This window comes from Pectobacterium atrosepticum, from assembly GCF_000740965.1.
Taxonomy (GTDB): domain Bacteria; phylum Pseudomonadota; class Gammaproteobacteria; order Enterobacterales; family Enterobacteriaceae; genus Pectobacterium; species Pectobacterium atrosepticum.
Window position 1 is genome coordinate 4,207,864 of sequence record NZ_CP009125.1, and the last position, 57,671, is coordinate 4,265,534.

Here is a 57,671-nt window from a genome sequence, read left to right on the forward strand (position 1 = left end):
AGTCTTATAGTCACTCATTAGATTCTCGATTTCGTTTCGGCTAGAAAAATTAAACCGGTGTCTTTAACCCGAAGAACGTCCGGGCTGTCACCACATCATCGGCGATTTGCTGTTTTAACGCATCGAGCGAAGCAAAACGCTGTTCATTACGGATTTTTTTACGCAGTACGACTTCAATATGACGACCATAGAGATCTATCGTCACGTCCAGCAAATGCACTTCAAGCTGCTGGCGTTTGTCACCGTTTACGGTTGGGCGCGTACCAATATTGGCGACACCCGGCAGCGGTTCTTGCCCCAGCCCATAAACGCTGACGGCATACACGCCGCTGACAGGGGAAACCTGACGTTTCAGCGGTAAATTGGCGGTAGGGAACCCAATGGTTCGCCCCAATTCTTTGCCATGTTCCACGCGTCCGGAAATGCAGTAAGGATGGCCCAGCAGGCTTTCTGCCAGTTCAAGCTCATCACGACTGAGCGCTTCACGTACCGCAGTGCTGCTGACCCGCTTACCGCCATTACAGAACGAATCGGTACTAATGACATCAAACCCCGACTCACGCCCAGCCTTCTGTAATAACAGGAAATCTCCCTGACGACCAGCGCCGAAGCGGAAGTCATCTCCGACAACCAAAAACTTCACGCCCAATTTCTTCGCCAGCAGAGAAGAAACGAACGTCTCTGCATCATTGGCGGCAAAACGCGCGTCGAATCTGACGCACAGTAGATAGTCCACACCAGCCTGCGCCAGGTATTTCACCTTGTCACGCAAACGCGTCAAACGTGCGGGCGCTTTTTCCGCAGCAAAGAGTTCCAGCGGCTGTGGTTCAAAAATCATGACCATCACCGGCAACCCACGAGCACGACCTTCCTGCTTCAGTCGTTCAAGCAGCATTTGGTGTCCAAGGTGCACGCCGTCAAAATTACCAATAGTGAGCACACAGCCATAATGGTGTGCTCGAAGATTGTGTATACCGCGAATTAGCTGCATGGCTGGCCCAGAACAAAGGGTTAATATTATGGAAACCGGCGGATTATACCTTGTACAGCGAGTAAGGTTAACCCGCGATTCGCGCCTTTTGCAGCCACCCTGTAAATCGTGCCAATATTTGCATGTTTTTTAGCTGAATCATCGATAGATGACGCCCACAAGCAGAATATCCAGGTAGCGGATGCCCTATACAATCCGACTTTACCGATGCCAGACAGGGCTTTATCAAATTCAGGATGAATTTATGATGTGAAACGCTGTATTCCACCGCGTGAAGCTGCTAAAATCCTGCGCCATCACAACGTAACAAGTGTCGACGTACAAACGACGCTTATTTGCACAAATCCATTGACAAACGAAGGCTAAACGAGCATATTCCACGGCCTTTGAATTGTCCTCGATTGAATATATTTGGGAGTTGGACCTTGGCTAATATCAAATCAGCTAAGAAACGCGCCGTACAATCTGAGAAGCGCCGTAAGCATAATGCAAGCAGTCGCTCGATGATGCGTACTTTCATCAAGAAAGTATACGCGGCGATCGCTACTGGCGATAAAGAAGTGGCACAGAAAGCATTTAATGACATGCAACCGATCGTGGATCGCCAGGCTAGTAAAGGTCTGATTCACAAGAACAAAGCTGCACGTCATAAATCCAATCTGGTTGCGCGCATCAACGCCATGCAATAATCACGCATCTGCGTGTAGTTGCTAAAAAAAACCGGCTTAGGCCGGTTTTTTTGCGTCTGTTATTTCACGACAAGTACTTATCCATCACCCCGCGACAGACCTTCTGCTCTATCACAGAAGAGCGCGGAGAAATCCGCGTTACAGACACGCTGCACCGCAGGGTGCTGGATCATTCTGGCCGCAAAAATCGCATAATACTCGTCCTGAATGTTCTCGATCCTGCCGATCTCGACGATATCACCCTGCTGATAAATTTCATTGGCATACAGCGACGGCGCAACGAAAATCGCATCGTTATTAATGCCAAATGCCGTCATCAGCGCCGCATCATCAAATTCACCCAAAATGTTCGTCTGAATATTCTGCGCCGTAAACCAATTCAATAGCTTTCGTCCCAGCATGGTTCGCCGCCCGGGAATCAGTAGCTTACGTTGTTCAAGGCAGGCTGGAAAAGGCAGCTCAGGCTGCGGACGCTTACAGTAAAAGCTCACAGCACACTCGCCCAACTTGAGTGAAAACAACCCTTCCTGCTGAGTTGAATCAACTGGGCAATCTGATAGGATCATATCCAGCTTATGCTGGCTCAACTGCTCCAGCAGCATTTCGTGCGTCGACTCAAAACAGCGCAAATGGATATGTTCCTGTTCCGTCACAACCGTTTCTAGCACTCGGCTCACCAACCGTTTGGACAACGCATCTGCCACGCCAACATCGAATAACAGGTTCGATTCTTTGCGGTAGTTCACAATATCTAACATTTCCTGGCTGAGCTGGAACATGCTATCCGCATAGCGAAAAACAAGTTGCCCCAGTTCCGTCGGCTCCAACCCTCGCCCTTTGCGCTTGAAAAGTTTGCCCTGTAAACGCTCTTCCAGACATTTGATTTGCCCAGTAATGGTCTGCGGCGTTAAAAACAGCATTTCTGCCGCACCGGCAACGGAGCCCGACTTATAAACCTGCCAGAAATAATAGAGATGATTAAAATTCAAATGAGACACACCCGCCCCCTCTTCGCGCCTCTGGCATAGTTCAACCCTTACACGGCTGAACCGCCTTGTCCAGCGCTGGCAATACTCCGCGCAATGCCAGATAGCCAAGTAATGCTGCCAGCCCTGACGCCAGCAAGATTCCCAGCTTGGCATAGGTAATCAACTCCGCATCACCACCAGAGAATGCCAGCAGCGTAATGAATATCGACATGGTAAAACCGATACCACACAGCACGGAGACTGCCACGATCTGGTTAAAGTGCACACCAACCGGCAGGCGCGCATAGCCCAATCGTATAGTTAGCCAACTGAACAAGGTAATGCCCAGTGGTTTACCAAGCAACAACCCAGCGGCGATACCAAGGCTCAAAGGGGAAAACAGTTTTTCCAGCACAATTCCCTGCAATACAATGCCTGCGTTGGCGAAGGCAAACAGCGGAACAATAAGAAACGCGACCCACGTTTGTAAGCCATGTTCCAGCGAGGTTGCCGGAGAAGGTTCCCCGTCGGACGTACGCAGGGGAATAAAAAATCCGACAATGACCCCGGCCAACGTTGCATGAACGCCACATTTCAGAATGCAGACCCACAAGACGCCCCCCACTAATAAATAGGCGGACGTTTTGCCAACCTGCAGCTTGTTCATATAGGCCAGGACAGCAATAGCCAGCACCGCACCGGCCAGCGCAAGCCAGAAGACCTGCTGTGTATAAAACAGGGCGATAATCAGGATCGCGCCCAGATCGTCAATGATCGCCAACGCTAACAGGAAGACTTTTAACCCTGCGGGAACACGCTTGCCTAATAACGTCAACACACCAATGGCGAACGCGATATCTGTCGCGGCGGGAATAGCCCACCCTGCACGTGTCACGTCATCATTCACGTTAAAAAGCAGAAAGAGCAAGGCGGGAAAAATCATTCCGCCTACTGCGGCTGCCAGTGGCAACATCGCCTGCTGGCGGCTGGCTAACGTGCCTTCGACTAGCTCACGCTTCACTTCCAGACCAATCAGCAGGAAGAAAATCGCCATCAGGCCATCATTAATCCACAGCAGTAGGTTCTTATTGATCTCCAGTGCGCCAAACCGCATTTCCACTGGAATCATCAGAAATTGTTGATAGCCCGCAGCAGTAACAGACCAATTGGCAAGTGCGATCGCCAAAACCGTTGCCATCATTAGCATCATGCCCGCTGCCGCATCTAATCGAATAAAGCGACGAATCATTGTTATCATTGACTTAATCTCCCCATCAGCACGAACGTTAATACCAAACGTCCGCTTTCTTGCTAGCAAGATTACGCAATCCAATCACTCGTTAAAAGCAGATTAAAACTGACTTAATATTCGGAAAAACCGATTTATTGAATTGAAGCTGCTTAGAGGGAAGCATAAAAAAACGTCGGGAGCGTTTTTCAACGTTGCGCAGCAACGCCCGCAGGATGACGAACAAGGATGTCCGTCATAAAAAAAACCGGCGGGTTTACCCACCGGTCTTTCTATCACGCGTTAACGATAAGCGATTAACGGGTCAAGTCGTCGAAAAACTTCTTCACGCCATCAAAAAAGTTTTTCGAGCGCGGGCTGTTTCTTTCGCCAGACGGGCCACCGAAGCTCTCGTCGAGTTCTTGCAGCAGTTGTCTCTGGCGCTCGTTCAGATTAACTGGGGTTTCCACAACCACACGGCACAGCAGATCGCCCTGCGCACCGCCGCGAACTGATTTCACACCTTTTCCACGCATACGGAACAATTTCCCGGTTTGCGTTTCTGCAGGCACTTTCAGCTTCACGCGACCATCCAGCGTCGGGACTTCAATCTCGCCGCCTAATGCTGCCATCGCAAAGTTGATCGGCACTTCGCAGTACAGATTGTTTTCTTCACGCTGGAAGATCGGGTGCGCTTTAACCTGCACCTGAACGTATAAATCACCTGACGGTGCACCGTGATCGCCTGCTTCGCCCTCGCCAGACAAGCGGATACGGTCGCCCGTGTCCACACCCGCCGGAATTTTCACCGACAGCGTTTTGCTTTTCTCTACGCGACCATGACCGTGGCATTTGATGCACGGATCTTTAATGATCTTACCGCGCCCATGACAGTGCGGACACGCCTGCTGCACGGTAAAGAAGCCCTGACGCATCTGCACCTGGCCGTTGCCATGACAGGTTGGACAGGTGATCGGCGAGCTACCCGGCTTCGCACCGTTGCCGTGGCACACATCACACTCTTCCAGTGCGGGAATACGGATCTCTTTGGTGACGCCACGTACCGCTTCTTCCAGCGACAACTCCATGTTGTAGCGTAAATCGGATCCACGGCTCGCACGCTGACGGCGACCACCGCCAAAAATATCCCCGAATACGTCGCCAAAAATATCACCAAAATCGGCACCGCCGCCGCCAAAGCCACCACCGCCGCCTCCACCCATACCACCTTGCTCAAACGCCGCGTGACCGTACTGATCGTAGGCTGCGCGTTTTTGCGAGTCGATAAGGATTTCGTAAGCTTCTTTGATCTCTTTGAACTTGGCTTCTGCTTCGCTATCACCAGGATTACGATCCGGGTGGTACTTCATCGCCAGACGCTTGTACGCTTTCTTTATTTCGCGATCGTCCGCGCTTTTAGCAACGCCCAGGCTTTCGTAATAATCTTGCTTCGCCATTTCTTTTCCTGCCCCTCAACATGCGTGCACGGGCGCAGAGTTTCCTCGACGCCCGTGCTGATTGCCAGCAATAGCCCTGTAGCTGCTATTGCGCCCGCTTAAGGGCGATTACTTTTTATCTTTTACTTCTTCAAACTCAGCATCAACGACATCGTCGTCGCGACGAGCAGAGGCATCATCAGCGGCACCTTCAGCACCAGGCTGTGGCTGAGACGCTTCCAGCAGCTTGCCGGAAACCTGAACCAGTGCCTGAATTTTCGCTTCGATTTCTGCTTTATCTTCGCCTTTCAGCGCGCTTTCCAGCGCTTTCAGTGCGTCGTCAATGGCAGTTTTGTCATCAGCAGCCAGTTTATCGCCCACTTCTTCCAGTTGCTTACGCGTGCTGTGCAGCAGGTGATCGCCCTGGTTACGTGCCTGAACCAGCTCTTCAAACTTACGGTCAGCTTCAGCATTCGCTTCTGCATCGCGTACCATTTTCTGAATTTCTTCTTCGTTCAGACCAGAAGATGCCTTGATGGTGATTTTTTGCTCGCGGCCGCTGTTTTTGTCTTTCGCGGAAACGTGCAGGATACCATCCGCATCGATGTCAAAAGTGACTTCGATCTGCGGCATACCGCGCGGTGCAGCCTGAATACCATCCAGGTTAAACTGACCCAAAGATTTGTTGTCATGCGCGCGCTTACGCTCACCCTGCAGAACATGAATCGTTACCGCAGACTGATTGTCTTCCGCCGTTGAGAACACCTGACTGTGTTTCGTCGGGATCGTGGTGTTCTTGGCGATCAGCGCGGTCATCACGCCGCCCATGGTTTCGATACCCAGAGACAGCGGACTCACATCCAGCAGCAGAACGTCTTTCACGTCACCAGACAAGACACCGCCCTGAACCGCAGCACCAATGGCAACGGCTTCGTCCGGGTTCACGTCTTTACGTGGCTCTTTACCGAAGAAGTCAGCGACTTTCTTCTGCACCAGAGGCATACGCGTCTGACCACCAACCAGAATCACGTCCTGAATCTCAGAAACGGACAGGCCAGCATCCTGCAACGCCACTTTTAACGGCTCAAGAGAACGGTTCACCAGCTCTTCTACCAGTGATTCCAGTTTCGCACGCGTCACTTTGATGTTCAGGTGCTTAGGACCGGTAGCATCCGCCGTGATGTACGGCAGGTTAACGTCGGTCTGCTGCGCAGAAGACAGCTCGATCTTGGCTTTTTCTGCGGCTTCTTTCAGACGCTGCATTGCCAGCGGATCGTTGCGCAGGTCGAAACCTTGCTCTTTCTTAAATTCGTCAACCAGATAGTTGATCATGCGGCTATCGAAGTCTTCACCACCCAGGTGCGTGTCACCGTTGGTTGCCAGAACTTCGAAAGTTTTTTCGCCATCAACTTCATCGATTTCGATGATGGAGATATCGAACGTACCGCCGCCCAGATCGTAAACCGCGATAGTACGGTTGCCGACTTCTTTATCCAGACCGTAGGCCAGTGCTGCCGCTGTCGGTTCGTTGATAATACGTTTGACTTCCAGACCAGCAATACGACCAGCATCTTTGGTTGCTTGGCGCTGTGCATCATTGAAGTAAGCCGGTACGGTAATAACCGCTTCGGTGATTGTCTCACCCAGATAGTCTTCCGCCGTTTTCTTCATTTTTTTCAGCACTTCAGCTGAAATCTGTGGCGGAGCCATTTTCTGATCTTTCACTTCCAGCCATGCATCGCCATTATCAGCTGCGACGATTTTGTACGGCATGATGTTGGAATCACGCTGAACTTCCTCATCCTTGAAACGACGGCCAATCAAACGCTTGATAGCAAACAGTGTATTTTGAGGGTTAGTCACTGCCTGACGTTTAGCCGGTTGGCCAACCAGAATTTCACCATCTTGCGTATAAGCAATGATTGAAGGCGTGGTGCGATCGCCTTCGCTATTTTCCAGTACTTTTACTTTAGTACCGTCAATAATCGCGACACAAGAGTTGGTTGTACCCAAGTCGATACCAATAATCTTACCCATCTAAACATCTCCACTAAAAAGTCATATTCGGTATGGTGGTTAAACCTACTGTGCGGGCGAAATGTCGTTTTTCAACAAGATTTCTCGTTTTTCATCAGCAGCACACGTTTCATTTTCATGCTAACCACCGATGTAACGGCCCAACACTTGCCTTTGCGGCAGGTCAAACTGTTTCGGTTGGAAATAAGATGGGGCCAACATTTCTATCATCAAGGGGGAAGATGAAAAAAAATGACCTTTATCCCTCGTACGATCAAACTATTCTGCCTTCCCCATGTTGTGTCCACTCCAAACGCCCGATATGATGCCGCGCTCGCCGCAGAAATGGGAACATTTTCCTACACAATGGCGGGCAATAACACCTAAACGACACCTATCCCAACGTGATTGGCGCATCCGCTAACCTTAATGCCGCGCCCGACGCGAAGGGACTATTAATAATCTGTTATTGCAGAGGATTTATGAGCACGAACACGTTGGCAAATCCTGGTCCATTAGGACTGATGGGCTTCGGGATGACCACTATTCTGTTGAACCTGCACAACGCAGGCTTTTTCCCACTTTCTTCCATCATTCTCAGCATGGGTATCTTCTACGGCGGTATTGCCCAGATCCTGGCTGGCCTGCTGGAATATAAAAAAGGGAATACGTTTGGCGTGACCGCGTTTACGTCTTATGGCGCATTCTGGCTGACGCTGGTTGCCATTCTCGTACTGCCAAAAATGGGTCTGGCGGAAGCCAGCGACGCTCAGTTCCTCGGCGTATTCCTTGGCCTGTGGGGCATATTCACGCTGTTTATGTTCTTCGGTACATTCGGAACCAACCGCGCACTGCAGTTTGTCTTCGGCAGCCTGACTGTGCTGTTTGCTCTGCTGGCCGTGGGTAACTTTACTGGCAACCACGCAATGCTGACCTTCGCGGGTTACGAAGGCATCATCTGTGGTGCTAGCGCCATTTATCTGGCAATGGCTGAAGTGCTGAACGAGAAGTTTGGCCGCACCGTACTGCCAATTGGTGCACGTGGCGCGTCCCACTGAGTTTTGATGCAATATAAGTTCTGACGCGTCTGTAAGCACTCATTCGCGCTAAATGCTAACGAGCCCTGTCAACCTGACAGGGCTCGTTTGTTTTCGATGACGATAAAGTACGATTAAACTTCGACGGGTGAACGATCGTGCGCGTTGCTATCGGCAGAAGTACGCGAATCAGCATCCAGATCGCGTTGCAAATAAACACCCAACAGTAATCCCACAGCGGCCAGTGTCAAAACATAGAATGCCGGTGCCATCGGCGTCACCTTCATAATCAGCGTGACGAAGACGGGCGTCAGGCCACCGAAAATGGCATAGGAAACGTTGTAGGAAAAAGAAATCCCCGAGAACCGCACGGCAGCCGGAAACGCCCGCACCATGACATAAGGCACGCCGCCAACCACGCCAACGCTGAGCCCTACAATCGCATAGCTGACAAAGAGCAACGTCGTACTGCTTGCCGCCGAGCTGTAAAAAAACCAGCTACATGCAGCCAGCAACAGGCTACCTACAATAAACAGTTTACTGGCACCAAAACGATCAACCAACAGCCCAGAACCGACGCAGCCCACCATCAGCGCAATTGTTGCCAGACAGTTTGCCTGCAATGCCAGCGCAGCAGGAATACCGTGAACTTTTTGCAAGTAGGTCGGGGCCATCAGAATAACGACGACGATGCACGCAGACAGCAGCCAGGTCAGCAGCATTGAAACCACAACCGCACGTTTATGATTTAAGACGACCGATTTCAACGGCAACTCTTCTGCCAGTTTTTTCTGCGTCTGCATTTCCATAAAAATGGGCGTTTCCTGTAACCAGCGGCGCAGATACATCGCCACAAGGCCAAATACCCCGCCAATGAAGAACGGCAGACGCCAACCGCCGCCCAACATCTGCTCTGGTGTGAGCGCCGTATTCAGCAGCGTCGCAATTAGCGAACCCAGCAGGATCCCCATGGTCAAACCGGCAGTCAGCGTACCGCAGGCAAATCCAATACGGGCGCGAGGCACATGCTCCGCAACGAAGACCCACGCACCGGGGACTTCCCCGCCGATTGCTGCCCCTTGCAAAACACGCATTAACAGCAGCAAAAGCGGGGCCGCAATACCTATGGCTTCATAGGTCGGCAACAGGCCCATTGCCAGCGTCGGTAACGCCATCAGCAATATGCTCAGGCTGAACATTTTCTTACGTCCGCTCTTATCGCCAAAGTGGGCCATGATGATGCCCCCAAGCGGGCGAGCCAGATAGCCTGCGGCAAAAATACCGAACGTCTGTACCTGCCGCAGCCATTCAGGAATGTCCGGCGGGAAGAAGAGATCGCCAATCACAGCAGCAAAGAAGACGAAAATAATAAAATCGTAAAACTCTAACGCGCCACCCAGCGCAGCCAGAGACAGCGTTTTATAGTCCTGCCGATTCAACCGGCGAGGATGGGCGTGTTGATCCTGAGTCATAAGTTACCGTGCATTGCCAGAGTGAGAAAAGAGGAACGTCACCGCAGTATGTAAAGTATAAATTACTATATCGGCAAAATTTTTATACACCAGCAAAGCTGAATCTTATGTTTCAAATCGCCTAACTTCAGTCTTTTATTTCGCGCACGGCATTTTTAGGGCGAAAAGCTGCTACCACATCCACATTGGTTTCAATGTAAGGCCCCTCCAGCAGTTGGATGCAATACGGTACGCTGGCAAAAATACCGGCCACAATCACCTTGCCATCAGCATCTTTTAAACCTTCCAGCGTTTCCTTAATCGACTTGGGCTGCCCCGGCAAATTGATAATCAGCGCCTGCTTGCGCAGCACGCCAACCTGACGGGAGAGGATTGCGGTAGGAACAAAACGCAGGCTAATTTGCCGCATTTGCTCACCAAACCCCGGCATTTCACGATCGGCAACGGCCAGTGTGGCATCCGGCGTCACATCACGACGCGCAGGCCCTGTGCCTCCGGTCGTCAACACCAAGTGACAGCCGCGTTCATCCACCAGCTCACACAGCGTTTGTTCAATCATCGGCTGTTCATCCGGCACCAGTCGAGTTTCCACTTCAAAAGGCGTGGTCAGGGCGCTACTGAGCCAGGATTCCAGTTCTGGGATGCCTTTGTCCTGATAAACCCCGCTGGAAGCGCGATCGGATACGGAGACCAAACCAATACGCAATACGTTCATAAGCACCTCAGTTTAAACAAAAAACCAATTTTATCAGGATATTGAAGGCTTTTAACAAACAATTATCTCTCATGAGGAAATTCACACAACATCCGTGATTTCACGCCATGTGTGATACGAAACTTGATAATAGTTATTAATTGTCGTCTCAAAAAAAAGCAATAAAATTACTTAAATTAATAATACCGCGACGCAATTAAAATTTAAAAATAGCAGGCAAATAAAAAAGATCGCTTACCCATTAAGAGCGGATGAAATAAGCCGATATATTAAAGAGAAAAAGGATGAGATCCGCCACGACAGAACATCACGTAAAATCAAATAATATGATAAAATTAAAGCACTTCTTTAGTATCACAATAAGTAAAAAAGCCTTATCAAGGAAGTCGCCATGAATGATCTTAAATATAAGATATTAAAGCTATTTTCACACCCTACCTCAGCTTTCTTCCTGTTTGGATTTATTTCCTTTTTTATCGCTATCTTTCTTACTCATGAAGCAAGCAGAAACGCATGGAAAGTAGAACGGCAAAATCTGGACATCACCATCAAGACTTATGAATCCTATAATGCAGGCGGGGAGGTAACGGAGAGCGATATCACGCGAAAAACAGGCTCCTATGTCTCTGCACGGATGAGGGCATGGGTATTTAATACGCGTGATGTTCGTAGCGAATGTATTAATCGACTATCATCATCCGATCTCACATTTAATGATATGGCAATTATTCGCATCTGCCAGAATAAACTGCCATCAATTGGTGAATATGCAGGGAAAGGCACCCTTACTATCATATTTCCAGTGCTATCGCCCACGGACGAACTATTGGGTATTCGGATTAGAACTACGTCAGAGACACCGTCCCCTTCATTTTTTTATACGCTCACATCCCCTGGTTCCGCGATAATCATTCTGAGCATCGTCTTACTTTCCGCTATCTTGGGCAGTTTACTGTCGCTGCTGGCGAAAAAATACCTGATAGAATTACCCATCATTGCCAGATATGACGATCTCACTGGCTATTTACGGCGAGACGCATTCTTTCTGGCAGCCAATAAGGCGTTTAGTATCGCTAATCTGACCAAGCGTCCCGTTTGCGTTATTCTTATCGACATCGACTATTTTAAGCAAGTGGACGACAGCTTCGGCCATAGCGTCGGTGATGATGCCCTGAAGTTTGTTGCTGACACCTTCAAAAAATCCTTTCGCCGCGAAGATATTTTTGGTCGTATTGGCGGTGATGAATTCGCAATCGTATTACCGAATACCGGATTAGACGATGCATATACCATCGTTGATAAAGCAAGAGAACGCGTTAGCGAGACACCTTGTGAAACAACCACAGGGAAAATCAGGCTAACAGTCAGTATCGGGCTGGTTGAATACCATGCCACTGGAGAAGATTTAATCGAAGTGATGAAACGTGCCGATGATAATCTTTATGTCGCGAAGAAAACCCGTAACGCGACGGCAAAATAGGTTTCCCCCCTCAGCGACACTAAATCGCAGACAAAAAAATAGCCGGAATCCCGGCTATTTTTATCAGCAGAATGCTTACAGTAAATCTGCAATCATCTTTTCCAGTTTTTCCTGGTCGATAGCAAATTTACGGATCCCGTCAGCCAGTTTATCAATCGCCATTGGATCCTGGTTGTGCTGCCAGTAGAACTCAGCTTCCGTCATTCTCGCTGGGCGAACTTTCACGTCACCAACATAAGACAGTTTACGCACCACTTCGCCTTCGCTTTCTGACAGTTCTTTCAGCAGGGCTGGAGCGATAGTCAGGCGGTCACACCCTGCCAGTTCCAGAATCTCGCCAACGTTACGGAAGCTCGCGCCCATCACGACAGTTTCATAGCCGTGCTCTTTGTAGTAGTCATAGATTTCGCTGACGGAAACCACGCCTGGATCTTCATGCGGCGCGAATTCTTTCTTATCGCCATTGGCTTTGTACCAGTCAAGAATACGACCAACAAACGGTGAAATCAGGAACACCCCAGCTTCAGCACAGGCACGCGCTTGAGCAAAGGAGAACAGCAGCGTCAGGTTACAATTGATGCCTTCTTTTTCCAGTTGCTCTGCCGCGCAGATGCCCTGCCAGGTTGAGGCCAGTTTAATCAGGATACGCTCGTTGCTGATACCCGCATCGTTGTACAGTTTGATCAGGTGCTTCGCCTTCGCCACACTGGCTTCGGTGTCATAAGACAAACGCGCATCCACTTCTGTAGAGATACGGCCGGGGATCAATTTTAAAATTTCGAGACCAATATTGACCGCCAGTTTATCCGTGGCATCCACCACCTGCTGTTTACGATCGCTGCTCTGCTCACGCGCCCAGGCAATAGCCTCGTCGATCAGCTTGCGGTATTCAGGAATTTGCGCAGCGTTCAGAATCAGTGAAGGGTTGGTGGTCGCATCTTGCGGTTGGTACAGTTTCATTGCCGCAATATCGCCGGTATCAGCTACAACCGTGGTCACTTGGCGTAGGGAAGTCAGTTTATCCGTCATGTTGGCATGTCTCGTTGTTTATACGTGGTGCTCGTGAATGAAAATAGCTCGTATATGAATCCACTTGTTATCTAATCTGGTGGCCGTCTATTTCGCGCCGAAATCTGATAATAACACGCGCACTTTCCCGTGCAAGCCAGCTGTTAACCCTGTCCGCACAGCCCTATCTATTACCCAGTTGAAATCATAGCGTCTGAAAAACGAAGCGTCTTGGAAGATGAGGCTATTGTAGCCATCGCCACTTTCTTATCGGGTTCTTGCTATAGTGGGCACATCAAAAATCAGACCGACAGGACATGGCGCATGCTTATTACTATTTCACCCGCAAAAACGCTCGACTACACCAGTCCTTTGGCAACGACGCGCTATACCCAGCCAGAGCTCTTGGACTATTCCAGCCAGCTCATTAGCGTGTGTAAAAAACTGACGCCAGCACACATCGCCTCTCTGATGAGCATCAGCGATAAGTTGGCTGACCTGAACGCAGGCCGCTTTAGCGAGTGGCACCCCGATTTCACGCCAGAGAATGCGCGTCAGGCGCTGCTGGCATTTAAGGGCGATGTTTATACCGGATTAGCCGCAGAAAGTTTCAGCGAGGATGACTTCGATTTCGCCCAGCAGCATCTGCGTATGCTGTCAGGTCTGTATGGCGTGTTGCGGCCGCTGGATTTGATGCAGCCGTATCGGCTGGAAATGGGCACCAAACTGGAAAATAAAGCCGGTAAAGATCTCTACAGTTTCTGGGGCGACACCATCACCGAAAAACTGAATCAAGCGTTACATGCTCAAGGCGACGACGTGCTGATTAATCTGGCATCGGATGAATATTTCAAAGCCGTCAAACCGAAAAATCTTAATGCCCGGCTGATCAAACCCGTCTTTTTGGATGAGAAAAACGGTAAATTTAAGGTCATCAGTTTCTACGCGAAGAAAGCGCGCGGCCTGATGAGCCGTTTCATTATTCAAAACCGCCTGACCCAACCAGAGCAGCTGAAAGCGTTTAATCTGGAAGGTTACGCTTTTGAAGCAGCAGATTCTTCGGCTGATGAGCTGGTGTTTAAGCGCCACGAGCAGTAAGTCGGAAACGTAAAAAGGGCGGAATTCTCCGCCCTTCTCATTCGCTCTTTATCGCTACAATCTTATTCTGGCAGGGACATCAGGAACTCACGCAACGGTGCGAAATCATCCGGGAAGTTGTGCGACAGCAGATCCAGATCGGCACGTTCAGCCAGCGCTTCCGGCAGATCCAGTTCTTTGCCCAGAATCTCTTCTACGCTTTCCTTGAATTTCGCCGGGTGCGCCGTACCCAAGAACAGGCCAAACTCACCAGCTTGCAGCTGATCGCGCAGCAGACGGTAAGCAATTGCAGCATGCGGTTCGGAGACATAGCCTAACGCATCCAACTGAAGCAGGGTTTCTTTCGTGGTGTCATCGCTCACCGCACCAAAGCCCAGCGTTTTCAACTGCCAGTTCTTACGGCGGAACAATTCTTCCACGCGCGGCCAGTTGTTTGGCTGGCTCACATCCATCGCGTTGGATAACGTTGCCACCGTTTTATGCGGTTCCCAGTTACCCTGGCTCAGGAAGCGCGGCACGGTGTCATTGGCGTTAGTCGCCGCAATGAAACGCTTAATCGGCAGACCCAGCGATTTCGCCAGCAGACCGGCGGTCAGATCGCCGAAGTTACCGCTTGGCACAGAAACGACCAGTTGGTTACGGGCTTCCTGTGGCAGTTGTGCAACGGCTTCAAAATAGTAGCAAATTTGCGCCAGCAGACGGCTGATGTTAATGGAGTTCGCTGAGTTCAGGCCAATCGCCTTTTTCAGTTCTTCATCATCAAACGCCTTTTTCACCAACGCCTGACAAGCATCGAAATCACTGTCGATAGCGATGGTGTGAATGTTGCCGCCCAGTGTACAGAACAGCTTTTCCTGCAGCGGGCTGATCTTGCCCTGCGGATACAGGATCACGACGCGGACATTTTCCAGACCGTAAAAGGCATGCGCCACGGCAGCGCCGGTGTCGCCAGAGGTTGCCGTCAGAATGGTAATTTTTTCGTTGCCAGAGACTTCCGTCAGCATTTGCGCCATAAAGCGGCCGCCGAAATCTTTAAAGGCCAGCGTCGGGCCGTGGAACAACTCCAGTGCTGCGACATCGTCCTCAACTGGCGCGATAGGTGCTGGGAATGCAAAGGCCGCTTTTACACGCTCAAACACGGTTTCTGTCGCAATTTCATCGCCGATATAAGCGGACAGAATACGGCTGCTGCGGGTCACAAAATCCAGATCCAGCAAAGCATCAATTTCAGTACGCTCAAATTCTGGCAGCTCCAGCGGGAAGAACAGACCCTGCTGGCTCCCGAGCCCTTGCTTGATAGCCTGAGCAAAACTGACCTGCTCGTTATGATCTTTAAGGTTGTACAGTTTCATGCGTTATCCCAGTTGTCGTGCGCCAGTCTTATCAAGACGGCAAATATGAACAAAACCTTCATCGTTCTGCAAATAGTTATCCCGTAGCCAGTCGGCCAGACGCTGTGCGCTCGCCATGTCGTTGCAGACGGAGAATAACGTTGGGCCAGAGCCGGAAATACCACAGGCCAGCGCGCCGATATCTTCAGCAGCCTGACGAGCGGCAGCAAAGCCGGGTAGCAGTTTAGTGCGATAAGGTTCTGCGATAACATCCTTCATCAGTTTCGCCGCCAGCTCGGCCTGTCCGGTGTGGCAGGCGTGGATAAAGCCCGCCAGATAGCGACCGTGGCTAATACAATCCTGACGACGATATTGTGCAGGCAGAATCGCACGCGCTTCGGCAGTTGAGACTTTAATCCCCGGATACGCCATAACCCACAGCCAGTCATCGAACGATGGCACTGGCTGGCTGATAATGCCGTTTTCTTCCAACATCAATTGGACGCCGCCGAGGAAACACGGCGCAACGTTATCGTAGTGAACGCTGCCGGAAATGCGCCCTTCCAGCTCGCCCATCAGCCTCAGCAGACGAGTGTCATCCAGCGGTTTGCCACAAAACTCGTTCATCGCCATCAGTCCAGCAACGACAGAACAGGCGCTGGAACCTAACCCCGAGCCAATCGGCATGTTCTTTTCGAGCGTCATCGCCACGGGCACGGTTTTGCCAATTTCCTGACAGAACAGCTCCCAACATTGGTACACAATGTTTTCTTTCGGGTTGTCCGGCAGTTTGCTAACAAAACGCCCTTCATTACGCAGGCTGAACAGATCGGCGGCCTCAACAGAGACGCAATCCCCCAGCAGTGAGCCGTCTACAGGTGAAACGGCCGCACCCAGCACATCAAATCCGACGCTGACGTTACCGATTGATGCAGGTGCATATATCTTAACCATAATTATGCTCCCAACTTCCATGACAAGGTGCGCAGCAGATCGGCGAACACACCAGCAGCGGTAACATCGTTACCCGCGCCATACCCGCGCAATACAAGCGGCAGTGGCTGATAATAACGGCTGTAGAACGCCAGCGCATTCTCACCATCTTTGACTTTAAACAGTGGATCGTTACCGCCAACCGCACTGATTTTGACCTTACAGCGACCTTCTTCAATGACGCCGACATAGCGCAATACTTTACCTTCATCACGCGCTTGTGCAACACGGCTGGCAAACTCATCGTCTGCCGCCGGCAGGCGCTGCATAAAGCTGGCGACATCGCCGGAGGCATCGAAACTGATAGGCAGAACGGACTCCACCTCAATATCACCCAGCTCCAATTGATAACCCGCTTCACGCGCCAGAATCAGCAGCTTACGCGCCACGTCCATACCAGACAGATCGTCACGTGGATCGGGTTCGGTATAGCCTTTTTCTTTCGCCTGCGTCGTCGCTTCCGACAGTGACATGCCTTCATCGAGTTTACCGAAAATAAAGGACAGCGAGCCAGAGAGAATACCGGTAAAGCGAATCAGCTCATCACCCGCATTCAGCAGATTTTGCAGGTTCTCGATCACCGGCAGACCTGCACCGACGTTGGTGTCATACAGGAAACGACGACGGGATTTCGATGCGGCGCTACGCAGTTGATGATAATAATTCATCGACCCGGTGTTGGCTTTCTTGTTTGGCGTCACCACGTGGAAGCCGTCGGCCAGGAAATCCACATACTGATCGGCAACAGCCTGATTCGAGGTGCAATCGACAATCACTGGGTTCAGTAGGTGATACTCTTTAACCAGACGAATCAGACGGCCCAGATTGAACGGCTCACGAGCTTTTGCCAGATCTTCACGCCAGGTGTCCATCGAAACGCCGTTAATGTTGGTCAGCATGGCTTTAGAATTGGCGATCCCACACACACGCAGGTCGATATGCTTGTCTTTCAACCACGGCTGCTGGCGGTGAATTTGCTCCAGCAGTGCACCACCCACGCCGCCGACGCCGATAACAAACACGTCGATCACCTGATCGGTGTTAAACAGCATCTGGTGTGCAACGCGCACGCCAGTCGTGGCGACATCATTGTTGACTACGACAGAGATAGAGCGCTCGGACGAGCCCTGTGCGATAGCCACGATATTGATGTTTGCCGTCGCCAGCGCAGAGAACAGACGAGCAGACAGACCGCGCAACGTGCGCATGCCATCGCCCACCACAGAGATGATCGCCAGACGTTCCATCACATCCAGCGGCTCCAGCACGCCTTCTTTCAGTTCCAGATAGAACTCGTCTTCCAGCGTTTTTCTGGCACGCGCCAGCTCGTTCTGCGATACGCAGAAGCTGATGCTGTATTCAGAAGATGACTGCGTGATCAGCACCACAGAGATACCCGCACGCGACATCGCGGCAAACACGCGCGCTGCCATGCCGACCATACCTTTCATGCCGGGGCCGGATACGTTAACCATCGCCATGTTGTTCAGGTTGGTAATGCCCTTCACCGGATACTGTGTATCGGTACTGTCCATGCCGATGAGCGTACCGGGAGCCTGAGGATTTTCAGTGTTTTTGATGAGACAGGGAATCTGGAACTGGGCGATAGGAGCAATGGTGCGAGGGTGGAGAACTTTGGCGCCGAAATAGGACAGCTCCATCGCCTCCTGATAGGACATTGATTTCAATAATCGGGCATCCGGCACCTGACGAGGATCGCAAGTATAAACGCCGTCAACATCGGTCCAGATCTCACAACAGTCCGCACGCAGGCACGCAGCCAGCACCGCAGCGGAATAGTCTGAACCGTTGCGGCCCAGCACCACCAGCTCGCCTTTGTCGTTGCCAGCAGTAAAGCCTGCCATCAGGATCACATGATCTTTCGGGATCGCGCTTTCAGCGATACGGCGAGTCGACTCAGTGATATCGACGGTAGATTCGAGATAATGTCCCTGCGCTAGCAGTTTTTCGACCGGATTGATGACGGATACCCCATAGCCGCGCGCCTGAAAGACCGCTTCCATGATGGCAATAGACAGTTTTTCCCCTCGGCAGATGATCGCGGCATTCACGCTGTCAGGACACTGCCCCAGCAGAGCGATACCATGCAAGACGTGTTTCAGCTGTGCGAATTCCTGTTCCACGAATGCCTTCAGGCGGGCGTGTTCAAAACCCGGCTGGGATGCAGCAAGACCTTGCAGCAGCGAAGAGAAGATAGTTTCGGCGTCGTTTAAATGAGGCAGGATATCTTGTCCGGCGACGGTTTTCTCAATCATGGCAACCAGATGGTTGGTAATTTTCGCCGGCGCGGACAATACGGTAGCGACCTGTCCCTGGCGCGCGTTATTTTCGATAATGTCGGCAACGCGGGCAAAGCGCTCCGCATTCGCTACTGAAGTCCCGCCAAATTTCAACACTCGCATTTTTATCTTTTCTCCTGAATTTCTGCCAACCAAAACGCTAAAAACGTTTTTTGTATGCCGCTTACAGACGACGTTGAGGGATAACCTGCCATAAAAAAAAAGCCCGCACTGTTCGGTGCGGGCTTTTTCTGGAATCTTTGTATGCGTCAGCCCGCACCGTTACTGGTTGTATCGGTGATGGTAATAATCGTGGTGATTAGGCTGATAGTGCGCATGCTAAAATCGAGTCTCATTAGAAGTAGAGTTATCTGCCCTATTAGTTAGGTTAATCGCCCTTTGAAGTCAACGGATTTCTTTTTTTTCTTCTCGCTGAACAAAAAACACCCACCGCAGAACACACTACCAAAACAGGGATAATCCGGATAAATCATTGTCAAAAAAAGAAACTCAATATGTTCGACCACCCCAAAAACCATCTCTGCTATCTTATTTCGGCAATCTTTTTTCAATATCGTGTAGCAACCGATGGAGCATCGCCGTATCGCGTTGCTCTAAGCGTCCCAGCCGCTGATGCAGCCAGTCCCGCAGCTTTTCGTCGTCCTCAACCGCCAAGTTGACCAATAGCCGATCCAGACGATCGCGCAGCGCCGACAATTGGCCCGCCACCGCTGGCTGCACCGCTTCCGGTTTGACCTGCATGAATTCTGCCAACTGGTAACAATACACCATCACCGCCTGACCCAGGTTTAACGAAGGGTAATCCGCTTTCATCGGCACGCCAGTTAGCACATCTGCCAGTTCGAGTTCATCATTCGTCAGGCCGACATCTTCTCGGCCAAACACCAACGCCGCAGACGCCATCCATTGCACCTTCTCCTGCAATACGCCTGTCAGCTCCGCTGGCGTGCAGTAATAACGATATTTAGCCCGACTGCGCGCGGTGGTCGCGACAGTAAAATCAACATCTACCAATGCTTCAGCCAACGTGGAAAATACCTGTACGTTATCCAGAATATCCCCAGATGCGTGCGCCACCCAACGGGCTGCGGGTTCCTGATGTACTGTACTACCGACAATACGCAAACTGCTGAATCCCATCGTTTTCATCGCGCGGGCTGCTGCCCCTACGTTCTCTGCCCGGGCGGGCTCAACCAAAATAATATGAAACTGCATAGACTCCCCAGTATGGGTTACGTACGCTCTGGCAATATTTTCGCCAGCAGCTAAATAACACGGACGTGTAATCGATCACGATTTGTTGATAACGGTTCATCAATAGCTATCCTGCCATCACTACCGATGGAAAATTAACAATAAACCAACAGAATTTCTGACATCAACTCAACCTTCGGTAGGAAACATCAGTGATGTCCAAAAATGAACGGGAAGAGAAAACCACAAGAAAGACAAGGTAAATTATTTTATTTCAATAAGTTATAAAAACACCAACATATGTGCAGCGTCAATTATGATTATTGGCATTTGCTATGCTAAATCGTTCATAAAAAGTGCTAAATTGTGACGTAAACTAGCAATCCTATAAGTGTTTATCACAAAATAGTTAACGTGCTAAAATGAAATTTGATATATGTCAACAGAACCGTAGATTTATCAGCAGGCAAAATCAGTGCTTACTGTTATGTTGCTGTTAATAAGGTTAAACTGTGCGCCACTTTGAGCGCAGTTAAATTAGCGCCACACTCACCCGCTAGCAGTACCTCTAAGCGGGTAGAGAATGAACACCAGTAACGCATTTACGTACTTGAGTCTGATGTTGAGCGAGAGCGTATATTTACCTCGATAAGCTCCAGGGAAATACCCGGAATAACTGGCGTTGTAGCCAGCGGGCCAGCAGGGTATGACAGCGACTTCTGTACTTCCGATTTCTATAATTTAAGTTGGCAATTTTAGGTAGCAAACATGCAGACGCCGCACATTCTTATTGTTGAAGACGAGTTGGTAACCCGTAACACCCTCAAAAGTATTTTTGAGGCAGAAGGGTACGTTGTTCACGAAGCCACCGATGGCGCAGAAATGCACCATATTTTGTCCGAGAATGACATCAATCTGGTGATCATGGACATCAATCTGCCAGGGAAAAATGGTCTCTTGCTGGCACGTGAACTGCGCGAGCAAGCCACCGTTGCCTTGATGTTCCTCACCGGTCGCGACAATGAAGTCGATAAGATCCTCGGTCTGGAAATCGGTGCGGATGATTACATCACCAAACCGTTCAACCCACGTGAACTGACGATCCGCGCACGTAACCTGCTGTCACGAACCATGAATTTGGGCAGTGGCACTGAAGAACGTCGTCTGGTGGAAAGCTATCGTTTCAACGGCTGGGAACTGGATATCAATAGCCGTTCTCTGATCAGCCCGGCTGGCGAGCAATACAAGCTACCGCGTAGTGAATTCCGCGCGATGCTGCACTTCTGCGAAAACCCAGGCAAGATTCAATCTCGCGCAGAATTGCTGAAGAAAATGACAGGTCGTGAACTTAAGCCGCATGACCGTACCGTTGACGTCACCATCCGCCGTATCCGCAAGCATTTTGAATCGACAGCTGATACGCCGGAAATCATCGCGACGATCCACGGTGAAGGCTACCGCTTCTGTGGCGATCTGGAAAATTAATCCCACTCAGCCGGAGCAGGCTCCTGTTCCGGCTGTTTTTCCCTTCTTACCGCACGTTATTCACTCTTTCCCCACGGCATAACTGGCACCGCGCTTAACGCATTCTTCGGCGAACCATCGACCAATCGATCGGAGTAAGCAAGGTAGATCAGAGAATTGCGCTTTTGATCGTAAAACCGAACAACCTGCAACTTCTTGAAAACCAGCGACGTTCTTTTCTGGAATACCACAGATCCGCGGTCACCGCCGTTTTTGATCTTATCGGATAGCGTAACCGGCCCAACCTGCTGGCAAGAGATCGCCGCATCTGACGTGTCTTCCGCCAACCCTAATCCGCCTTTGATGCCGCCTGTTTTGGCTCGGCTTATGTAACAGGTCACGTTTGATACATCAGGATCGTCAAACGCCTCGACTACGATCTTATGATCCGGCCCCAGCAGTTTAAAGACCGTATCGACAGATCCAACCTCTTCCGCACTGGCGGTGCCAACCGCAGATAGCACTAGCAGACCCACACTCATGATTCGTTTTATGTTCATAATTTCAGGCTCTGTGATAATTCATGACAAACAATTAATAACCACAATTAAAAAGAGGATGTACAAAATAAACCGCCATGATCATCCTACTCATCCAAATTACCTGCTGAATATTTTCAAAAATCTTCAGCAGTACCAAAGTGAAAATATTGCTATGATGCGTGATCTCAATACGCTCGCGCTCAATGTGTTTGATGAGGAAGATTATGGATCAAGCCGGTATCATACGTGACTTGCTTAACTGGCTAGAAAGCCATCTCGACCAACCACTATCACTGGATAATGTGGCGGCGAAAGCAGGTTATTCCAAGTGGCATCTGCAAAGAATGTTCAAAGACGTAACGGGCAATGCTATTGGTTCATATATCCGAGCGCGGAGATTGACCAAAGCGGCGGTTGCACTTTGTCTGACCAGCCGTCCCATCCTTGATATTGCTCTGCAATACCGTTTTGACTCACAACAAACGTTTACCCGCGCGTTTAAAAAGCAGTTTTCCCAAACGCCGGCGTCTTATCGTCGTTCCGATAATTGGAATACTTTCGGCATTCGTCCGCCGATTCGGCTCGGTGAATTTACCCTACCACAGCCGCAGTTTGTGCAACTGCCAGAAACGCAATTGCTTGGGCTAACGCAAACCTATAACTGTCGACTTGAGCAGATCTGTAACTTCCGTACGGAAATCCGCGTCCACTACTGGCGCCAATTTTTGGGTGAGACCTGCTCCGTTCCGCCAGTACTTTACGGGCTGCATCATTCGCGCCCAAGCAAAGAGAAAGACGACGAACACGAGGTGCTCTACACCACCGCGCTGGAGCCGCAGTACCTGCCCGATGACGTCCACACTGGCGAGCCCATTACGCTACCGGGTGGCGACTACGCGATGTTTGTTTTTGAAGGGCCAACAGACGAGTTACAGGACTTTATTATCACGCTGTATGACACCTGTCTGCCGACCTTCAAGCTCACACGCCGCAAAGGATTCGATGCCGAGCGCTTCCATCCAGACGGCACAGCGCGTGATGATATTCCTGACATCATACGCTGCGAGTATCTCATCCCCATCCAGCATGCAGAGCCGACCTCAGCGCTGTAACTCATCCAGTGCCGGGATATCCAAATGAGAAATATCTCCGGCCGTTTCCACCACCCAACCCGATGCCAGCCACGGGCTTTGCTGATGATCGATGCGCGATAAGGAACAGTTGCGTAGTCGCAGACGCCGCTCAGCCGATGCTGGTAGCCCCAAAACCGTACTGAGTAAACACCCCAGCGCCATGCCGTGACTAACCAGCAACGGGCGGCTCCCAGCAGGCAATGCCAGACAATGTTCTAAGACACCGTGCATACGTGATGCGACATCCACCATCGATTCCCCTTCCGGGATTCGCCCATTAGGTGTGCCATCCACCAGCCGTTTACGCCACCCTTCTTCCTCGGCGGTCAACGAATCCAGATCGCGAGCTTCCAATACGCCCATGTTCAATTCGCGTAAGCCGGGCTCCAGGATTATCTGGCAATCACCACAATATTTAGCGATGATTTCTGTCGTCTGGCGCGTTCTGCCGAGATCGCTGGTAAAAATATGCGTAATCCCTAACGTCCCGATTCGTTCAGCAACCTGTTGTGCCTGTTGCTCACCTCTTGGCGTCAGCGCACTATCAGATTGGCCTTGAATACGTCGAGCCACATTCCATTCTGTTTCGCCGTGGCGAACAAGATATACCTGTAACATGGTTATTTTCCGTTATACTGCGTCAAATTAACTAAAGGTACGAAACTGTTATGTATCACGTTGTCGCTGCAACTACCAACCCAGCAAAAATTAAGGCTATTAGCCTGGCATTCATCGATGTCTTTGGTGCAGAAAATTGTCGCATCGAAGGTGTTGACGTCGATAGCGGCGTCCCACGTCAGCCTCTCGGTTCTATCGAAACCCGTACCGGTGCCAGAAATCGCGTCATGATGGCACGCCAGGTGCGACCAGAAGCCAATTTTTGGGTCGGTGTAGAAGCGGGCATTGAAGAAAGCATGACTTTCGCCTGGATGGTGATCGAAAATGCCAATCTGCGTGGCGAATCACGTTCTGCAAGCCTGGTTCTTCCTGAAAGTATATTACATGGTATTCGTGAAGGGCGGGAATTAGGCGATGAAATGGAGCGTTTGACGGGCGTTCAGAATATAAAACATAAAGGTGGTGCCATCGGCGTCTTCACCGACGGCAAATTGTCACGTACCAGCGTGTACCATCAGGCGCTGCTGCTGGCGCTTGTACCGTTTCATAACCCGATCTATCAGATTTCCGTTCAAACAACGACACAGTAACGATTACGCGTCGTCACCTTACGGTTTATCTGCCGATAGCAACTGCGCTTCCAGCCAGATTTTCAACGCGGGGGGCGCGGCTTTCAGGCTATTTGAACCGCGCGTAATCGTGGCAATTCCTGCACCTAGCTCGCTTTTTAGCTCACGCTGGCTCATTTCACCCCGCATTAACTCTTGCACAATTCGCACCCGCGTTCCCAACGCGGTACGCTCATCCGGCGTAAGAAGCAGTTGAAGCAGCGGCAATTGGAGATCCTCTGCAATAGACTGCTGTAATAGCGCGACAAAGCGTAACCAATGCTCATTGTCTTGTTCAGAGAGTGCCGGGTCGATAAGCGATAACGGAGTCATAACGGGCTGCCATACTATTTAACTAGTACGGCAGCATAACACAATTTCGGGAAGCAATCGCAACGCCTCGTCTCAATAACGCCGCTGCCATTCTGCATCCGTCAGCACATTGGCTGGCTGATGAAGGAAGTTGCGATAGAAGACGTCATAGGCCAGCACATTTTTCACGTAACCCCGTGTTTCCGAAAACGGAATACTTTCGATAAACGCAACGGGATCGATACGCCCAGCGCTGTTTCTCAACCAAGTATTCACGCGCGACGGCCCGGCGTTGTAAGCCGCGGAAGACAGAATGCGGTTACTGCCAAATGTCTGGTACACGTACTCCAAATAGCTTGTTCCCAACAGAATGTTGGTCTCAGGATCAAATAGCTGACTGCTGTTCGTGTAGAACGTGATATTGCTCATTTTAGCGGTATGCTGCGCCGTCGCGGGCATCAGCTGCATTAGGCCCGATGCACCAACAGGGGAACGCGCTTTTGGATTCCATGCGCTCTCCTGACGGGCAATCGCCATCGCATAGCTCTGGCTAATCCCTTTCCCCTGCGTTTCACGGCGGAATTCGTCATTCCAGGCGAGCGGGAAACGCTCTTCCAGATGATCCCACAGCTTCGCAACAATCGTCGCCTGCACGCTCAAATCCGCCCAGCGCTGTTCAAACGCATAGCGAGCCAGCGCTTCCTGCTGCGGTTTGCTACGATTCGCCACCAGCCCAACCCACTCGCTCCGTGCCAAATTATCCATCTGCCAGAACATTAATTCCCGCACGCGGGTGATTTCCGGTAGCTGAGACAGAGAAGGGTCTGGCTTCACCGCCGTCATGATAGTAATGGGATAGCGCTCGTTCAGTTTCTGCGCCGCCGCCATAGGGTAGAACCCGCGCTCCTGCATCAGGCCACGTAATATCGTCTCGCCTTCCTGACGTTTACCTTGATCCAACAGCGCTGTTGCGCGCCAATAGCGCCATTCGTCTTTCTGCAACGCCTCCGCCGGTAAGCGTGCCATCCAGCTCGTCAGCCCCTGACGATCGCCAGCACCCAACGCCATCCGCACCCGACGCTCCAGCAACGTAGTCGACGTACTTCGCCGCACCACATCATCCCGCCACTCTGCCTGCTCTGGCGTAGCGTCGTTACCCATCAAACGCCAGGCGATGGTTTCTTCCATATCCTGACGTTCTGCGGCGCTCATCTTCTGCAAACGGGCAATGATCGGCAACATCGAACGGGCATTATCCGTATCCTGACGCGCTGTGCGCGTAAAAGCCGACAGCGTGACTTTACGGGTGAAATCTGTGGGCCCCACGGTACGGGCGAAGCTCTCCAGCGAATTAGGATCGTTCTGAAGTTTCAGCAGTGCATCGCCCATCGTTTTATAATCGTCAGGTAACTGCTTGATGAGGTAGCTCACCAGACTACCGCTGCCTTCATCCATGGCCAGACGCGCGCGCTCCAGCGTCGTCAACGGCGTCTGTTCGCCTGCTTGCTGCCATACAGAGAAGAGTTTATCGCACACGGTAGGGAGCGAACGCCCGGTCAGCCAGATATCACGCGTGGCTTCCCACACGCCCTGACGCTGGCCGGTTGCCCACTGGGCATAATAAAAGTTACAGCGGGCACTGACCGGCTTCGGCGGCTGTGGGCTAAATGCCAGCAGCCCGTTCCAGTCCTGACGGCGCGCCAGTTCATTCACAAAGCTGGTGGTGAGGTTGCGGGCGGGCGGCAACGTGGGATGGGTGGCTATAAACTGTTTCACCTGCGTCGCACTGACCTGACTCAGATCCTGCGTGAGCGAGCGGTATTCAAGATAAGGATAAAGTGGGTAACTGCGCAGCGTCGGCATCAGTTGCACTACCGTGTCCATCTGGTTACTGTCCCATGCCTGCTTAACTTGCTGATAGCGCTGACGCTGCTCGTCTAAAGAATCCGCCAGCACATGACCGGAAGCCCCAGCCAGACAAACCGCCGCAACGGCGTACCACCAATGACCTGCTTTCATCACCTGCATTAACCTCATCCGTTATCGAACTTGCTATCGGCATCCTTCATCGTATCGATACCCCTATCCTATACCCAAAATAATTCGAGTTGCATGAAGGCGGCAACCGCATGAATCCCCAGGAGCTTACTCAGGTAAGTGACTGGGGTGAGTAAGGGCAGCCAACGCACAAGCAACTTGAAGTATGACGGATATATCGGGCAGATCTAGTGTGGCACATCATGCCAGACAACGGTATGCCGATCCGCAAACCGATCCTGAAATTCATCAGACGGGCATACGTCTCAGATCGGCCATGGCAAATCGCCGGATAGCTGGGATCGCGGGCTGAAACCCGCTACACTTCGTACTTAGAATAATGTGCTTAGAATAATCGAGCCGCTGCTAAAGCATATCCTTCAGCAGCGCTATTAATTACCCATGGTCACCCGCTTATGGTGACAAATCATAGAGATAAGAGAGAGGCGAAGTCGCAACGTGGCTCAATATGTTTATACCATGCATCGCGTCGGTAAGGTCGTTCCGCCGAAGCGTCACATTCTGAAAAACATCTCCCTCAGTTTTTTCCCCGGTGCCAAGATCGGCGTACTGGGTCTGAACGGGTCCGGTAAATCAACGCTGTTACGTATTATGGCTGGCATTGATACGGACATCGAGGGTGAAGCTCGCCCACAACCTGGAATCAAAATCGGCTATTTGCCGCAGGAACCGCAGTTAAACACGGAGCACACCGTGCGTGAGTCCGTGGAAGAAGCAGTTTCAGAAGTCGTGACTGCGCTGAAACGTCTTGATGAAGTCTATGCGCTGTACGCCGACCCGGATGCAAATTTCGATAAACTGGCTGCCGAGCAGGGTCGACTGGAAGAGATCATTCAGTCGCATGACGGCCATAACCTGAATAACCAGTTAGAGCGCGCGGCGGATGCCCTGCGTCTACCAGAGTGGGATGCGAAAATCGCGACCCTGTCTGGGGGTGAACGTCGCCGCGTTGCGCTGTGCCGTCTGCTGCTGGAAAAGCCAGACATGCTGCTGCTCGACGAACCAACCAACCACTTGGATGCCGAGTCGGTAGCCTGGCTGGAACGCTTCCTGCACGACTTCGAGGGCACAGTGGTGGCGATTACCCACGACCGTTACTTCCTCGATAACGTAGCAGGTTGGATTCTGGAGCTGGACCGTGGCGAAGGCATTCCGTGGGAAGGTAACTACTCTTCCTGGCTGGAGCAAAAAGATCAGCGTCTGGCACAGGAAGCTTCTCAGGAAGCGGCACGCCGTAAATCCATTGAGAAAGAGCTGGAGTGGGTTCGTCAAGGTGCTAAAGGCCGTCAGTCCAAAGGTAAGGCTCGTCTGGCGCGCTTTGAAGAGCTGAACAGCACGGAATACCAGAAACGTAACGAAACCAACGAACTGTTTATTCCACCTGGTGCTCGCCTCGGCGATAAAGTGGTGGAAGTCACCAACCTCAGTAAATCTTACGGTGAGCGCCAGTTAATCGACGGGCTTTCTTTCTCCGTACCGAAGGGCGCGATTGTCGGGATTATCGGCCCGAACGGTGCAGGTAAATCGACGCTGTTCCGCATGATGTCTGGTCAAGAACAGCCAGATGACGGCACAATTGAGCTGGGTGAAACGGTGAAACTGGCGTCAGTAGACCAGTTCCGCGACGCGATGGATAACAGCAAAACCGTCTGGGAAGAAGTCTCCGGCGGGCAAGACATCATGCGTGTCGGCAACACCGAAATGCCTAGCCGTGCCTACGTTGGCCGTTTCAACTTCAAAGGGGTTGATCAGGGCAAACGCGTTGGTGAGCTATCTGGTGGTGAGCGTGGTCGTCTGCATCTAGCTAAGCTGTTGCAGGTAGGCGGCAACGTACTGCTGCTCGATGAACCTACCAACGACCTGGATATCGAAACCCTGCGCGCGCTGGAAAACGCCCTGCTGGAATTCCCTGGCTGCGCCATGGTGATCTCGCATGACCGTTGGTTCCTCGACCGTATCGCCACGCACATTCTGGATTATCAGGATGAAGGTAAAGTGGAATTCTTCGAAGGCAACTTTACCGAGTACGAAGAATACAAGAAGCGTACATTGGGCGCAGAGGCGCTGGAGCCTCACCGCATCAAATACAAGAAGATTACTAAATAAGCCGTCACCAGACGTCATAAACAAATGGCCCGCAATGTATTGCGGGCCATTTTTCTTTCCAGTCATGCTTCATCTACTGGGAATCAGAACGTTTCCCAATTTTGATTACTGTTGCCTTTGCTGCTTCCGGCAATAGCCATCGCTGGCGCTAAACGCGGTTGCGGCGCAGATTTCGGCAATGATGACCTCACTTGCTGGACTATACCGGACAGCTTGAATACCGCGACAGCCTGCGTCAAACGCGCAGCCTGCTCTTCAAGTGAAACAGCAGCCGCCGATGCTTCCTGCACTAACGCTGCATTCTGCTGCGTTGCGCTATCCATTTCAGACACGGCCTGACTGACCTGCCCAATACCACGACTCTGTTCGTCAGAAGCGGAAGCAATTTCCCCCATGATATCAGTCACGCTGACGACCGCACGGACAATCTCGCCCATGGTTGTCCCAGCCTGAGCCACCAGCCCAGAGCCGGTATTCACCAACCTACCAGATTCGCCAATCAGCGTTTCGATTTCCTTCGCCGCCTGCGCACTACGCTGCGCCAGATTGCGAACTTCACCCGCAACGACGGCAAAACCACGCCCTTGTTCGCCTGCCCGCGCCGCCTCTACTGCGGCGTTCAGCGCCAGAATATTGGTCTGGAAGGCGATACTGTTAATAACGGAAGTGATCTCGGAAATGCGTTTTGAACTAGTGGAAATATCCTGCATCGTGTCCACCACGCCTTGCACAATTTGCCCGCCTCTCTCTGCTTTTTCAGAAGCATTTTTCGCCAACTGGCTGGCATGATGAGCATTGTCAGAGTTCTGTTTCACCGTTGCGGTCAGCTGTTCCATGCTCGCTGCGGTTTCTTCCAGAGCGGCTGCCTGCTGCTCGGTACGTGAAGAGAGATCGACGTTACCCGCCGTAATTTCTGACGATCCTTGATAGATCGAATCCGCACCTTCGCGCACGATCGTAACCGTATTCGTCAGTTCCGCCTGCATGTTCTGAATATTCGTACCCAGGGTGCCTATCTCATTACGCCCCATCGCCATCGGTGGCAATGTCAGGTCACCTGCTGCAATTTTCTGGATACGTTCAACCAGTCTATTGATTGGTGCAAGGATCACATTGCGCACCATGATGTACGCCATGATTGCCATAATGACGGATAAGGCAAACGAGCCCGCCATCATCCAGTATCCCAGTTGGGCGTTCTGTTCCGCCCGCTGATTGATATCCTGCGCGGCTTTTGTCAGTTCAGTCACTTTTTTACGTACAGGAACGCTAAACTCTTCATCTAACGTGCGCGCCAGCGTACTTTCTAACGACACCAGATCTTCAAATTCACCATCACTTGTGGCTTTCTGCATCAAGACAATCGCATTATCGCGATAGTTGGTATAAGCCTTGAGGATATCCTCGTCCAAGGCTTTTTCACTCTCCAGTCTGTCGGGACGCGCGAGATATTCATCAAGGCGTTTCTGTGAGGCTCTGACCCGACCAGAGGCCTGGTCTGAAGCAGCTTTAAATACTTCGTGATCGCTAATACGGTTTGCCGCACCAGCCTGAATGAGCAGCAGCCTGGCAACACGCAGCTGATCGAGACTACTGCTGATACCCGCGCGAATATCAGACAGCTCATTTGCCTTATCCAGTGAATCATTACTCTGCTTTAAGAAATAGCTCGCTGTGCCAATAGAAAGCGCAAAGAGAATCAGGATAATTGAAAAAAGAGTAATAAATAACGATACGAGACGTATATTGTTGATGTAACTCAACTTCTCTTTTTGAACAGACATCGATTGCATTCTCATTTTCACCATCACTGGTCTACATTATCTCTATCACTAATCAATGTGACAGAGCCCGAATATCACCGTGACAAAACGCCACGCAGGACATGCCTTTCATAAAAAAGTCAAAAGGAACCAAGATTGTTATCGGCATTCCCAATCTAAAACGCACCTAAAATAAGTTGATAGAAATCACGTTTCAATAAAAATTTACGATTGAACGTAAAAATGAAACAAAAATCTCTGCGCAATATATCACTGTTACTTTTTCAAAAGTATTGAGTAATCATCTAACGCGCGATGCTGTAAAACGAAGTCGATGAAACACGCTAATGCGGGCGAATTTAACTTGCGGCTGGGGTACACCAGATAAAGCTCATTGGCTTCCGCCTGCCAATCCGGCAGAACCCTAACCAACTTTCCAGACACAGCTTCATCTCGGCAGAGAAAGTCCGGCAATAGCGTAATCCCAGCCCCCGCAATAGCGCACTCGCGGGCGTAAAGCAGATTATCTGTAATGTGTGCGTCAGGTAATAGCCAACGGTAGAGTTCTGAACCGCGATGAAGGAGCCATTCTGTCCAGGCATGATGCGCAATACAGCGGTGTTGCTGGAGCTGCTGCGGATGAAGTAATGCCGAATGCCGTGCAAGATAGTCAGGCGATGCCAGCAAATATCGCGGAGTCTGCCCGAGTGAACGTCCAATGAGTGACGAATCGTGAGGTTTACCGGTGCGAAAAGCGACATCAAAGCCCTCCTGCACCAGATCGATCACCGCATCTGAAATCAGAACATCCAGCGATACCGCCGGAAAGCGCTGCTGAAACTCAGCGGTGAGTCGCGCCAGCAGTGTGGAACCTAACCCCGCAGGGCTGGTAATACGTAGTCGTCCGCTGGGGTTATCACGCAAGCGCTGTATGGCGAGATCGGCACGCTCACTGGCTTGTAGCATCTCCTGACAGTGAATCAGGTAACGTTCACCAGCAAACGTCAGATTTAGCTGGCGCGTCGTTCTGTTAAGCAGTCGCAGGCCGATCTGCTGTTCGAGCTGGCTAATACGCAGGCTCAGGCTGGATTTTGCTAATCCCGCTTTTCGCGCCGCCTGTGTAAAGCTGCCACACTCGGCCACCAGCGCAAAGAGCGCCATATCCTGCAATTGTTTAAACATCATTGTTCATCTCAGCCGAACACTTCATTATTTATTGTCCATCTTATCAGCCCTATCTCAGTGTTCTACACTTTGTCCTATTCACAAGACCCTATTCTGAAAATAATGAGGAACACACCATGACCGCTCATGCGATAGCCGTTGATCCACAACAGCCAGAAAATTTCATCACCATCACGCAGGACATTCCCGAGCCCGGTGAATACGATCTGTTGATCGGTGTAAAAGCTATTTCCGTCAACCCGGTTGATACCAAAGTTCATGCTGGGTTACGTCAAAATGGGTTACAGCAACCCAGAATTCTCGGCTGGGATGCCAGCGGTATCGTGCTGAAAACCGGCAGCGCCGTTAGCCACCTTCAGGTAGGTGATGAAGTCTGGTACGCTGGCGATATCACCCGACCCGGCAGCAATACTACCCATCAATTGATTGATTCACGTATCGTGGCGCGTAAGCCTGTGTCTCTGGATTGGCCTGCGGCTGCTGCACTGCCGCTCACCGCGCTGACCGCATGGGAAGGGTTGTTCGAGCACCTGAAAATACAGCAGGCCGATAGCGAGAAAACGTTGCTGATTATCGGCGGCGCGGGTGGCGTAGGTTCGCTCGCGATTTCTCTGGCGGCATTACGCAGTTCGGTGAACATCATCGCCACTGCGTCACAGCCTGACTCGGCAGAGTGGTGCCGCCAGCGCGGCGCACATAAAGTCGTGGATTATCGTAATCTGGTCGAGGAACTGGCAAAGGAAGGGATCAAACAGGTCGATTATATTTTCTGCCTGAACGACACCGACGGACACTGGGACGCCATCAGCAAACTGATCGCGCCAATGGGCCACATCTGCACTATCGTGGAAAACAAAACCCCGCTCGACCAAACGGCGCTAAAACTCAAAAGTGCGGCGCTGCATTGGGAACTCATGTTTACCCGCAGCATGTTCACCACACCGGATATCGCGGAACAGGGGAACATTCTGCACGAAGTCGCACAGCTGGTTGATGCAGGAAAACTTCAGGGTACCGCCAGCGAAACGCTGCAAGGGTTAACGGTAGAAACGCTGAAGCAGGCTCATGATAAAGTGCTGGAAGGGCATATGCGCGGTAAGATCGTTATCGCGCTTTAATAAATGAGGTTGCTGACAAAGCCCGTAGAGCGAGAGTAACGGATAGATCGTAAAGACGCTGTGAATACATCCTTGTACGCTCGGCTTGCGCCATCCCTGGCGCAAACGCTTTACTCTTCTATTCCGTTACTCCCGTTTTCATTCAGTAAATAGACTTGTCAATGGGCTGATAGTGCATTCACTGATCAATCAGACATCAGAACAGCAGACGGGCACGAATAGTGCCGGGAATCGCCTTCATCAGTTGCAGTGCCGTTTGCGCACCGTCGGTTTCTACATCAATCACCACATAACCAATTTCAGGTGTCGTTTGCAGATACTGCGCAGCAATGTTAATGCCCTGCTCAGCAAAGATCTGGTTAATTTTGGTAATCATGCCAGGACGGTTTTCATGAATGTGCAGCAGGCGGCTAGCGCGTGCGCCATGAACGGGCAGCGACACTTCTGGGAAATTCACCGCAGACAGCGTAGAGCCGTTGTCTGAATATTTCGCCAGTTTCCCTGCAACTTCATCACCGATATTTTCCTGTGCTTCCTGCGTGGATCCACCGATATGCGGCGTCAACAGCACGTTATCAAACTCGCACAGCGGCGACAGGAATGGCTCGCTGTTCGTTGCCGGCTCCTGTGGGAATACGTCAATCGCTGCACCGGACAAATGCTTGCTGCTTAGCACTTCACACAGAGCGGGAATATCAACCACCGTACCGCGAGCGGCGTTAATCAGGATTGCACCTGGTTTCATCAGTGCCAGTTCTTCCGCGCCCATCATATTATGCGTACTTTCATTTTCCGGCACATGCAGGCTCACCACGTCGCTCATATTCAGCAAATCGGACAGGTGGCGCACCTGCTGAGCATTGCCCAGCGGCAATTTGCTTTCAATATCATAGAAATAAACGTGCATACCCAGGCTTTCAGCCAAAATACCCAACTGCATACCGATATGGCCGTAGCCGATGATTCCGAGCTTTTTGCCGCGAGCTTCAAACGATCCCACAGCCAGTTTGTGCCAGATACCACGGTGCGCTTTCGCGTTCGCTGCCGGGATACCGCGCAGCATCAGCAGCATTTCGCCGATCACCATTTCTGCCACGGAGCGGGTATTGGAAAAAGGGGCATTAAACACTGGGATACCGCGTTTGGTCGCGGCCGACAGTTCAACCTGATTAGTCCCGATACAGAAACACCCTACCGCGATCAGTTTTTCCGCAGCAGCAAAAATCTCTTCTGTCAGATGGGTACGCGAGCGGATCCCCACAAAATGCGCGTCGCGGATAGAAGCTTTCAATGCTTCAGGATCCAGCGCCCCTTTGTGGAACTCGATGTTGGTGTAACCCGCTGCACGCAGGTTATCCAGCGCGCTCTGGTGCACGCCTTCCACTAACAGAAACTTAATCTTGTCTTTTTCCAGTGATACCTTTGCCATTTCCCGACCTTATTTTCAGACTTCAAATGTGACAGAGTGCTAAATAGCCTCTGCCAACATAACAAAAATTACGCAGTCAGCAATACAAACGATTGCTTCGCCCAAATCGCGCCACAGAGAAGCGCACCTGATTTATGGCAAAAAATATTGCCAAAGATGTGCATCGCCATATCGGCGATAAACAAAATAAGAAAATGTGATATTAAGTACCAAAAATGAGCCGTTAACTAAATAGATTTTTTTAGCTAAAAAATTTCTGACATGACCGTCCACCACGTCAGAACGATCATACACTCATTTAGTGACGGTTTTTACACCATCAGCCGTACCGACTAACGCCACATCCGCACCGCGGTTGGCAAACAGCCCAACGGTCACGACGCCAGCGATACCATTAATGTGGTTTTCTACCGCGACCGCATCCATGATATTCAGGTTGTGTACATCCAGAATGACGTTGCCATTATCCGTCACTACACCTTGACGATATTCCGGCTGACCACCCAGCTTCACCAGTTCACGCGCCACGTAAGACCGCGCCATTGGAATGACTTCAACTGGCAACGGGAATTTACCCAGTACATCAACCTGCTTTGACGCATCAACAATGCAGATGAACTGGCGCGACAGTGCCGAAATGATTTTCTCACGGGTCAGAGCAGCACCACCGCCTTTGATCATCTGCATATGACCGTTGATTTCATCCGCGCCATCCACATAAACATCCAGCGAATCAACATCATTGGCATCAAAAACGGGAATGCCCAGACTTTTCAATTTTTCCGTTGAAGCATCCGAACTGGAAACCGCGCCTTTGATTTGATGTTTTATCGAACCCAGCGCATCAATAAAGTGTGCTGCCGTCGATCCGGTTCCTACTCCCACGATGGTGTCAGGGCGAACATAGTCAAGCGCTGCCCATCCCACTGCTTTTTTCAGTTCATCTTGCGTCATAATCTGCTTTTGGCCTGTAGAATCGATATACGAAAACGTGTGCGTATTATAGAACATGCGCGTTGGGGAAAGCGTGCAATTCACCTCACCACCGATGCATTATTTCACGCGTGCAATGTCACACGTACCGTGCTGAATCGTGATTTCACACGATAGCCAAAATAAGATTTCTGCATGGCAAACCAGCAAAATGTGGCATAGTGAAAAAAAACAGACTCATTCAGGGGATTTTGACTTTCATGAAACGCCCGGACTATCGAACGCTTCAGGCTCTGGATGCCGTCATCCGCGAACGTGGTTTTGAACGCGCTGCCCAAAAATTGTGTATTACCCAATCTGCCGTTTCGCAGCGTATTAAACAGTTGGAAAATCTGTTCGGCCAACCGCTGTTGGTCAGAACCATCCCGCCCCGCCCAACGGAACAAGGGCAGAAGCTCTTGGCTCTGCTTCATCAGGTAGAATTACTGGAAGAAGAGTGGCTGGGTAATGAAACCAACAGCGATATTCCACTGCTGCTGTCGTTGGCGGTGAACGCCGACAGTCTGGCGACCTGGCTGTTGCCAGCGTTACAGTCGGTGTTGGTGGATTCTCCCATTCGTCTTAATTTGCAGGTCGAGGATGAAACGCGCACCCAGGAAAGATTGCGTCGGGGTGAAGTGGTCGGTGCGGTGAGTATTCAGTCTCAGCCGCTACCAAGTTGTCTGGTGGATAAACTGGGTGCGCTGGATTATCTGTTCGTTGCGTCGCCAGCGTTCGCCGCCCGCTATTTCCCGAATGGTGTGACGCGCTCTGCGCTGCTGCGTGCCCCTGCGGTTGCCTTCGACCATCTGGACGATATGCATCAGGCTTTTTTACAGCAGAACTTTGATTTGTCGCCGGGCAGTGTTCCCTGCCATATTGTGAATTCATCGGAAGCCTTCGTACAGCTGGCACGACAGGGCACGACCTGCTGCATGATCCCGCATCTGCAAATCGAGAGAGAGCTTGCCAACAACGAATTAGTCGATCTGACGCCGGGGCTGTTTCAGCGCCGGATGCTCTACTGGCATCGCTTCGCGCCGGAAAGTCGGATGATGAGAAAAGTGACGGATGCCCTGCTATCACACGGCCATCAGGTACTGAGACAGTCATAACGTACTGAGAAAGTGATATTGATGTCGTTATAAAAACCAACAGGCCTGTCTAAACAGGCCTGTTGGTACGATCAACTCGCTAGCACATTTCTTATTGCGTGCGCTGCAACTCAAATACGACATCCACCTGATCGTCAAAGTGAATGGTTTGTTGTTCATACGTTTGCGCTGCTTCGCTTTGTGCTGCCGCATCTGCTGTTTTAAACATCCGTGCCATTGGCATCGGCTGATAGTTGGCAACATGGTAGCGAACGCTGTAGATCGGTCCCAGCTTGGCGTTGAAGCCCTGTGCTAGCGATGCAGCCTGACTCGTCGCCTGTTCGATGGCTTTCTTACGCGCTTCATCACGATACGTTTCCGGGTTAGCAACGCCCAGTTCTACCGTGCGAATTTCATTCAGCCCTGATTTCAGCGCACCATCCAGCAGTTCGTTCAGTTTATCTAACTGACGCAGCGTCACTTCCACCTGACGCACCGCACGATAGCCTTTCAGCACTGAACCACCCGTTTTCAGATAATCATATTCTGGCTGCGTGCGTAAATTTGCAGCATTAATATCTTTTTTCTCAATGCCGTTTTTACCTAGAAAATCAAAATATTGTGCAACGCGAGCATCGACCTGCTTTTTCGCGTCCGCCGCATCCTTTGATGACACACTCACTTCAATTGCCAGACGCGCAATATCGGGTGTCGCGTCTACGCTGGATGTCCCCGACGTCACGATATGCGGGCCATCCGGCAGTTCCGCAGCCTGTGCGGCAATCGACACGCCACCAAACCCTACTGCGGCGGCCAGCGCCAGTGCATTGAGCTTCATCATACCTCGCTTCACACTCTCTCCTTACTTATGTTTCGTCACGCATGTGGCTCAGCGGATTTATCCTGCTTCGGCACAGCATGTTCCAGAATGAAAGATACAAGAAGGGTATCTTTTACCAGACAACATAACGTATTACTGACTCCACACAATATAGGTGAATTTCTGAAACGCAGCGTAAAGCGGTGTTATTTATTTCTAACCACTATTGCCAGCCGTGACGCGCCAGCTGCAAAGCGATTCCCCACATCACCACACCGACAAAAAAGTTGATAACTCGCTGTACCCGAGGTGTATTCAGCCACGGTGCCAGCCAAGCTGCCAATAACGCCAGCGCAAAGAACCAAGTGAAGGAAGCGGTCATCGTCCCCAGCGCAAACCAGCGTCGGGCGTCATCCGCAAACTGGCTCCCCAAACTCCCCAAGACCACGAAAGTATCCAGATAAACATGGGGGTTAAGCCAGGTCACTGCCAACATAGTGGCAATAATCCGCCAGCGGCTCTGCTTCATCACGTCAGCACTGGTTAGCGTAATATTCTTGCTGAAGGCCGTTTTCATTGCTCCCCAGCCGAACCAGAGCAAAAACGCAACGCCGCCCCAAGTCACCGCTCCTAACAATAACGAAGACTGGTTGAGCAACGCGCTACCGCCAAAAATACCCGCGCTAATCAACACCATGTCACTCACGGCACATAGCAGCGCCACCATCAGGTGATACTGTCGGCGAATTCCCTGATTCATTACGAATGCATTCTGTGGACCCAGTGGCAGAATCATCGCTGCCCCTAACAGAACGCCCTGTAAATAGACCGCCCACATACTTCTCTCCTACGCTATTTATTGTTGTCGCGAGGAGTTTATGAAAGCCGATTAAATAAGTGAAATTGAATATTCTAACGCTACATTAGGTACGCTAATGTGCTGAGGATGGAGGGGAGGAAATGTTAGTTGAGAGGACGATTTCTGACGATGCACCATGCCAATATCGGGACATGGTGCATACCTAGAGGCTTTTGTCAGCGAGTTTATTCTGGCTGTTTCGCTGCGGATTGTATGCTGTGCAGGTGCACATCCATCTGCGGATAAGGAATGCCAATACGGTGCTCATCCAGCACGCGTTTAAAGCTTTCTAACAGATCCCAGTACACCGCCTGCGCATTGCCGTTGGTCGTCCATACCCACACCACAAAATTCAGCGATGACGCCGCCATTTCATTCAGGCGAATAGTGACGCCTTTGTCATGCTGGATACGCTCATCCGCCGCAACAATATCGCCCAATAGCTTTTTCACTACGTCAATATCGGCATCATACGCCACGCCAACAATAATTTCGGTACGGCGATCCGGCTCACGCGAGCTGTTGATGATGTTGCCAGCGATGATCTTGCCATTTGGAACCACGATAATTTTGCCATCAGACGTGCGCAGCGTTGTCGAGAAGATCTGCACCTGCGTGACCGTACCGGACACGCCGCCCAAATCCACCCATTCCCCAGTACGGAAAGGCCGGAAAATCACCAATAAAACGCCTGCGGCAAAGTTGGCTAACGACCCCTGTAATGCCAGACCAATAGCCAAGCCCGCAGCACCCAGCACGGCAATCACCGATGCCGTCTGTACACCAACCCGACTCAATACTGCAATCAGTGTGAACGCGATAATGCCATAGCGAACCAGCGCAGACAGGAAATCTGCCACGGTTGAATCGATAGAACGGTTAATCATCAGTTTATTAATGGTGCCGGAGACTATCCGTGCGATCACCAGACCAACGATGAGGATCACTAATGCTGCAACAATATTCACGGCATACTGCAAAAACAAGTCCTGATGAGTCACCAACCAGTTCCCTGCCTGATCCAAACCCGTATTAAGTTCTTCCATTTAAAAGCTCCTGTTTTTTAATCACTGGGAAAGCATAACGTCCACCACTGAAACCGCAACATCGCCCCAAAAATTAAGGCTCCCGCAGGAGCCTTAGCATCAAACTATGTCTGTCGTCTTACTCAGAGCACATCAACAGCATTGAGCTCTTTGAAGGCTTGTTCCAGACGAGCAACCATGCTTGTCTGGGCGGAACGCAGCCACACACGTGGATCATAGTATTTCTTGTTCGGCTGATCGTCGCCTTTCGGGTTGCCCAATTGAGCTTGCAGATAGGCTTCGTTTTCTTTGTAGTATTTCAGGATACCTTCCCACGTTGCCCACTGGGTGTCGGTATCAATGTTCATTTTCACTACGCCGTAGCTGACCGAATCTTTGATTTCCTGAGCGCTGGAACCAGAACCACCGTGGAACACGAAATCCAGGCTGTTGTGTGGCAGGTTATGTTTCTTGGAAACATATTCCTGAGAATCACGCAGGATGGTCGGGGTCAGCTTCACGTTACCTGGCTTGTATACGCCATGCACGTTACCGAAAGAGGCGGCGATAGTGAAACGTGGGCTAATCGCGTTCAGTTTGGTGTACGCGTAATCAACATCTTCTGGCTGGGTGTACAGAGCAGAAGCGTCCATGTGGCTGTTATCCACGCCGTCTTCTTCACCACCAGTGCAACCCAGTTCGATTTCCAGGGTCATATCGATTTTGGCCATACGCGCCAAATATTTAGAACAAATTTCGATGTTCTCTTCCAGAGACTCTTCAGACAGGTCAATCATGTGAGAAGAGAACAGCGGTTTGCCGGTAGCAGCAAAGTGTTTTTCACCCGCGTCCAGCAGGCCATCGATCCACGGCAGCAGTTTTTTCGCACAATGGTCAGTGTGAAGAATTACCGGAATGCCGTAATGCTCAGCCATTTGGTGCACATGATGAGCGCCAGAAATCGCACCCAAAATTGCCGCCTGCTGGCCTTCTGCTTTCAGACCTTTACCCGCGGTGAATGCTGCGCCGCCGTTAGAGAACTGAACGATTACCGGCGCGCGCACTTTGGCTGCAGCTTCCAGCACAGCATTGATTGAGTCGGTACCGACACAGTTCACTGCTGGCAAAGCGAATTTGTTTTCTTTTGCTACTGCGAAAACTTTCTGAACGTCATCACCAGTGATGACACCGGGTTTTACGAAATCAAAAATTTTAGACATGTTACGTGTCCCGTTTCGTTGGCCGTGGAGGGGTTAAAGAAATCGATGTTAAATCGACAGGTTGTCCCAACACGATATTGTGATAACTACCTGTCGAGACAACCACAGGAAAGGGAAAAAGCACCCCTTACCTTAAATTACTGCTTGGCGCGTTCTTCCAGCATAACGACTGCTGGCAGTTTTTTCCCTTCAACGAACTCCAGGAATGCGCCACCACCAGTAGAAATGTAGGAGATCTTGTCTGCAATACCAAACAGATCGATCGCAGCTAGCGTATCGCCGCCACCTGCGATAGAGAATGCGTCGCTATCCGCGATAGCACGAGCGATAATCTCGGTTCCTTTACGGAAATTCGGGAATTCGAAGACGCCAACTGGGCCATTCCACAGGATGGTTTTGGCATTCTTCAGAATTTCAGCCAAACGCTCAGCGGAAACATCTCCCAGATCAAGAATCTGCTCTTCGTCTTTAATTTCCGTAACAGACTTCAGCGTTGCAGCAGCAGTTTCAGAGAACTCTGACGCTACACGCACATCGCTCGGAACAGGAATATCACACGTTTCCAGCAGCTTTTTCGCTTCAGAAATCAGGTCTGCTTCATACAGGGACTTACCTACATTGTGGCCTTGTGCGGCAACAAAGGTATTGGCGATACCGCCACCCACGATCAGCTGATCGGCGATTTTAGACAGTGAATCCAGTACGGTCAGTTTGGTAGAAACTTTAGAACCGCCCACAATGGCGACCATCGGACGGGCTGGTTTGCTCAGTGCTTTACCCAGCGCTTCCAGCTCACCAAACAGCAGCGGGCCCGCACAAGCGATAGTGGCAAATTTACCTACGCCGTGGGTTGAAGCCTGTGCACGGTGCGCCGTACCGAAGGCGTCCATCACGAACACATCGCACAGTGCCGCGTATTTCTTGGAGAGCACTTCGTCGTCTTTCTTCTCGCCTTTGTTAAAGCGGACGTTTTCCAGTACAACCAGCTCGCCTTCGGCGACATCAACACCATCTAGGTAGTCTTTCGCCAGACGTACGGGAGAAGAGAGTTTCTCTTTCAGGTAGTCAACAACAGGCAGCAGAGAAAAATCTTCGTTGTACTCGCCTTCGGTCGGACGTCCCAAGTGGGAAGTGACCATAACGCGAGCGCCTTGTTTCAGAGCGATTTCGATGGTCGGCAGAGAGGCACGGATGCGCGCATCAGACGTCACTTTCCCTTCTTTTACTGGTACGTTCAGATCCGCACGAATAAGAACACGTTTACCAGCCAGATCCAGATCGGTCATCTTAATTACAGACATGGTGAATCCTCTTGTTGATTCTCTTTTAAAGTTGCTTGAGCGAGATAGCGACCCCTGATCGCCACCGTCGTACTAGAAACCGCAGGCCGCCATCGCACGTGTTGTATCCAACATCCGGTTGGCAAAGCCCCATTCGTTATCGCACCAGACCAATGTTTTAATCAGATGCTGACCACTGACCCGTGTCTGCGTGCCATCGACAATGGCACTGTGCGGATCGTGGTTAAAATCAGCTGACACTAATGGCAACTCAGTATAATCAACTATACCACGAAACGACTCATGCGCTGATTTTTGCAATAGTGCATTAATTTCATTCACATTTACGGCTTTCCTGACGCTGACGCTCAGGTCAATTGCCGTGACGTTAATCGTCGGCACCCGCACCGAGATCGCCTCAAAGCGATCAACAAACTGTGGAAAAATACGGGTGATCCCCGCCGACAGTTTAGTATCTACCGGAATGATCGACTGGCTGGCAGCGCGAGTACGCCGCAGATCGTGATGATAAGCATCGATCACCGGTTGATCGTTCATCGATGAGTGAATCGTCGTCACCGTACCATTCTCAATACCGAAGGCATCATCCAGCAGCTTGATCACCGGGATAATACAGTTGGTTGTGCAGGACGCATTGGAAACAATGCGATGTCCGCTTTCCAACCGATCGTGATTGACGCCAAACACCACCGTGGCATCCAAATCCGTCGTTCCCGGATGAGAAAACAGCACTTTCTTCGCACCTGCCGCCAGATGGGCTTCCCCATCTTCTCGGCTACCGTAGACACCACTGCAATCCAGTACGATATCTACACCGAGTTCTCGCCAGGGCAACTGCTGGATCTCTACCTGATGCAACAGGCGAATATCGTCATCACCGACATAAAGCTGATCGCACTCCTGACGAACATCCCACGAAAAACGGCCGTGACTGGAGTCATACTTGAGCAAATGCGCCATGCCTTCCGCGCTCGCTAGCTCGTTAATCGCCACCACGGTAATCTCGGCTCGGCGGCCCGATTCATACAATGCACGTAAAACACTGCGGCCTATGCGGCCAAAACCGTTTATCGCAATACGGATCGTCATGGCGTTCCTTGTGGTTCCTTATGTCATGGCAGGTATACCCAACGCATAGAATATACCCTTCTTAGACACCAGAGAACCCCTGGAAAAACGCCGTCAGCACAACAACTGAAACGCTTCAGCTAGAATAAACGAATTAACGCATAAAAGAAATATTCTCGTCTGGCACACGCGAGAAGAGTGACCTGCGTCATAAAAATAAAAAATCTGGACTTGGGGATCTAACAAAATGTGTCGAGCGGTAGGGACAAATTAAAGATGAAAAAAAGCCGCCAATGTTAGCTGACGGCTTCTCATATCAGGATTAGAGGCGTGATTACTTAAGCAGCGCCTGCGCTTTTTCGACCACGTTATCGACAGTGAAGCCAAACGCTTCGAACAGCAGCTCAGCCGGCGCAGATTCACCGAAGCTTGTCATACCGACAATCGCGCCGTTCAGGCCGACGTACTTGAACCAGTAGTCTGCGATACCCGCTTCAATGGCCACGCGCGCCGATACCGCTTTCGGCAGCACAGCTTCACGATAGGCCGCGTCCTGCTTGTCGAACGCATCCGTTGACGGCATGGACACCACGCGCACCTTGCGGCCAGCGGCTGTCAGCTTGTCATACGCACCGACAGCCAGTTCGACTTCAGAACCGGTGGCAATCAGGATGAGTTCCGGCTGGCCGTCGCTGTCTTTCAGCACGTACCCGCCTTTCACCACGTTCGCCAGCTGTTCAGCGGTACGCGTCTGCTGCGCCAGATTCTGACGCGACAGGATAAGTGACGTCGGGCCGTCCTGACGCTCAATCGCGTATTTCCACGCCACCGCGGTTTCCACCTGGTCTGCCGGACGCCAGTTGCTCATGTTCGGCGTTACGCGCAGGCTGGCCAGCTGTTCAACCGGCTGGTGCGTCGGGCCGTCTTCGCCCAGACCGATGGAGTCGTGGGTGTAGACGTAGATGCTGCGGATTTTCATCAGCGCCGCCATACGCACGGCGTTACGCGCGTATTCCACAAACATCAGGAAAGTCGCGGTGTACGGCACAAAGCCACCGTGCAGCGCAATCCCGTTGGCAATGGCGGTCATACCGAACTCGCGCACACCGTAGTGGATATAGTTACCCGCGTGGTCTTTATCCAGCGATACCGAGCCGGACCAGATGGTCAGGTTGCTCGGGGCCAGGTCGGCAGAGCCGCCCAGGAATTCCGGCAGCAGTTTGCCGTAGGCTTCCAGCGCGTTCTGTGACGCTTTACGGCTGGCGATTTTCGCCGGATTGGCCTGCAAATCCTCGATAAATTTCTGTGCATCTGCCTGCCAGTGGGTCGGCAGTTCACCGCCGGTACGGCGTGTGAATTCGGCAGCCAGTTCAGGGTACGCGCTGGCGTAGGCAGCAAATGCCTCATCCCAGGCCGCTTCCTTACGCTGACCGGCCGGTTTGGCGTCCCAGGCGGCATAAATATCCGCCGGAATATCAAACGGCGCGTGCGTCCAGCCCAGCTGTTCGCGGGAAGCCGCGACTTCCGCCTCGCCCAGCGGTGCACCGTGCGAGTCGTGCGTGCCGGCCTTGTTCGGTGAACCGAAGCCAATCACGGTTTTGCACATCAGCAGCGACGGTTTATCGGTCACCAACTGAGCTTCGCCGATAGCGCGTTTGATGGCGTCCGCATCGTGACCGTCCACGCCGCGCACCACGTGCCAGCCGTAGGCTTCAAAGCGGGCGGCGGTATCGTCGGTAAACCAGCCTTCTACGTGACCGTCGATGGAGATGCCGTTGTCATCATAAAACGCGGTCAGTTTGCCGAGCTTCATGGTGCCTGCCAGCGAGCAGACTTCGTGAGAAATCCCTTCCATCATGCAGCCGTCACCGAGGAAGGTGTAGGTGTGATGGTTAACAATGTCGTGGCCCGGGCGGTTGAACTGCGCCGCCAGCGTGCGCTCGGCAATCGCCATACCGACCGCATTGGCAACACCCTGACCCAGCGGGCCGGTGGTGGTTTCAACGCCGGCGGTGTAGCCGTATTCAGGGTGACCCGGAGTTTTGGAATGCATCTGACGGAAGTTTTTCAGTTCTTCAATCGGCAGGTCGTAGCCGGAGAGATGCAGCAGGCTGTAAATCAGCATGGACGCATGACCGTTGGACAGCACGAAGCGGTCGCGGTTGGCCCAGTTGGGGTTGGCCGGATTATGGTTAAGATAATCACGCCACAGCACTTCGGCGATATCGGCCATGCCCATCGGTGCGCCCGGGTGACCGGATTTGGCTTTCTGCACCCCATCCATGCTCAGCGCGCGGATAGCATTGGCAAGTTCTTTACGAGAGGACATGCTTGACTCCAGATCGGATTGAACGAATGCCATTCCTGTATAATCCATATTATTCAACAAGTTAAACAGGAATGACAAAATAAATATGATTACAAATGTACATGAAAAATGTAGCGAATGCACATGGAACCGTGAGCAAAAAACAGGGATTTATCGGCTAACAAGTCAATGGCGGTTCTTTTATCAATTGTGCAGTTGATTGCAGCGCCATACGCCATGTTTTCCAGTGGGTTCACCTTTATCTACCGTACTTTTTTGGAACGCACGAAAACAAAACTCATTGCCTGTTGGCTATTGAAAAGAGTACAAATCAGATCTTCAGATCTATTTCTCAATGCTGTTTTCGGGTAGTTTATAGCCGCTTTTCTTTCGTATTAAAAAACAAACACAATCGTAGGGAGATGATTTTTATGGCAATTCGTTCTTCTGTACTGGCCCTGTGTGTAGCAACCTTGCTGACCGGCTGCCAGAATTTAAACACCAATACCTTAATGCAATCCGGCGCACAGGCTTTCCAAGCTGCAACACTCAGCGATGCTCAGGTTAAAGCGCTCAGCGACCAGTCCTGTGAACAAATGGATAAAGAAGCAAAGATTGCCCCTGCCGATAGCAAATACACGCAGCGCCTGAATAAAATTGCGGATGCGCTGGGCCACGATATCAACGGCACGCCAGCAAACTACAAAGTCTATCTAGAGAAGGATGTTAACGCCTGGGCAATGGCTAACGGTTGCATCCGAGTATATAGCGGTCTGATGGACATGATGAACGACAATGAAGTGGAAGGCGTACTCGGCCACGAAATGGGCCACGTTGCGCTGGGACACACGCGTAAAGCGATGCAGGTTGCCTATGCTGCGACTGCCGCACGGACCGCAATCGCCTCCGCTGGCGGCGTAGCAGCGTCATTATCGCAATCACAGTTAGCCGATCTGGGGGAAAAACTGGTTAATTCTCAATTCTCTCAATCCCAGGAAAGTCAGGCTGATGACTATTCCTTTGATTTGCTGAAGAAACGCGGCATCAACCGGGAAGGTCTGGCGAGCAGCTTTGAGAAACTCGCCAAATTGGATGCTAGCCATGAGAGTAGCATGTTTGATTCCCACCCTTCCTCTGAAGGGCGCGCCAAACACATCCGTGAACGCATTACTGCCGAGAAATAATCTCACACGCTGATTATTCGCAAAAAATGCGCACTGGGGCAATTGAAAAAATCTCAATTGCCCGCTAGTCATCCGACCACTATCATCCCCGTCATATTCGCTGTAAGCTGTTAAAAAACAGCGACCTTCAATCACCGCCATCATCACTATGATAGGATTTAAGAATTAATAGATATAAATAGATAGCTATTTTCAATCATATTTACCCTCCGTTCTCTTTTTAAGAAACGATACTCAGCAGATTTCCAGATGTAGGAACGCAACTGAGAGAATGAATGCGGCGGTATACGGAAAAACAGGCAACCACGATTAACGCAGACATACACGTCGTAATAACAGTAAGGATGGATAACCCCATGTATTTAAAGATAGAAACAAACCAGTAAATCAAGCATACTATGTTAAACCAATAAAATTTCTTCCAGTTTAATCATATAGATATATGATAAAACCTGTTGCCGCTCCCGCAGGTTTCTCTAGAGGCTCCATCTTTTAGCGATTTAAATGCATTTCAGGATCGCAATTTCTTAATAACTGGATAACATCAGCAACGATTATTGGTTTGTGGCCACTTTCAGACAATAAACTCATATGTGTTAAAAATCATGGATGTGAGAATTTTCAGTAAATGCAATTTTACCACGGTAGGATTACGGGAAATCCTATCGAGTATTCCTATACTCTCGATAAAGCCCGTCAACAGGTTTACGCTGCAACAAGGAAAGAAAAAATGTATTTTCATCATTGACGGCAGTAGCGAGGGCTTTGAGGAATACTATGAGTCGATAAGAACTCACTTTTATAATATGGCGTCATCGTTCGTTATCATCAATAATTCCCCCAATCACCCCCCCGTGTGCATTGACGAAAAAACGATTCTTATTTCAAAGTCAGCAGCCATCGATTCGTTTTATAAATTACTCGATTTCGTCCACCTCCACGACCGCCGTTTATTCAGTCCCGTCAGGCTATCAAAATCTGAATATGCCGTATTCCAGTATTGGTGTGCGGGCTACACAGCGGAAGCGATTGCCGATCTCATCGGGTTAAATAAGAAATCAGTACTGAACAGTAAATCAAGATTACTGAATAAATATGGCGTTCAGGATAAAAACTCTTTACTGCTTATTGCTAAAATTATCTTCAAAGACAACGTCATTGAAGAATTTGATTCCCTTCCAAAACCAGCAGCCGATATCAATATGATTAATTCGCTTATCTGATCGATAGACGAAAAAAAGGGATGCACACTCGCATCCCTTTTCACTTAGTCAATCACACTTACTCATCTTCCAAATAAGTATAACCGTACAGCCCGGTTTCAAACTCTTCCATGAACTGCGCCTGAAGTTCAGCATCCAGGTCGGTTTCTTTAACCTGATCGCGGAAACGAGTCATCAGTACTTTAGGGTCAAGTTGCACATATTCCAGCATGTCAGCAACCGTATTCCCTTCGTCAGACTCTTCAATCTCAACGGTACCGTCCTGGAAGACAAACACGTCAACGGTCGACGTATCGCCAAACAGGTTATGCATGTTACCCAGAATTTCCTGATAGGCACCGACCATAAAGAAGCCCAGCAGCGGCGGGTTTTCTGGATCGTAAGGCGGCATCGGCATCGTCGTCGCGATTCCGTCACCATCGACATAATGATCGATCGTGCCATCAGAATCACAGGTGATGTCCAGCAGTACAGCACGACGCTCAGGCGGTTTATCCAGCCCTTCCAGCGGCATTACTGGGAACAGCTGATCGATACCCCATGCATCCGGCATAGATTGGAACAGAGAGAAGTTGACATACAGCTTGTCAGCCATCCGCTCTTGTAATTCATCAATCACTGGCCGATGCGCACGATTGCTCGGGTCCAACTGTTCCTGAATCAACTGACAGATGCTCAGATAAAGCTGCTCTGCCTTCGCACGCTGTGTCAGATCCAACATGCCGTGCGTGTACTGGGTATGCACATCGTGCAAGTCCATCTGGCTGTCATGCAACCACTCACGCAGCGAACGGCGTTTCCCTGGTTGCTTGATTTCCTTCCAGGTTGACCACAGGCTTTCCAACGCACGCGGGGCATCCTCTTCCGGCTCAGTAGGTTCGCTGAACTCGTTACGCTCAACCCCGATAATATTGGAAACTAACACGGTATGGTGCGCGGTGACCGCTCGGCCGGATTCAGTAATCACCGTTGGATGCGGTAACCCGTGTTCATTACAGGCATCGCCGATACCCCAAATCACGTTATTGGCGTATTCGTTCAGGCCATAGTTGACTGAACAGTCGGACTGAGAACGAGTTCCTTCATAATCCACGCCCAAACCGCCACCAACGTCAAAGCACTGGATATTCACACCCAGTTTATGCAGCTCGACATAGAAGCGCGCGGATTCACGCACGCCCGTCGCGATATCACGGATATTTGCCAACTGTGATCCCAGATGGAAATGCAGCAGTTGCAGGCTATCCAGCTTTCCAGCTTCACGTAGCATCTCAACCAGTTGCAGAACCTGAATCGCCGCCAAGCCAAACTTGGATTTTTCGCCGCCGCTGGATTGCCACTTGCCCGATCCCTGAGAGGCCAGACGCGCACGGACGCCGAGGCGCGGCACCACATTCAAGCGCTCAGCTTCTTCCAGCACCAGCCGGATTTCGGACATCTTCTCGATGACCAAATAAACCTTGTGGCCCAGCTTTTCGCCAATCAGCGCCAGACGGATGTATTCACGGTCTTTGTAGCCGTTACACACAATCACAGTGCGGGTCATGCCGGCATGACCCAGTACCGCCATCAGCTCAGCTTTTGAACCGGCTTCCAGACCCAGCGGCTCACCGGAATTGGCCAGTGACTCAATGACGCGACGATGCTGGTTAACCTTGATCGGATACACCAGAAAGTAGCCGCCTTCATAGCCAAACGATTCGCGAGCCTGTTTAAACGCAGCGTTAATAGAACGCAGGCGATGCTGAAGAATTTGCGGAAAGCAGAACAGCGCAGGCAGGCGCTGATGGTTCTCTTTCTGCATATCTTTGACCAGTCTGGCCAGATCGACGCGCGCTTCTGGGACGTCGGGATCCGGGCACACGCTAATGTGGCCAAGTTCATTGACGTCATAGTAATTATTGCCCCACCAGGCAATATTGTAGGTACGAAGCATTTCGCTGGCATTACGGTCATTCATGGCAACCTCCTGCATAGAGCGCAAATTTTCATGTTTACCCGTCGCTGACGAGCCGTGATGAATCATGTCGTCAGACATAACGAACCTCTTCTTTTTCTAGACTGCTGATCACATCAGTACCTGAATAAACAGCCCACATGAGCATACCTGCAACATGCGGCATCGACAGTGAAAAAACCGGCGTAGTGAAGTATGCCGTCACTTTATTACTCTTATTAGTGTAAAACACGTTGTCGGGCTCCGTGTTACGGGTCGATAAAACTCGTTGTGAAAATCACCGGGCGAACGTGACCAGAAAGATGTAAACGCTTCTGGCAGAAAGAATAACAGGCAGATTAACCAGCCCTGGAGTCCTGTGTCGAATTTAACGACAGACTACGTCTGGAAACGGAAAAGAAGGGTTGAGTCGCTGACGCGATGGCGTCAAAAGGGACGTATTGCGAAGGCAATACACTCAGTAAACAACGGATCATTAATCCAATCACCTCCACGTGCGCCGCAGGCTGTGCGGTTAGCTATCAATAAGACATTCACATGTCGCAGCATATACCCTATACGCTACAGTTCGCCGTTTATACCTACATGCTACTGGAAAAGCAAAATGAAAATTACTGCCAGTCATCTCTTGTAAAAGAAAAAACGGCCGATGATAAAAGGACGATGGCGAGCTAATGCGAAAAACTACTGGCACTGAGACCAAAAGGTGACCTAGAATAGCCATCCAGATGTTAATCCGTCTATACTGATTAACTGATACACTGCTTAACGGCTTTGATTTGAAGGTAAAGAAACTCATGGCTAAACACCTTTTTACGTCCGAGTCAGTCTCTGAAGGACACCCTGATAAAATTGCTGACCAGATTTCTGATGCGGTTCTCGACGCCATTCTGGAGCAAGACCCAAAAGCGCGTGTCGCTTGTGAGACTTATGTAAAGACCGGGATGGTGTTAGTCGGTGGTGAAATTACTACCAGCGCCTGGGTCGACATTGAAGAAATTACCCGTCGTACCGTACGTGATATCGGTTATGTCAATTCTGAAATGGGCTTTGATGCCAACTCCTGTGCCGTACTGAGCGCAATTGGCAAGCAGTCTCCTGACATCAATCAGGGCGTTGACCGCCGCGATCCGTTGGAACAAGGCGCAGGCGACCAGGGTCTGATGTTCGGTTACGCAACCAACGAAACCGACGTACTGATGCCAGCCCCTGTGACTTATGCACACCGTCTGGTTCATCGCCAGTCAGAAGTCCGCAAAAGCGGTTCTCTGCCGTGGCTGCGTCCTGATGCGAAAAGCCAGGTTACGTTCCTGTATGACGATGGCAAGATTGCCGGTATTGATGCTGTAGTGCTGTCTACCCAGCATTCAGAAGACGTTAGCCAGAAAGATCTGCATGAAGCGGTGATGGAAGAGATCATCAAACCGGTTCTGCCTGCAGAGTGGCTGTCTGCCAGCACCAAATATTTCATCAACCCAACTGGACGCTTTGTTATCGGCGGCCCAATGGGTGACTGCGGCCTGACGGGTCGTAAAATCATCGTTGATACTTACGGCGGCGCGGCACGTCACGGCGGCGGTGCATTCTCCGGTAAAGATCCGTCTAAAGTAGACCGTTCTGCTGCCTATGCCGCACGCTATGTTGCCAAAAATATCGTTGCTGCTGGCTTGGCCGATCGCTGCGAGATTCAGGTGTCCTACGCTATCGGCGTGGCGGAACCAACGTCCATCATGATCGAAACCTTCGGCACAGAGAAAGTGTCCACCGAGCAACTGACGCTGCTGGTGCGCGAATTCTTCGATTTGCGCCCTTACGGCTTAATCCAGATGCTGGATCTGCTGCATCCGATTTATCAGGAAACGGCAGCTTATGGTCACTTTGGCCGTGAGCATTTCCCGTGGGAAAAAACAGACAAAGCCGCGCAGCTGCGTGAAGCTGCAGGTCTGTAATATTATTCCGAGATAAATACCAGCGCGGTAAATATCAGCATGGCAAACACCAAACGGCGAATGAAAATTCGCCGTTCTTCATTCTGACCTCTCCACATATCCCTCCGCTTCGCCTATTGCGTCTCCCTGCCACTCAATTTATGCTCACAGAAATGAACACTCCCCGAATTCCCATTGCCAGCCATCAGGCTGTGATGCGCTGTCTGCGTGATAAGTTGCAGCAGGCCAACCTCACCTTGCAGACGGACTACACCGAACCCGCGGTAAGTTACCAGCAGCGCGGCGCTACGGCAGGCACGGCGTGGCTACAACACTGGGAAATTCGGCTGAATCCTGTTTTGTTGCAGGAAAACCAGCAAACCTTTATCGATGAAGTCGTTCCTCATGAGCTGGCCCATCTGCTGGTCTACGCGCGCTTTGGCCGTGTCGCCCCCCACGGCAAAGAGTGGCGTTGGATGATGGAAAACGTCCTGCACGTTCCGGCGAAGCGCACGCATCGGTTTGCAGTGCAATCCGTGCAGGGGAAGACCTTCACCTACCTCTGCGATTGCCAACGGCATGAGCTCACGATCCGTCGACACAATCGGGTGCTGCGCGGCGAAACAGAATATCGCTGCCGTCGTTGCGGGAAAACCTTACGTCATGATGTAAAAAGTTCTATTTAAAAGGAAATTTCCAGTTTTAAAAACTGCTTTTGCATTTGCCTGCCGACGAGACATCCGGTAGTCTGCCAACTTTACTGCCTGTGGATTATTTGGAATATGGTACGCAAAATTCTCGCTATCGCCGCCGTTGGCGCGGGTCTATTTTCAGCTGCCGCGCTGAGCCAAAACATCAATAATTTTTCGCAGGCAAAAGCCGCCGCTGTCGAAATTAATCGGGACGCACCGGGTTCGTTCTACTGCGGCTGTAAGATTACGTGGCAGGGCAAGAAAGGCACACCCGATCTTAAGTCCTGCGGCTATCAGGTCAGAAAGAATGAACAACGTGCCAGCCGTATTGAGTGGGAGCATGTTGTGCCCGCTTGGCAGTTCGGCCACCAACGCCAATGCTGGCAGGATGGCGGCAGAAAGAACTGTAACAGCGACCCCGTCTACCGAGAGATAGAAACGGATTTGCATAACCTGCAACCCGCTATCGGCGAGGTCAACGGCGATCGCGGCAATGCCATGTATGGGCAGTGGAACGGCGGTGCATCCCAATATGGTCAATGCGAGATGAAGGTCGACTTCAAAAACAATCTGGCAGAACCGCCAGCTCGCGCCCGCGGCCAGATCGCTCGTACCTATTTCTACATGCGCGACCGCTATCAGTTACGCCTTTCCAGCCAGCAGACTCAGCTGTTCGAAGCCTGGGATAAGCAATACCCCGTCACGCAGTGGGAATGTACCCGCAATCAACGCATCGCCGCAAAGCAGGGAAACCCAAATCCCTACGTTCAACAGGCTTGCCAGCGCTAGTTCGTCTACCTACTATAGCGAATCAGTTTCCAGCGTAACCACCGTCAAATGACGGTGGTTCAGACTGTTGACAAATCTATTTATGGAACGAGAACGGGGGTAATGGGGTTGAAGAGTAAAGCGTTTGCGCCATGGATGGCGCAATCCGAGCTTACAGGGACGTACTTGCAGCGTCTTTACGATCTACCCATTATCACCGCTCAGCGTACTCGGCCACTATTAAATGACGGTGGTTTTACCTATTTCTGGCGTTACTACTGTGCCGATTAATTTCATTCAAAGGTCTTAATTCAGTATGCGAGTACCACGCATTTTTCATCCCGAGACGCTCCCCCTTAACGGCGGTGAAGCCGAACTAAGCGACGATGCCGCCAACCATATTGGTCGCGTGTTACGCATGAATACCGGTCAGTCATTGCAGCTGTTTGATGGCAGCAACCATGTCTTTGATGCAGAAATCATCGCGGCTGGAAAAAAGAGTGTGCGCGTTAGCTTCACAGCAGGTAAGTTGGAAGATAAAGAATCGCCTCTACATTTGCATCTGGGACAGGTGATGTCGCGCGGCGAAAAGATGGAGTTTACCATTCAGAAATCCATCGAACTGGGCGTCAATGTTATTACTCCACTGCTTTCTGAACGCTGTGGCGTCAAACTGGATGCAGACCGTATGGAGAAAAAAATTAGCCAGTGGCAAAAAATCGCGGTTGCCGCCTGTGAACAATCTGGCCGTAACTGTGTGCCGCTGGTTCGGCCAGCGATGACGCTGGAAGCCTGGTGTGCAGAGCAAGACAACGCGCTGAAATTAAATTTGCATCCGCGCGCCACACAAAGCATCAATACGCTGCCGCTGCCGATAGATCGGGTCAGACTACTGATCGGCCCGGAAGGCGGGCTCACCGCCACTGAAATTACCATGACCTCAGAACATGGATTCACTGATATCCTGTTGGGGCCACGCGTTTTGCGCACAGAAACCACTGCACTCACCGCCATGACCGCCTTACAGGTACGTTTCGGCGATTTGGGGTAAAGGAGAAAAGAATGATCAAACTCGGTATCGTGATGGACCCGATTGACACCATCAATATCAAGAAAGACACCAGCTTTGCCATGCTGCTGGAAGCACAGCGCCGTGGTTGGGAACTGCATTATATGGAGATGAACGATCTTTATATGCACGCTGGCGTCGCGCGTGCAACAACACGTCGCCTGAGCGTCCAGTACGATTACGACGGCTGGTACGATTTCTCCGGCGAGCAGGATATTGCACTGGAAGAGTTGGATGTAGTGTTGATGCGTAAAGATCCACCGTTCGATACGGAGTTCATCTACGCCACCTATATTCTGGAACGCGCGGAAGAGAAAGGCACGCTGATCGTCAACAAGCCGCAAAGCCTGCGCGATTGCAATGAGAAGATCTTCACCGCCTGGTTCCCACATCTAACACCCGATACGCTCGTTACGCGTCGCGCAGACAAACTGCGTCAGTTCCATGAAAAACACGGCGACGTTATTCTCAAACCGCTCGACGGCATGGGCGGCGCATCTATTTTTCGTTTGAAGCAGGATGACGCCAACGTCTCAGTCATCATCGAAACCCTGACTGAACACGCCAGCCGCTACTGCATGGCGCAAAACTACCTGCCTGCGATTAAAGATGGCGACAAGCGCGTGCTGGTAGTCGATGGCGAACCCGTTCCTTATTGTCTGGCACGTATCCCTAAAAGCGGTGAGACACGCGGTAATCTGGCCGCCGGTGGTCGCGGTGAAGCGCGTCCGCTGACCGAAAGCGACTGGAAAATTGCCCGCGACGTCGCCCCGACGTTAAAGGCGAAAGGCCTGATTTTCGTCGGTCTGGACATCATCGGTGACCGTCTAACAGAAATTAACGTCACTAGCCCGACCTGCGTGCGTGAAATCGAAGCTGCCTACCCGGATGTTTCTATCACCGGCATGCTGATGGACGCCATTGAAAAACGTCTGGCTGCACGTACTCACTAATACAAAAGACACCAGATACGCCATCCGGCCCGTGCAACACGGGCCGTTTCTCCAACGCTGACGAATATCGATAAAAATACACAATGAATTTACAGCATCACTTCCTCATTGCTATGCCAGCACTACAGGACTCTGTATTTAAACGTTCGGTGGTCTATATCTGCGAACATAATGAAGACGGAGCCATGGGGCTGATCATCAACAAACCGATGGATCAGTTTTCTGTGGAGAATGTGCTGGAAAAGCTAAAAATAGATCCAACACCGCGCGATCCTGCCATACGGTTAGATAAGCCCGTTTTTATCGGTGGCCCACTGGCGGATGACCGTGGCTTTATCCTGCATACGCCCTGCTCCGACTTTGGTTCCAGCATCAGTATTTCTGAGGACACCATGATCACCACCTCAAAAGACGTGCTGGAAACGTTAGGCACCCTCAAACAGCCGAAAAATACGCTGGTCGCCTTAGGCTATTCCGCCTGGGAGAACGGGCAGTTGGAAGAAGAGCTGCTAGAGAATGCCTGGCTGACGACGCCGGCCGATAAAGATATTCTGTTCCACACGCCCATTGCAGAACGCTGGCGAGCGGCTGCCAGAAAGTTGGGCATCGATATTCATAATATCTCCACCGAAGCAGGACATGCCTGATGAGCAACAGAACCCTTCTTGCCTTTGATTTTGGGACAAAAAGTATCGGCGTGGCAATCGGTCAGGAAATTACCGGGACGGCACGTGCACTGACATCGTTCAAAGCGCAGGAAGGGATACCCGACTGGCAAAAAGTGGAGAAGCTGTTGTCAGAATGGCAGCCAGATCTGGTCGTCGTCGGCCTGCCGCTTAACATGGATGGCACCGAGCAACCGCTGACGGCACGGGCGCGGAAATTTGCTAATCGACTGCATGGTCGTTTCGGCGTCGCTATTGAGCTACACGATGAACGGCTGAGTACAGTGGAAGCACGTGCCGATCTCTTCGAACGCGGCGGCTTTAAAGCGCTGGATAAAGGTAGCGTAGATGCGGCTTCTGCGGTGATTATTCTGGAAAGCTGGTTCGAAGCACAACATTAAAAAACGCGGTTTGCGATGGACCACAAAGATGGCGTACTGGGCAGCACGCCATAAGAAGTCATCCCGCGTTGGCAGATAACCCGACAACACGGAATAGTGCTAATTAAGCATCTGGAAATTCACGGATGAAACGTTCGACGTCATCAACCATGGATTCTGTTCCCACGAAGAACGGTGAGCGCTGATGCAGTTTCTCTGGCGTGATATCCAGAATGCGGTGTTTACCGTCGCTAGCCTTACCACCCGCCTGCTCCGCCAGAAATGCCATCGGGTTGCATTCGTACAGCAAACGCAGTTTGCCTTTCGGATAGCTCGCCGTGCTCGGATACAGGTAAATCCCGCCTTTCAGCAGGTTACGATGGAAATCCGCTACCAGTGAACCGATATAACGCGACGTATAAGGACGCTGCGTCTCTTCATCCTGCTCCTGACAGTATTTGATGTATTTCTTCACGCCGGAAGGAAACTTGATGTAGTTTCCTTCGTTGATGGAATACATATTCCCTTTTTCTGGGAAGCAAACTTTTTCATGCGAGAGGCAGAATACACCGAGCGACGGATCGTAGGTAAAAGCGTGAACGCCGTGACCCGTGGTGTACACCAGCATGGTGGAAGAACCGTAAACGATGTAGCCCGCAGCAACCTGCTGGCTACCCGGCTGCAAGAAGTCAGCTTCCGTGACGGAGGTTCCCAGCGGCGTAATACGGCGATAAATAGAGAAAATCGTACCGACAGAGACGTTCACATCAATATTCGACGAGCCGTCCAGCGGGTCCATCAGAACCACATATTTAGCGTTTTCTGCCTTATCACCTTCAAAGATGACGATTTCGTCTTCTTCTTCAGAAGCGATACCTGCTACTTCACCACGCGCTTTTAATGCAGCTTTCAGTTTCTCATTGGCATACAGATCGAGCTTCATCTGCACTTCGCCCTGAACATTAGAAATACCGCTGGCACCCAAGATATCAACCAAACCTGCTTTATTGATATCACGGTGAATAATCTTGGCGCCCAGTTTAATAGCAGACAGCAGCGCGGTAAGCTCACCTGTGGCGTGAGAGAAATCGTGCTGTTTTTCGACGATAAATTCGCCTAACGTTTTCATAACACTATTCCAAAATCTACGGATGAAAAGCGGTTTCATTTCTGCACCGCCAACGTTTGCGCATGCAGTGTAGCCCAAAGAGAAAGTGAGTACCTAGTCAAATCCATTTCTTATGGCGGATTCATAGCGTTAGAATGTGACGCAGACTCACAGTGAAGATGGAAAATGTATGCGTATTCATATTTTAGGTATCTGCGGCACCTTTATGGGTGGCCTTGCCCTACTCGCACGCTCGCTGGGGCATGACGTCACGGGCTCAGATGCGAATGTTTATCCTCCCATGAGTACCTTACTTGAAGAGCAGGGAATCATACTGATTCAGGGATACGACCCCGCACAACTTTCTCCCGCCCCCGACCTAGTCATCATCGGTAATGCGATGACGCGCGGAAACCCGTGCGTCGAAGCCGTACTGGAACAGGGGCTACCCTATGTTTCCGGTCCACAGTGGCTGCATGATTATGTACTGCGCGATCGCTGGGTGATTGCCGTTGCGGGAACGCATGGCAAAACAACCACGGCAGGGATGGTCACCTGGATTCTGGAAGATTGCGGTTACCAGCCCGGCTTTGTGATCGGCGGCGTTCCCGGCAACTTCACCGTTTCCGCACGATTGGGTGACAGCCCGTTCATGGTGCTTGAAGCCGATGAATACGACTGTGCCTTCTTCGACAAACGCTCCAAATTCGTCCATTACTGTCCAAGAACGCTGGTACTCAACAACCTTGAGTTCGATCACGCCG

Annotated in this window: 51 protein-coding genes and 1 other annotated feature (2 of these 52 only partly in view); of the genes, 20 read left to right on the forward strand and 31 right to left on the reverse strand. The window is 51.0% G+C overall.

What is annotated here, in order from left to right; translation table 11 throughout:
• Positions 1 to 18, reverse strand: partial view of an isoleucine--tRNA ligase gene (gene ileS / locus GZ59_RS18575; protein WP_039293778.1) — the 5' end (the start) only. It extends 2,796 nt beyond the left edge of the window; 18 of the gene's 2,814 nt are visible here — the first part of the coding sequence; its start codon is at positions 16 to 18; its stop codon lies off the left edge, out of view.
• Between the two features lie 31 nt (positions 19 to 49).
• A complete protein-coding gene (gene ribF, locus GZ59_RS18580; RefSeq protein WP_011095375.1) occupies positions 50 to 991 on the reverse strand; it encodes a bifunctional riboflavin kinase/FAD synthetase in 942 nt (313 codons plus the stop codon).
• Between the two features lie 425 nt (positions 992 to 1,416).
• Here ribF and rpsT point away from each other — a divergent pair, with 425 nt between their 5' ends.
• A complete protein-coding gene (gene rpsT, locus GZ59_RS18585; RefSeq protein ID WP_011095376.1) occupies positions 1,417 to 1,680 on the forward strand; it encodes a 30S ribosomal protein S20 in 264 nt (87 codons plus the stop codon).
• A 77-nt stretch (positions 1,681 to 1,757) separates the two neighbouring features.
• Here the strand turns inward: rpsT and nhaR are convergent, their stop codons facing one another.
• The 4 genes from nhaR to dnaK form a co-directional block, all read right to left on the reverse strand.
• Entirely contained in the window at positions 1,758 to 2,678 is a 921-nt protein-coding gene (nhaR, locus tag GZ59_RS18590; protein WP_039293781.1) for a transcriptional activator NhaR, read from the reverse strand.
• A gap of 31 nt (positions 2,679 to 2,709) precedes the next feature.
• On the reverse strand, positions 2,710 to 3,906 hold the full coding sequence (gene nhaA, locus GZ59_RS18595) for a Na+/H+ antiporter NhaA (RefSeq protein WP_039293784.1): 1,197 nt from the start codon (positions 3,904 to 3,906) through the stop codon (positions 2,710 to 2,712).
• A gap of 287 nt (positions 3,907 to 4,193) precedes the next feature.
• Complete coding sequence (gene dnaJ / locus GZ59_RS18600; RefSeq protein WP_011095379.1) at positions 4,194 to 5,333, reverse strand: molecular chaperone DnaJ; 1,140 nt, start codon at positions 5,331 to 5,333, stop codon at positions 4,194 to 4,196.
• Positions 5,334 to 5,441: 108 nt separating this feature from the next.
• The gene (gene dnaK, locus GZ59_RS18605) at positions 5,442 to 7,349 is read right to left on the reverse strand and encodes a molecular chaperone DnaK (RefSeq protein WP_039293787.1); all 1,908 of its coding nucleotides are present in this window, start codon (positions 7,347 to 7,349) and stop codon (positions 5,442 to 5,444) included.
• Between the two features lie 461 nt (positions 7,350 to 7,810).
• Here dnaK and satP point away from each other — a divergent pair, with 461 nt between their 5' ends.
• Positions 7,811 to 8,386, forward strand: coding sequence for an acetate uptake transporter (satP, locus tag GZ59_RS18610; protein WP_011095381.1), 576 nt, complete (start codon positions 7,811 to 7,813; stop codon positions 8,384 to 8,386).
• Positions 8,387 to 8,499: 113 nt separating this feature from the next.
• Here satP and GZ59_RS18615 read toward each other — a convergent pair whose 3' ends face one another.
• Both GZ59_RS18615 and mog read right to left on the reverse strand, forming a co-directional pair.
• On the reverse strand, positions 8,500 to 9,837 hold the full coding sequence (locus GZ59_RS18615; protein WP_039293790.1) for an MFS transporter: 1,338 nt from the start codon (positions 9,835 to 9,837) through the stop codon (positions 8,500 to 8,502).
• A gap of 127 nt (positions 9,838 to 9,964) precedes the next feature.
• The gene (mog, locus tag GZ59_RS18620) at positions 9,965 to 10,552 is read right to left on the reverse strand and encodes a molybdopterin adenylyltransferase (protein ID WP_011095383.1); all 588 of its coding nucleotides are present in this window, start codon (positions 10,550 to 10,552) and stop codon (positions 9,965 to 9,967) included.
• 391 nt (positions 10,553 to 10,943) lie between these two features.
• On the opposite strand from mog, the gene GZ59_RS18625 reads away from it, so the two are divergent.
• Positions 10,944 to 12,032 carry a GGDEF domain-containing protein gene (locus GZ59_RS18625; RefSeq protein WP_039293793.1) on the forward strand — a complete coding sequence of 363 codons (1,089 nt, stop codon included), beginning with the start codon at positions 10,944 to 10,946 and terminating at the stop codon, positions 12,030 to 12,032.
• Between the two features lie 75 nt (positions 12,033 to 12,107).
• On the opposite strand, the gene tal is transcribed toward GZ59_RS18625, so the two are convergent.
• Positions 12,108 to 13,061: a transaldolase gene (gene tal, locus GZ59_RS18630; RefSeq protein WP_011095385.1), complete on the reverse strand. Its 954-nt coding sequence runs from the start codon at positions 13,059 to 13,061 to the stop codon at positions 12,108 to 12,110.
• 303 nt (positions 13,062 to 13,364) lie between these two features.
• Here tal and yaaA point away from each other — a divergent pair, with 303 nt between their 5' ends.
• A complete protein-coding gene (gene yaaA, locus GZ59_RS18635; RefSeq protein WP_039293797.1) occupies positions 13,365 to 14,138 on the forward strand; it encodes a peroxide stress protein YaaA in 774 nt (257 codons plus the stop codon).
• A 62-nt stretch (positions 14,139 to 14,200) separates the two neighbouring features.
• Here the strand turns inward: yaaA and thrC are convergent, their stop codons facing one another.
• The 5 genes from thrC to GZ59_RS18655 all read right to left on the reverse strand — a co-directional run bounded on the left by thrC (position 14,201) and on the right by GZ59_RS18655 (position 19,998).
• On the reverse strand, positions 14,201 to 15,490 hold the full coding sequence (gene thrC, locus GZ59_RS18640; protein WP_011095387.1) for a threonine synthase: 1,290 nt from the start codon (positions 15,488 to 15,490) through the stop codon (positions 14,201 to 14,203).
• 3 nt (positions 15,491 to 15,493) lie between these two features.
• On the reverse strand, positions 15,494 to 16,423 hold the full coding sequence (thrB, locus tag GZ59_RS18645) for a homoserine kinase (protein WP_011095388.1): 930 nt from the start codon (positions 16,421 to 16,423) through the stop codon (positions 15,494 to 15,496).
• A 2-nt stretch (positions 16,424 to 16,425) separates the two neighbouring features.
• Complete coding sequence (gene thrA, locus GZ59_RS18650) at positions 16,426 to 18,885, reverse strand: bifunctional aspartate kinase/homoserine dehydrogenase I (RefSeq protein WP_011095389.1); 2,460 nt, start codon at positions 18,883 to 18,885, stop codon at positions 16,426 to 16,428.
• Between the two features lie 92 nt (positions 18,886 to 18,977).
• Positions 18,978 to 19,093, reverse strand: a sequence feature (Thr leader region).
• Entirely contained in the window at positions 19,032 to 19,118 is an 87-nt protein-coding gene (thrL, locus tag GZ59_RS24095) for a thr operon leader peptide (protein WP_071598482.1), read from the reverse strand. (Overlaps the previous feature by 62 nt.)
• A gap of 193 nt (positions 19,119 to 19,311) precedes the next feature.
• Complete coding sequence (locus GZ59_RS18655) at positions 19,312 to 19,998, reverse strand: tRNA/rRNA methyltransferase (protein ID WP_011095390.1); 687 nt, start codon at positions 19,996 to 19,998, stop codon at positions 19,312 to 19,314.
• A gap of 747 nt (positions 19,999 to 20,745) precedes the next feature.
• Between GZ59_RS18655 and arcA the strand changes: the two genes are divergently transcribed.
• On the forward strand, positions 20,746 to 21,462 hold the full coding sequence (arcA, locus tag GZ59_RS18660) for a two-component system response regulator ArcA (protein WP_010300511.1): 717 nt from the start codon (positions 20,746 to 20,748) through the stop codon (positions 21,460 to 21,462).
• A 56-nt stretch (positions 21,463 to 21,518) separates the two neighbouring features.
• Here the strand turns inward: arcA and creA are convergent, their stop codons facing one another.
• A complete protein-coding gene (creA, locus tag GZ59_RS18665; protein ID WP_011095391.1) occupies positions 21,519 to 22,001 on the reverse strand; it encodes a protein CreA in 483 nt (160 codons plus the stop codon).
• Positions 22,002 to 22,207: 206 nt separating this feature from the next.
• On the opposite strand from creA, the gene robA reads away from it, so the two are divergent.
• Positions 22,208 to 23,095, forward strand: a complete 888-nt coding sequence (gene robA, locus GZ59_RS18675; RefSeq protein WP_011095393.1) for an MDR efflux pump AcrAB transcriptional activator RobA — start codon at positions 22,208 to 22,210, stop codon at positions 23,093 to 23,095.
• Here the strand turns inward: robA and gpmB are convergent.
• Positions 23,084 to 23,734: a 2,3-diphosphoglycerate-dependent phosphoglycerate mutase GpmB gene (gpmB, locus tag GZ59_RS18680; protein ID WP_011095394.1), complete on the reverse strand. Its 651-nt coding sequence runs from the start codon at positions 23,732 to 23,734 to the stop codon at positions 23,084 to 23,086. The genes robA and gpmB overlap by 12 nt on opposite strands.
• 50 nt (positions 23,735 to 23,784) lie before the next feature.
• Here gpmB and yjjX point away from each other — a divergent pair, with 50 nt between their 5' ends.
• Positions 23,785 to 24,324 carry an inosine/xanthosine triphosphatase gene (gene yjjX / locus GZ59_RS18685; protein WP_011095395.1) on the forward strand — a complete coding sequence of 180 codons (540 nt, stop codon included), beginning with the start codon at positions 23,785 to 23,787 and terminating at the stop codon, positions 24,322 to 24,324.
• An 18-nt stretch (positions 24,325 to 24,342) separates the two neighbouring features.
• Here the strand turns inward: yjjX and trpR are convergent, their stop codons facing one another.
• Together trpR and sltY are read right to left on the reverse strand one after the other, a co-directional pair.
• Positions 24,343 to 24,675, reverse strand: coding sequence for a trp operon repressor (gene trpR / locus GZ59_RS18690; RefSeq protein WP_011095396.1), 333 nt, complete (start codon positions 24,673 to 24,675; stop codon positions 24,343 to 24,345).
• Positions 24,676 to 24,747: 72 nt separating this feature from the next.
• A complete protein-coding gene (gene sltY, locus GZ59_RS18695; protein WP_011095397.1) occupies positions 24,748 to 26,682 on the reverse strand; it encodes a murein transglycosylase in 1,935 nt (644 codons plus the stop codon).
• 468 nt (positions 26,683 to 27,150) lie between these two features.
• Between sltY and ettA the strand changes: the two genes are divergently transcribed.
• The gene (gene ettA / locus GZ59_RS18700; RefSeq protein WP_011095398.1) at positions 27,151 to 28,818 is read left to right on the forward strand and encodes an energy-dependent translational throttle protein EttA; all 1,668 of its coding nucleotides are present in this window, start codon (positions 27,151 to 27,153) and stop codon (positions 28,816 to 28,818) included.
• Between the two features lie 83 nt (positions 28,819 to 28,901).
• On the opposite strand, the gene GZ59_RS18705 is transcribed toward ettA, so the two are convergent.
• Positions 28,902 to 30,602 carry a methyl-accepting chemotaxis protein gene (locus tag GZ59_RS18705; RefSeq protein ID WP_039293807.1) on the reverse strand — a complete coding sequence of 567 codons (1,701 nt, stop codon included), beginning with the start codon at positions 30,600 to 30,602 and terminating at the stop codon, positions 28,902 to 28,904.
• 255 nt (positions 30,603 to 30,857) lie between these two features.
• Positions 30,858 to 31,763, reverse strand: a complete 906-nt coding sequence (locus GZ59_RS18710; RefSeq protein ID WP_039293809.1) for a LysR family transcriptional regulator — start codon at positions 31,761 to 31,763, stop codon at positions 30,858 to 30,860.
• A gap of 119 nt (positions 31,764 to 31,882) precedes the next feature.
• On the opposite strand from GZ59_RS18710, the gene GZ59_RS18715 reads away from it, so the two are divergent.
• On the forward strand, positions 31,883 to 32,884 hold the full coding sequence (locus tag GZ59_RS18715; RefSeq protein WP_011095401.1) for a zinc-binding alcohol dehydrogenase family protein: 1,002 nt from the start codon (positions 31,883 to 31,885) through the stop codon (positions 32,882 to 32,884).
• Positions 32,885 to 33,080: 196 nt separating this feature from the next.
• On the opposite strand, the gene serA is transcribed toward GZ59_RS18715, so the two are convergent.
• Together serA and rpiA are read right to left on the reverse strand one after the other, a co-directional pair.
• On the reverse strand, positions 33,081 to 34,313 hold the full coding sequence (gene serA / locus GZ59_RS18720) for a phosphoglycerate dehydrogenase (protein ID WP_011095402.1): 1,233 nt from the start codon (positions 34,311 to 34,313) through the stop codon (positions 33,081 to 33,083).
• Positions 34,314 to 34,607: 294 nt separating this feature from the next.
• Complete coding sequence (gene rpiA, locus GZ59_RS18725) at positions 34,608 to 35,267, reverse strand: ribose-5-phosphate isomerase RpiA (RefSeq protein WP_011095403.1); 660 nt, start codon at positions 35,265 to 35,267, stop codon at positions 34,608 to 34,610.
• Positions 35,268 to 35,506: 239 nt separating this feature from the next.
• On the opposite strand from rpiA, the gene GZ59_RS18730 reads away from it, so the two are divergent.
• The gene (locus GZ59_RS18730) at positions 35,507 to 36,400 is read left to right on the forward strand and encodes a LysR family transcriptional regulator ArgP (RefSeq protein WP_039293812.1); all 894 of its coding nucleotides are present in this window, start codon (positions 35,507 to 35,509) and stop codon (positions 36,398 to 36,400) included.
• Between the two features lie 91 nt (positions 36,401 to 36,491).
• On the opposite strand, the gene GZ59_RS18735 is transcribed toward GZ59_RS18730, so the two are convergent.
• The 7 genes from GZ59_RS18735 to tkt form a co-directional block, all read right to left on the reverse strand.
• Positions 36,492 to 37,217, reverse strand: coding sequence for an oxidative stress defense protein (locus GZ59_RS18735; protein ID WP_039295262.1), 726 nt, complete (start codon positions 37,215 to 37,217; stop codon positions 36,492 to 36,494).
• A gap of 205 nt (positions 37,218 to 37,422) precedes the next feature.
• Positions 37,423 to 38,037, reverse strand: coding sequence for an arginine exporter ArgO (gene argO, locus GZ59_RS18740; protein ID WP_039293815.1), 615 nt, complete (start codon positions 38,035 to 38,037; stop codon positions 37,423 to 37,425).
• Positions 38,038 to 38,243: 206 nt separating this feature from the next.
• Positions 38,244 to 39,104, reverse strand: a complete 861-nt coding sequence (mscS, locus tag GZ59_RS18745; RefSeq protein WP_011095407.1) for a small-conductance mechanosensitive channel MscS — start codon at positions 39,102 to 39,104, stop codon at positions 38,244 to 38,246.
• 122 nt (positions 39,105 to 39,226) lie between these two features.
• On the reverse strand, positions 39,227 to 40,303 hold the full coding sequence (gene fbaA, locus GZ59_RS18750; protein ID WP_011095408.1) for a class II fructose-bisphosphate aldolase: 1,077 nt from the start codon (positions 40,301 to 40,303) through the stop codon (positions 39,227 to 39,229).
• 137 nt (positions 40,304 to 40,440) lie between these two features.
• Positions 40,441 to 41,604, reverse strand: a complete 1,164-nt coding sequence (gene pgk, locus GZ59_RS18755; protein WP_039293819.1) for a phosphoglycerate kinase — start codon at positions 41,602 to 41,604, stop codon at positions 40,441 to 40,443.
• Between the two features lie 72 nt (positions 41,605 to 41,676).
• Positions 41,677 to 42,693: an erythrose-4-phosphate dehydrogenase gene (gene epd / locus GZ59_RS18760; RefSeq protein WP_039293823.1), complete on the reverse strand. Its 1,017-nt coding sequence runs from the start codon at positions 42,691 to 42,693 to the stop codon at positions 41,677 to 41,679.
• A gap of 313 nt (positions 42,694 to 43,006) precedes the next feature.
• Complete coding sequence (tkt, locus tag GZ59_RS18765) at positions 43,007 to 45,001, reverse strand: transketolase (RefSeq protein ID WP_039295265.1); 1,995 nt, start codon at positions 44,999 to 45,001, stop codon at positions 43,007 to 43,009.
• 410 nt (positions 45,002 to 45,411) lie between these two features.
• Here tkt and loiP point away from each other — a divergent pair, with 410 nt between their 5' ends.
• Together loiP and GZ59_RS18775 are read left to right on the forward strand one after the other, a co-directional pair.
• Positions 45,412 to 46,164, forward strand: a complete 753-nt coding sequence (gene loiP / locus GZ59_RS18770; RefSeq protein ID WP_011095412.1) for a metalloprotease LoiP — start codon at positions 45,412 to 45,414, stop codon at positions 46,162 to 46,164.
• A gap of 677 nt (positions 46,165 to 46,841) precedes the next feature.
• On the forward strand, positions 46,842 to 47,387 hold the full coding sequence (locus GZ59_RS18775) for a helix-turn-helix transcriptional regulator (RefSeq protein ID WP_039295268.1): 546 nt from the start codon (positions 46,842 to 46,844) through the stop codon (positions 47,385 to 47,387).
• Positions 47,388 to 47,445: 58 nt separating this feature from the next.
• On the opposite strand, the gene speA is transcribed toward GZ59_RS18775, so the two are convergent.
• Entirely contained in the window at positions 47,446 to 49,425 is a 1,980-nt protein-coding gene (gene speA, locus GZ59_RS18780) for a biosynthetic arginine decarboxylase (protein ID WP_039293828.1), read from the reverse strand.
• A 716-nt stretch (positions 49,426 to 50,141) separates the two neighbouring features.
• On the opposite strand from speA, the gene metK reads away from it, so the two are divergent.
• The 7 genes from metK (at position 50,142) to ruvX (ending at position 55,820) form a co-directional block, all read left to right on the forward strand.
• Positions 50,142 to 51,293, forward strand: a complete 1,152-nt coding sequence (gene metK, locus GZ59_RS18785) for a methionine adenosyltransferase (RefSeq protein WP_039293831.1) — start codon at positions 50,142 to 50,144, stop codon at positions 51,291 to 51,293.
• Positions 51,294 to 51,445: 152 nt separating this feature from the next.
• Positions 51,446 to 51,958: a SprT family zinc-dependent metalloprotease gene (locus tag GZ59_RS18790; protein WP_011095417.1), complete on the forward strand. Its 513-nt coding sequence runs from the start codon at positions 51,446 to 51,448 to the stop codon at positions 51,956 to 51,958.
• Positions 51,959 to 52,054: 96 nt separating this feature from the next.
• A complete protein-coding gene (endA, locus tag GZ59_RS18795; protein ID WP_011095418.1) occupies positions 52,055 to 52,753 on the forward strand; it encodes a deoxyribonuclease I in 699 nt (232 codons plus the stop codon).
• A gap of 295 nt (positions 52,754 to 53,048) precedes the next feature.
• Positions 53,049 to 53,783, forward strand: coding sequence for a 16S rRNA (uracil(1498)-N(3))-methyltransferase (gene rsmE, locus GZ59_RS18800; RefSeq protein WP_011095419.1), 735 nt, complete (start codon positions 53,049 to 53,051; stop codon positions 53,781 to 53,783).
• Between the two features lie 11 nt (positions 53,784 to 53,794).
• Positions 53,795 to 54,754 carry a glutathione synthase gene (gshB, locus tag GZ59_RS18805; protein WP_011095420.1) on the forward strand — a complete coding sequence of 320 codons (960 nt, stop codon included), beginning with the start codon at positions 53,795 to 53,797 and terminating at the stop codon, positions 54,752 to 54,754.
• 83 nt (positions 54,755 to 54,837) lie between these two features.
• Complete coding sequence (locus GZ59_RS18810) at positions 54,838 to 55,401, forward strand: YqgE/AlgH family protein (RefSeq protein WP_011095421.1); 564 nt, start codon at positions 54,838 to 54,840, stop codon at positions 55,399 to 55,401.
• Entirely contained in the window at positions 55,401 to 55,820 is a 420-nt protein-coding gene (ruvX, locus tag GZ59_RS18815; protein ID WP_011095422.1) for a Holliday junction resolvase RuvX, read from the forward strand. The genes GZ59_RS18810 and ruvX overlap by 1 nt, the downstream gene beginning before the upstream one ends.
• A 103-nt stretch (positions 55,821 to 55,923) precedes the next feature.
• Here the strand turns inward: ruvX and fbp are convergent, their stop codons facing one another.
• Positions 55,924 to 56,928: a class 1 fructose-bisphosphatase gene (gene fbp, locus GZ59_RS18820; RefSeq protein WP_011095423.1), complete on the reverse strand. Its 1,005-nt coding sequence runs from the start codon at positions 56,926 to 56,928 to the stop codon at positions 55,924 to 55,926.
• A gap of 169 nt (positions 56,929 to 57,097) precedes the next feature.
• Between fbp and mpl the strand changes: the two genes are divergently transcribed.
• Positions 57,098 to 57,671: the beginning of a UDP-N-acetylmuramate:L-alanyl-gamma-D-glutamyl-meso-diaminopimelate ligase gene (gene mpl, locus GZ59_RS18825; protein WP_011095424.1), read on the forward strand. Its footprint extends 818 nt past the window's final position; the window shows 574 of its 1,392 coding nt (coding positions 1-574); its start codon is at positions 57,098 to 57,100; the stop codon falls past the right edge of the window.

Coding starts and splice junctions, on each gene's coding strand:
- GZ59_RS18710 (WP_039293809.1), bottom strand. CDS start 31,763: ATGTTTAAACAATTGCAGGATATGGCGCTCTTTGCGCTGGTGGCCGAG.
- GZ59_RS18715 (WP_011095401.1), top strand. CDS start 31,883: ATGACCGCTCATGCGATAGCCGTTGATCCACAACAGCCAGAAAATTTC.
- GZ59_RS18625 (WP_039293793.1), top strand. CDS start 10,944: ATGAATGATCTTAAATATAAGATATTAAAGCTATTTTCACACCCTACC.
- GZ59_RS18705 (WP_039293807.1), bottom strand. CDS start 30,602: ATGTCTGTTCAAAAAGAGAAGTTGAGTTACATCAACAATATACGTCTC.
- tkt (WP_039295265.1), bottom strand. CDS start 45,001: ATGTCCTCTCGTAAAGAACTTGCCAATGCTATCCGCGCGCTGAGCATG.
- ribF (WP_011095375.1), bottom strand. CDS start 991: ATGCAGCTAATTCGCGGTATACACAATCTTCGAGCACACCATTATGGC.
- satP (WP_011095381.1), top strand. CDS start 7,811: ATGAGCACGAACACGTTGGCAAATCCTGGTCCATTAGGACTGATGGGC.
- GZ59_RS18790 (WP_011095417.1), top strand. CDS start 51,446: ATGAACACTCCCCGAATTCCCATTGCCAGCCATCAGGCTGTGATGCGC.
- yaaA (WP_039293797.1), top strand. CDS start 13,365: ATGCTTATTACTATTTCACCCGCAAAAACGCTCGACTACACCAGTCCT.
- fbp (WP_011095423.1), bottom strand. CDS start 56,928: ATGAAAACGTTAGGCGAATTTATCGTCGAAAAACAGCACGATTTCTCT.
- dnaK (WP_039293787.1), bottom strand. CDS start 7,349: ATGGGTAAGATTATTGGTATCGACTTGGGTACAACCAACTCTTGTGTC.
- fbaA (WP_011095408.1), bottom strand. CDS start 40,303: ATGTCTAAAATTTTTGATTTCGTAAAACCCGGTGTCATCACTGGTGAT.
- GZ59_RS18655 (WP_011095390.1), bottom strand. CDS start 19,998: ATGCAGTTTCATATTATTTTGGTTGAGCCCGCCCGGGCAGAGAACGTA.
- mscS (WP_011095407.1), bottom strand. CDS start 39,104: ATGGAAGAACTTAATACGGGTTTGGATCAGGCAGGGAACTGGTTGGTG.
- robA (WP_011095393.1), top strand. CDS start 22,208: ATGGATCAAGCCGGTATCATACGTGACTTGCTTAACTGGCTAGAAAGC.
- GZ59_RS18735 (WP_039295262.1), bottom strand. CDS start 37,217: ATGAAGCTCAATGCACTGGCGCTGGCCGCCGCAGTAGGGTTTGGTGGC.
- thrL (WP_071598482.1), bottom strand. CDS start 19,118: ATGAGACTCGATTTTAGCATGCGCACTATCAGCCTAATCACCACGATT.
- arcA (WP_010300511.1), top strand. CDS start 20,746: ATGCAGACGCCGCACATTCTTATTGTTGAAGACGAGTTGGTAACCCGT.
- thrC (WP_011095387.1), bottom strand. CDS start 15,490: ATGAAACTGTACAACCTTAAAGATCATAACGAGCAGGTCAGTTTTGCT.
- creA (WP_011095391.1), bottom strand. CDS start 22,001: ATGAACATAAAACGAATCATGAGTGTGGGTCTGCTAGTGCTATCTGCG.
- GZ59_RS18615 (WP_039293790.1), bottom strand. CDS start 9,837: ATGACTCAGGATCAACACGCCCATCCTCGCCGGTTGAATCGGCAGGAC.
- nhaA (WP_039293784.1), bottom strand. CDS start 3,906: ATGATAACAATGATTCGTCGCTTTATTCGATTAGATGCGGCAGCGGGC.
- sltY (WP_011095397.1), bottom strand. CDS start 26,682: ATGCAGGTGATGAAAGCAGGTCATTGGTGGTACGCCGTTGCGGCGGTT.
- rpiA (WP_011095403.1), bottom strand. CDS start 35,267: ATGACGCAAGATGAACTGAAAAAAGCAGTGGGATGGGCAGCGCTTGAC.
- thrA (WP_011095389.1), bottom strand. CDS start 18,885: ATGCGAGTGTTGAAATTTGGCGGGACTTCAGTAGCGAATGCGGAGCGC.
- metK (WP_039293831.1), top strand. CDS start 50,142: ATGGCTAAACACCTTTTTACGTCCGAGTCAGTCTCTGAAGGACACCCT.
- speA (WP_039293828.1), bottom strand. CDS start 49,425: ATGTCTGACGACATGATTCATCACGGCTCGTCAGCGACGGGTAAACAT.
- tal (WP_011095385.1), bottom strand. CDS start 13,061: ATGACGGATAAACTGACTTCCCTACGCCAAGTGACCACGGTTGTAGCT.
- loiP (WP_011095412.1), top strand. CDS start 45,412: ATGGCAATTCGTTCTTCTGTACTGGCCCTGTGTGTAGCAACCTTGCTG.
- gshB (WP_011095420.1), top strand. CDS start 53,795: ATGATCAAACTCGGTATCGTGATGGACCCGATTGACACCATCAATATC.
- GZ59_RS18730 (WP_039293812.1), top strand. CDS start 35,507: ATGAAACGCCCGGACTATCGAACGCTTCAGGCTCTGGATGCCGTCATC.
- thrB (WP_011095388.1), bottom strand. CDS start 16,423: ATGGTTAAGATATATGCACCTGCATCAATCGGTAACGTCAGCGTCGGA.
- yjjX (WP_011095395.1), top strand. CDS start 23,785: ATGTATCACGTTGTCGCTGCAACTACCAACCCAGCAAAAATTAAGGCT.
- pgk (WP_039293819.1), bottom strand. CDS start 41,604: ATGTCTGTAATTAAGATGACCGATCTGGATCTGGCTGGTAAACGTGTT.
- epd (WP_039293823.1), bottom strand. CDS start 42,693: ATGACGATCCGTATTGCGATAAACGGTTTTGGCCGCATAGGCCGCAGT.
- rsmE (WP_011095419.1), top strand. CDS start 53,049: ATGCGAGTACCACGCATTTTTCATCCCGAGACGCTCCCCCTTAACGGC.
- dnaJ (WP_011095379.1), bottom strand. CDS start 5,333: ATGGCGAAGCAAGATTATTACGAAAGCCTGGGCGTTGCTAAAAGCGCG.
- mog (WP_011095383.1), bottom strand. CDS start 10,552: ATGAACGTATTGCGTATTGGTTTGGTCTCCGTATCCGATCGCGCTTCC.
- serA (WP_011095402.1), bottom strand. CDS start 34,313: ATGGCAAAGGTATCACTGGAAAAAGACAAGATTAAGTTTCTGTTAGTG.
- argO (WP_039293815.1), bottom strand. CDS start 38,037: ATGTGGGCGGTCTATTTACAGGGCGTTCTGTTAGGGGCAGCGATGATT.
- trpR (WP_011095396.1), bottom strand. CDS start 24,675: ATGACTCCGTTATCGCTTATCGACCCGGCACTCTCTGAACAAGACAAT.
- GZ59_RS18810 (WP_011095421.1), top strand. CDS start 54,838: ATGAATTTACAGCATCACTTCCTCATTGCTATGCCAGCACTACAGGAC.
- ruvX (WP_011095422.1), top strand. CDS start 55,401: ATGAGCAACAGAACCCTTCTTGCCTTTGATTTTGGGACAAAAAGTATC.
- gpmB (WP_011095394.1), bottom strand. CDS start 23,734: ATGTTACAGGTATATCTTGTTCGCCACGGCGAAACAGAATGGAATGTG.
- endA (WP_011095418.1), top strand. CDS start 52,055: ATGGTACGCAAAATTCTCGCTATCGCCGCCGTTGGCGCGGGTCTATTT.